Origin of the sequence: Pantoea sp. Cy-639 (assembly GCF_011752525.1) — a bacterium.
Lineage (GTDB): Bacteria > Pseudomonadota > Gammaproteobacteria > Pseudomonadales > Pseudomonadaceae > Aquipseudomonas.
In genome coordinates this window covers 57,672-115,342 of record NZ_VWXI01000008.1, presented here as the reverse complement: position 1 = coordinate 115,342, position 57,671 = coordinate 57,672, and the positions used below count along the sequence as shown (strand labels likewise).

Annotated in this window: 43 protein-coding genes (2 of these 43 cut by a window edge); 24 read left to right on the top strand and 19 right to left on the bottom strand. The window is 66.7% G+C overall.

All coding sequences use genetic code 11. The features are described 5' to 3' along the window. From F3J43_RS12190 to mobA, 3 genes are all read left to right on the top strand, one after another. Positions 1-815: the 3' portion of an efflux RND transporter periplasmic adaptor subunit gene (locus F3J43_RS12190; protein WP_166886185.1), read on the top strand. It extends 361 nt beyond the left edge of the window; the window shows 815 of its 1,176 coding nt (coding positions 362-1,176); its start codon lies off the left edge, out of view; it ends in the stop codon at positions 813-815. 11 nt (positions 816-826) lie between these two features. Next, entirely contained in the window at positions 827-3,952 is a 3,126-nt protein-coding gene (locus F3J43_RS12185) for an efflux RND transporter permease subunit (RefSeq protein ID WP_166886183.1), read from the top strand. A 61-nt stretch (positions 3,953-4,013) separates the two neighbouring features. Further along, positions 4,014-4,586 (top strand): molybdenum cofactor guanylyltransferase MobA, encoded by a 573-nt coding sequence (mobA, locus tag F3J43_RS12180; RefSeq protein ID WP_166886181.1) that lies wholly within the window; start codon positions 4,014-4,016, stop codon positions 4,584-4,586. A gap of 36 nt (positions 4,587-4,622) precedes the next feature. Here the strand turns inward: mobA and F3J43_RS12175 are convergent, their stop codons facing one another. Further along, entirely contained in the window at positions 4,623-5,375 is a 753-nt protein-coding gene (locus F3J43_RS12175; RefSeq protein WP_166886179.1) for an SDR family NAD(P)-dependent oxidoreductase, read from the bottom strand. A gap of 180 nt (positions 5,376-5,555) precedes the next feature. Here F3J43_RS12175 and F3J43_RS12170 point away from each other — a divergent pair, with 180 nt between their 5' ends. Next, positions 5,556-6,275: an IclR family transcriptional regulator gene (locus F3J43_RS12170; RefSeq protein ID WP_205297814.1), complete on the top strand. Its 720-nt coding sequence runs from the start codon at positions 5,556-5,558 to the stop codon at positions 6,273-6,275. A gap of 64 nt (positions 6,276-6,339) precedes the next feature. Continuing rightward, positions 6,340-6,726: a VOC family protein gene (locus F3J43_RS12165; protein WP_166886176.1), complete on the top strand. Its 387-nt coding sequence runs from the start codon at positions 6,340-6,342 to the stop codon at positions 6,724-6,726. A 125-nt stretch (positions 6,727-6,851) separates the two neighbouring features. Here the strand turns inward: F3J43_RS12165 and F3J43_RS12160 are convergent, their stop codons facing one another. Continuing rightward, positions 6,852-7,325, bottom strand: a complete 474-nt coding sequence (locus F3J43_RS12160; protein ID WP_166886174.1) for a VOC family protein — start codon at positions 7,323-7,325, stop codon at positions 6,852-6,854. Between the two features lie 47 nt (positions 7,326-7,372). Next, positions 7,373-8,302, bottom strand: coding sequence for an alpha/beta fold hydrolase (locus tag F3J43_RS12155; protein WP_166886172.1), 930 nt, complete (start codon positions 8,300-8,302; stop codon positions 7,373-7,375). Positions 8,303-8,483: 181 nt separating this feature from the next. Between F3J43_RS12155 and F3J43_RS12150 the strand changes: the two genes are divergently transcribed. Next, a complete protein-coding gene (locus F3J43_RS12150) occupies positions 8,484-13,412 on the top strand; it encodes an NEL-type E3 ubiquitin ligase domain-containing protein (protein WP_166886170.1) in 4,929 nt (1,642 codons plus the stop codon). Here the strand turns inward: F3J43_RS12150 and F3J43_RS12145 are convergent. Further along, the gene (locus F3J43_RS12145) at positions 13,406-15,877 is read right to left on the bottom strand and encodes a UvrD-helicase domain-containing protein (RefSeq protein ID WP_205297813.1); all 2,472 of its coding nucleotides are present in this window, start codon (positions 15,875-15,877) and stop codon (positions 13,406-13,408) included. The two genes, F3J43_RS12150 and F3J43_RS12145, sit on opposite strands and share 7 nt — an antisense overlap. 221 nt (positions 15,878-16,098) lie before the next feature. On the opposite strand from F3J43_RS12145, the gene F3J43_RS12140 reads away from it, so the two are divergent. After that, entirely contained in the window at positions 16,099-16,797 is a 699-nt protein-coding gene (locus tag F3J43_RS12140) for a pirin family protein (RefSeq protein WP_166886165.1), read from the top strand. A gap of 48 nt (positions 16,798-16,845) precedes the next feature. On the opposite strand, the gene F3J43_RS12135 is transcribed toward F3J43_RS12140, so the two are convergent. After that, positions 16,846-17,484: a hypothetical protein gene (locus F3J43_RS12135; RefSeq protein ID WP_205297812.1), complete on the bottom strand. Its 639-nt coding sequence runs from the start codon at positions 17,482-17,484 to the stop codon at positions 16,846-16,848. A 339-nt stretch (positions 17,485-17,823) separates the two neighbouring features. Continuing rightward, a complete protein-coding gene (hisN, locus tag F3J43_RS12130; protein ID WP_166886160.1) occupies positions 17,824-18,615 on the bottom strand; it encodes a histidinol-phosphatase in 792 nt (263 codons plus the stop codon). 231 nt (positions 18,616-18,846) lie between these two features. Between hisN and F3J43_RS12125 the strand changes: the two genes are divergently transcribed. Continuing rightward, entirely contained in the window at positions 18,847-19,494 is a 648-nt protein-coding gene (locus F3J43_RS12125) for a helix-turn-helix transcriptional regulator (RefSeq protein WP_166886158.1), read from the top strand. A 69-nt stretch (positions 19,495-19,563) separates the two neighbouring features. On the opposite strand, the gene gspF is transcribed toward F3J43_RS12125, so the two are convergent. Genes gspF through gspG form a run of 7 tightly spaced genes read right to left on the bottom strand, consistent with a single transcriptional unit; the run spans position 19,564 to position 27,408 of the window. After that, a complete protein-coding gene (gene gspF / locus F3J43_RS12120; RefSeq protein ID WP_166886156.1) occupies positions 19,564-20,769 on the bottom strand; it encodes a type II secretion system inner membrane protein GspF in 1,206 nt (401 codons plus the stop codon). After that, complete coding sequence (gspE, locus tag F3J43_RS12115; RefSeq protein WP_166886154.1) at positions 20,769-22,190, bottom strand: type II secretion system ATPase GspE; 1,422 nt, start codon at positions 22,188-22,190, stop codon at positions 20,769-20,771. Before gspE ends, gspF begins: the two co-directional genes overlap by 1 nt. Then, on the bottom strand, positions 22,187-24,574 hold the full coding sequence (gene gspD, locus F3J43_RS12110) for a type II secretion system secretin GspD (RefSeq protein WP_166886151.1): 2,388 nt from the start codon (positions 24,572-24,574) through the stop codon (positions 22,187-22,189). Before gspD ends, gspE begins: the two co-directional genes overlap by 4 nt. Further along, positions 24,571-25,089, bottom strand: a complete 519-nt coding sequence (locus tag F3J43_RS12105) for a type II secretion system protein M (RefSeq protein ID WP_166886149.1) — start codon at positions 25,087-25,089, stop codon at positions 24,571-24,573. Before F3J43_RS12105 ends, gspD begins: the two co-directional genes overlap by 4 nt. After that, positions 25,079-26,011, bottom strand: coding sequence for a type II secretion system protein GspL (gene gspL, locus F3J43_RS12100; RefSeq protein ID WP_166886147.1), 933 nt, complete (start codon positions 26,009-26,011; stop codon positions 25,079-25,081). The genes F3J43_RS12105 and gspL overlap by 11 nt, the downstream gene beginning before the upstream one ends. Continuing rightward, positions 26,008-26,955 carry a type II secretion system minor pseudopilin GspK gene (gene gspK, locus F3J43_RS12095; protein WP_166886145.1) on the bottom strand — a complete coding sequence of 316 codons (948 nt, stop codon included), beginning with the start codon at positions 26,953-26,955 and terminating at the stop codon, positions 26,008-26,010. Before gspK ends, gspL begins: the two co-directional genes overlap by 4 nt. Before the next feature lie 6 nt (positions 26,956-26,961). Next, complete coding sequence (gene gspG / locus F3J43_RS12090; protein WP_166886143.1) at positions 26,962-27,408, bottom strand: type II secretion system major pseudopilin GspG; 447 nt, start codon at positions 27,406-27,408, stop codon at positions 26,962-26,964. Between the two features lie 147 nt (positions 27,409-27,555). Between gspG and gspI the strand changes: the two genes are divergently transcribed. Together gspI and F3J43_RS12080 are read left to right on the top strand one after the other, a co-directional pair. Continuing rightward, on the top strand, positions 27,556-27,924 hold the full coding sequence (gene gspI, locus F3J43_RS12085) for a type II secretion system minor pseudopilin GspI (protein WP_205297811.1): 369 nt from the start codon (positions 27,556-27,558) through the stop codon (positions 27,922-27,924). Positions 27,925-28,092: 168 nt separating this feature from the next. Beyond that, a complete protein-coding gene (locus F3J43_RS12080; RefSeq protein WP_166886139.1) occupies positions 28,093-31,899 on the top strand; it encodes a dermonecrotic toxin domain-containing protein in 3,807 nt (1,268 codons plus the stop codon). 34 nt (positions 31,900-31,933) lie between these two features. On the opposite strand, the gene F3J43_RS12075 is transcribed toward F3J43_RS12080, so the two are convergent. Then, a complete protein-coding gene (locus tag F3J43_RS12075; protein WP_205297810.1) occupies positions 31,934-33,103 on the bottom strand; it encodes an MFS transporter in 1,170 nt (389 codons plus the stop codon). Between the two features lie 176 nt (positions 33,104-33,279). On the opposite strand from F3J43_RS12075, the gene mexE reads away from it, so the two are divergent. From mexE to F3J43_RS12055, 4 genes are all read left to right on the top strand, one after another. Next, positions 33,280-34,521 (top strand): multidrug efflux RND transporter periplasmic adaptor subunit MexE, encoded by a 1,242-nt coding sequence (mexE, locus tag F3J43_RS12070; protein ID WP_166886137.1) that lies wholly within the window; start codon positions 33,280-33,282, stop codon positions 34,519-34,521. 12 nt (positions 34,522-34,533) lie between these two features. Next, entirely contained in the window at positions 34,534-37,713 is a 3,180-nt protein-coding gene (locus F3J43_RS12065) for an efflux RND transporter permease subunit (protein ID WP_166886135.1), read from the top strand. Further along, the gene (locus F3J43_RS12060) at positions 37,710-39,125 is read left to right on the top strand and encodes an efflux transporter outer membrane subunit (protein ID WP_166886133.1); all 1,416 of its coding nucleotides are present in this window, start codon (positions 37,710-37,712) and stop codon (positions 39,123-39,125) included. The genes F3J43_RS12065 and F3J43_RS12060 overlap by 4 nt, the downstream gene beginning before the upstream one ends. 220 nt (positions 39,126-39,345) lie before the next feature. Continuing rightward, positions 39,346-40,347: a FecR family protein gene (locus tag F3J43_RS12055; RefSeq protein ID WP_166886131.1), complete on the top strand. Its 1,002-nt coding sequence runs from the start codon at positions 39,346-39,348 to the stop codon at positions 40,345-40,347. Positions 40,348-40,393: 46 nt separating this feature from the next. On the opposite strand, the gene F3J43_RS12050 is transcribed toward F3J43_RS12055, so the two are convergent. Continuing rightward, positions 40,394-41,713, bottom strand: a complete 1,320-nt coding sequence (locus tag F3J43_RS12050) for a Na+/H+ antiporter family protein (RefSeq protein ID WP_166886128.1) — start codon at positions 41,711-41,713, stop codon at positions 40,394-40,396. 262 nt (positions 41,714-41,975) lie between these two features. Between F3J43_RS12050 and F3J43_RS12045 the strand changes: the two genes are divergently transcribed. Continuing rightward, positions 41,976-44,123, top strand: a complete 2,148-nt coding sequence (locus tag F3J43_RS12045) for a methyl-accepting chemotaxis protein (RefSeq protein WP_166886126.1) — start codon at positions 41,976-41,978, stop codon at positions 44,121-44,123. A gap of 92 nt (positions 44,124-44,215) precedes the next feature. Here F3J43_RS12045 and F3J43_RS12040 read toward each other — a convergent pair whose 3' ends face one another. Next, positions 44,216-46,120 carry a S8 family serine peptidase gene (locus F3J43_RS12040; RefSeq protein WP_166886123.1) on the bottom strand — a complete coding sequence of 635 codons (1,905 nt, stop codon included), beginning with the start codon at positions 46,118-46,120 and terminating at the stop codon, positions 44,216-44,218. Positions 46,121-46,277: 157 nt separating this feature from the next. Between F3J43_RS12040 and F3J43_RS12035 the strand changes: the two genes are divergently transcribed. The 5 genes from F3J43_RS12035 to F3J43_RS12015 all read left to right on the top strand — a co-directional run bounded on the left by F3J43_RS12035 (position 46,278) and on the right by F3J43_RS12015 (position 51,631). Continuing rightward, positions 46,278-47,306 carry an ABC transporter substrate-binding protein gene (locus F3J43_RS12035; protein ID WP_166886121.1) on the top strand — a complete coding sequence of 343 codons (1,029 nt, stop codon included), beginning with the start codon at positions 46,278-46,280 and terminating at the stop codon, positions 47,304-47,306. Then, positions 47,282-48,166, top strand: a complete 885-nt coding sequence (locus F3J43_RS12030; protein ID WP_353618223.1) for an ABC transporter permease — start codon at positions 47,282-47,284, stop codon at positions 48,164-48,166. The genes F3J43_RS12035 and F3J43_RS12030 overlap by 25 nt, the downstream gene beginning before the upstream one ends. A 376-nt stretch (positions 48,167-48,542) precedes the next feature. Continuing rightward, the gene (locus F3J43_RS12025) at positions 48,543-49,406 is read left to right on the top strand and encodes a LysR family transcriptional regulator (protein WP_166886119.1); all 864 of its coding nucleotides are present in this window, start codon (positions 48,543-48,545) and stop codon (positions 49,404-49,406) included. A 130-nt stretch (positions 49,407-49,536) separates the two neighbouring features. Beyond that, complete coding sequence (locus F3J43_RS12020) at positions 49,537-50,454, top strand: AEC family transporter (protein WP_166886117.1); 918 nt, start codon at positions 49,537-49,539, stop codon at positions 50,452-50,454. A 319-nt stretch (positions 50,455-50,773) separates the two neighbouring features. Then, complete coding sequence (locus F3J43_RS12015; protein ID WP_166886115.1) at positions 50,774-51,631, top strand: CAP domain-containing protein; 858 nt, start codon at positions 50,774-50,776, stop codon at positions 51,629-51,631. A gap of 6 nt (positions 51,632-51,637) precedes the next feature. Here the strand turns inward: F3J43_RS12015 and F3J43_RS12010 are convergent, their stop codons facing one another. Then, positions 51,638-52,642: a GlxA family transcriptional regulator gene (locus F3J43_RS12010; RefSeq protein WP_166886113.1), complete on the bottom strand. Its 1,005-nt coding sequence runs from the start codon at positions 52,640-52,642 to the stop codon at positions 51,638-51,640. Between the two features lie 99 nt (positions 52,643-52,741). Here F3J43_RS12010 and F3J43_RS12005 point away from each other — a divergent pair, with 99 nt between their 5' ends. After that, on the top strand, positions 52,742-53,353 hold the full coding sequence (locus F3J43_RS12005; protein WP_166886111.1) for a LysE family translocator: 612 nt from the start codon (positions 52,742-52,744) through the stop codon (positions 53,351-53,353). 105 nt (positions 53,354-53,458) lie between these two features. Then, positions 53,459-53,788 (top strand): cupin domain-containing protein, encoded by a 330-nt coding sequence (locus F3J43_RS12000; RefSeq protein ID WP_166886109.1) that lies wholly within the window; start codon positions 53,459-53,461, stop codon positions 53,786-53,788. Between the two features lie 39 nt (positions 53,789-53,827). On the opposite strand, the gene F3J43_RS11995 is transcribed toward F3J43_RS12000, so the two are convergent. Next, positions 53,828-55,204, bottom strand: a complete 1,377-nt coding sequence (locus F3J43_RS11995) for an MATE family efflux transporter (RefSeq protein WP_166886107.1) — start codon at positions 55,202-55,204, stop codon at positions 53,828-53,830. 103 nt (positions 55,205-55,307) lie between these two features. Between F3J43_RS11995 and F3J43_RS11990 the strand changes: the two genes are divergently transcribed. Further along, on the top strand, positions 55,308-55,901 hold the full coding sequence (locus F3J43_RS11990; protein ID WP_166886104.1) for a TetR/AcrR family transcriptional regulator: 594 nt from the start codon (positions 55,308-55,310) through the stop codon (positions 55,899-55,901). Positions 55,902-56,122: 221 nt separating this feature from the next. Then, a complete protein-coding gene (locus F3J43_RS11985; RefSeq protein WP_166886102.1) occupies positions 56,123-57,514 on the top strand; it encodes an APC family permease in 1,392 nt (463 codons plus the stop codon). Between the two features lie 48 nt (positions 57,515-57,562). On the opposite strand, the gene argE is transcribed toward F3J43_RS11985, so the two are convergent. Then, positions 57,563-57,671: the end of an acetylornithine deacetylase gene (gene argE / locus F3J43_RS11980; protein WP_166886099.1), read on the bottom strand. The gene runs 1,052 nt beyond the window's last position; the window shows 109 of its 1,161 coding nt (coding positions 1,053-1,161); the start codon falls outside the window, past its right edge; its stop codon occupies positions 57,563-57,565.

Sequence of the window (57,671 nt, the reverse complement as noted above, 5' to 3'; positions counted from 1 at the left end):
AGGCGCGCCTGCAGGAGCAACGCTACCGTGAGCTGGTCGACGACAAGGCGGTCAGCCGCCAGGAGTACGACAACGCCCGCGCCGCGTTCCTCCAGGCCGATGCCGCGGTGGCCGAAGCGAAGGCGGCACTGGAGCGTGCGCGCCTGAACCTGGGCTATGCCACCGTCACCGCGCCGATTTCCGGGCGTATCGGCCGCGCGCTGGTCACCGAAGGCGCGCTGGTCGGCCAGAACGAGACCACGCCGCTGGCGACCATCCAGCAACTGGACCCGATCCACGCCGACGTCACCCAGTCGACCCGCGAACTCAACGCCCTGCGTCGCTCGCTGCGGGCCGGCGAGCTGCGCCAGGTCGGCCAGGACCAGGTCAAGGCAACGCTGATCCAGGACGACGGCAGCGCCTACCCGCTGGCAGGCAAGCTGCTGTTCTCCGACATCAGCGTCGACCCGAGCACCAACCAGATCACCCTGCGCAGCGAGTTCCCCAACCCCGACCTCGACCTGCTGCCCGGCAGCTACGTGCGCGTGCGCCTGGAACAGGCGGTGCAGCCCAAGGGGCTGAGCGTGCCGCAGCGCGCGATCCTGCGCGACAGCGCCGGGGTGCCGAAGGTGCTGGTGGTCGATCACCAGGACCGCATCAGCGAGCGCCAGGTGACCTTGGGCAACGCCCAGGGCGACCGCTGGATCGTCAGCGCCGGCCTGGCCGCCGGCGAACGGGTCGTGGTCGAAGGCCTGCAACACGTCAAGGCCGGCGACGCGGTGCACGTCGACGAACAACCGGGTGCCAGCGCCATCGCCCAACACACCGGCCAGTGAGGGCCTGATCCATGCCGCAGTTCTTCATCGACCGCCCGGTATTCGCCTGGGTGGTCGCCCTGTTCATCCTCCTGGTCGGCGCCCTGGCCATCCCGCAACTGCCGGTGGCCCAGTACCCGGACGTGGCGCCGCCGCAGGTGGAAATCTACGCCGTGTATCCGGGCGCCTCGGCGGCGACCATGGACGAAAGCGTGGTCAGCATCATCGAGCAAGAGCTCAACGGCGCTGACAACCTGCTCTATTTCGAATCGCAGAGCAGCCTGGGCAGTGCCACCATCACTGCCAGCTTCCAGCCCGGCACCAATCCGGACATGGCCCAGGTCGACGTGCAGAACCGCCTGAAGGTGATCGAGTCGCGCCTGCCGCGCCCGGTGACCCAGCAAGGCCTGCAGGTGGAAAAGGTGTCCACCGGTTTCCTGCTCATGGCCACCCTGACCTCCGAGGACGGCAGCCTCGACGAAATCGCCCTGTCCGACATCCTCGCACGTAACGTGATGAACGAGATTCGTCGCATCAAAGGTGTCGGCAAGGCGCAACTGTATGGTTCGGAGCGAGCCATGCGGATCTGGATCGACCCGGCGAAGCTGGTCGGCTTCAAGCTGACGCCCAACGACGTGGCCGAGGCGATCGCCGCGCAGAACGCCCAGGTGGCGCCCGGCAGTATCGGCGACCTGCCGTCGCGGCCGACCCAGGAAATCACCGCCAACGTGGTGGTCAAGGGCCAGTTGAGCACCCCAGAGGAGTTCGCCGCCATCGTCCTGCGCGCCAACGCCGACGGCTCCAGCGTGACTGTCGGCGACGTCGCCCGGGTCGAGGTCGGCGCCCAGGAGTACCAGTACGGCACCCGGCTCAACGGCAAGGCCACCAGCGCCTTCAGCGTCAAGCTGTCGCCAGGCGCCAACGCCATGGAAACCGCGACCCTGGTCAAGGCCAAGCTCGACGAGCTGGCGCGCTACTTCCCGGCCGGGGTGAAATACGACATCCCCTATGACACCTCGCCGTTCGTCAAGGTCTCGATCAAGCAGGTGATCAGCACCCTGGTCGAGGCCATGGTGCTGGTGTTCGCGGTGATGTTCCTGTTCCTGCAGAACTTGCGCTACACCCTGATCCCGACCCTGGTGGTACCGGTGGCGCTGATGGGCACCTTCGCGGCGATGAACGCGCTGGGCTTCTCGGTCAACGTGCTGACCCTGTTCGGCATGGTGCTGGCGATCGGCATCCTGGTGGACGACGCCATCGTCGTGGTGGAGAACGTCGAGCGGATCATGGCCGAAGAAGGCCTGCCGCCCAAGGAAGCCACGCGCAAGGCCATGGGCCAGATCAGCGGCGCCATCGTCGGCATCACCCTGGTGCTGGTGGCGGTGTTCCTGCCCATGGCCTTCATGAAGGGCTCGGTGGGCGTGATCTACCAACAGTTCTCGGTGTCGATGGCGGTGTCGATCCTGTTCTCGGCGTTCCTCGCCCTGAGCCTGACCCCGGCCCTGTGCGCCACCCTGCTCAAACCCGTGGCCAAGGGCGAGCTGCATGCGCACAAGGGCTTCTTCGGCTGGTTCAATCGCCGCTTCCAGGGCATGAGCAATGGCTACGAGCGCTGGGTCAGCCATGCCCTGGCCCGCAGCGGGCGCTACCTGCTGGTATACGCCGCGCTGCTGCTGGCGCTGGTCTACGGCTTCAGCCAGTTGCCCACCGCGTTCCTGCCTACCGAGGACCAGGGCTACACCATCACCGACATCCAGCTGCCGCCGGGGGCCAGCCAGGCCCGGACCATCGAGGTGGCGAAGCAGATCGAGGCGCACAACGCCGAAGAACCGGGCGTGGCCAATACCACGCTGATCCTGGGCTTCAGCTTCTCTGGCAGCGGGCAGAACGCGGCGCTGGCCTTCACCACGCTCAAGGACTGGTCCGAGCGCGGCAGCGTCGACGATCACGCGCAGTCGATCGCCGACCGCGCGACCGTGGCCTTCACCCAGCTCAAGGACGCCATCGCCTACGCAGTGCTGCCACCGCCAGTGGATGGCCTGGGCGAATCGACCGGCTTCGAGTTCCGCCTGCAGGACCGCGGCGGCATGGGCCACAGCGAGCTGATGCAGGCCCGCGACCAACTGCTGGACGAGGCCCGCAAGAGCAAGGTGCTGGTCAACGTGCGCGAAGCCTCGCTGGCCGAGAGCCCGCAGGTCGAGCTGGAAGTCGACCGCCGCCAGGCCAATGCCCTGGGCGTGTCGTTCGCCGACATCGGCGCGGTACTCGACACCGCGGTGGGCTCCAACTACGTCAACGACTTCCCCAACCAGGGCCGCATGCAGCGGGTGGTGGTGCAGGCCGAAGGCGACCAGCGCAGCCAGATCGACGATCTGCTGAAGATCCACGTGCGCAACAGCGACGGCAAAATGGTGCCGCTGGGGGCCTTCGTGCGTGCCCACTGGCAGACCGGCCCGGTGCAGTTGACCCGTTACAACGGCTACCCGGCGGTGTCGATTTCCGGCGAGCCGGCCCCAGGCTTCAGCTCCGGCGAGGCCATGGCCGAGGTCGAGCGCCTGGTCGCCCGCCTGCCGGCCGGCAGCGGGCTCGAGTGGACCGGCCTGTCGCTGCAGGAGCGCCTGTCCGGCAGCCAGGCGCCGATGCTGATGGCGCTGTCGCTGCTGGTGGTGTTCCTGTGCCTGGCGGCGCTGTACGAGAGTTGGTCGATTCCCACCGCGGTCCTGCTGGTGGTGCCGCTGGGCGTGCTCGGCGCGGTGCTGGCGGTGACCCTGCGCGGCTTGCCCAACGATGTGTACTTCAAGGTCGGCCTGATCACCCTGATCGGCCTGTCGGCGAAGAACGCGATCCTGATCATCGAATTCGCCAAGGACCTGGTGGACCAGGGCCATGACGCCGTCGACGCCGCCATCCAGGCCGCACGCCTGCGCCTGCGGCCGATCGTCATGACCTCGCTGGCGTTCATCCTCGGCGTGGTGCCATTGGCAATCGCCAGCGGCGCCAGCTCGGCCAGCCAGCAGGCGATCGGCACCGGGGTGATCGGCGGCATGCTCAGCGCCACCTTCGCCGTGGTGTTCGTGCCGGTGTTCTTCGTGGTGGTGACGCGCCTGGCCCGCCGTACGCGCGCCAGACAACCCGAGGCACAGGCCGAGCAGACCTGACTGGACAAACCAGGCGGCGAATGAGAGGGTTCCCGGCAATCTCTGCCCGGAACCCTTTTTCATGCCCGTCGCCCTGCCCCCCTGCTCGATCCTCATCCTCGCCGGCGGCCGTGGCCAGCGCATGGGCGGCCGTGACAAAGGCCTGGTCGAATGGCACGCTGAGCCGCTGGTGGCCCATGTGCAGCGGGTGGTACGCGGGCTCTCGGACGATGTGGTGATCTCCTGCAACCGCAACCAGGAGACCTACGCCAGCTACGCCGACCAGTTGGTGGGCGATGCCGAGGCAGACTACCCCGGGCCGCTGGCCGGGGTGATCGCCGGCTTGAAAGTGGCGCGACACGACTGGGTGGCGGTGCTCGCCTGCGACGCGCCGCAGATCGACCAGGCACTGCTCGAGGCGCTACTGAGCCTGGCGGTCGAGCACGACAGCGCGGCCATGGTGCGCCAGTCAGGCTACTGGCAACCGATGTTCAGCGTATTGCCACGGCGCCTGCTGGGGATGCTGGAACAGGCCTGGGCCAGCGGCGAGCGGAGTTTGCAGAAAGCCTTGCTGCGCGAACCTGTGCAGGCGCTGCAATGTGCCGACAACGACGCCAGGCTGAGCAATTTCAACAGCCCTGAACTGCTGCAATGAGATCAATGCCCTGATCGGCAGGCTGAAACCTGCCGATCAGAACTGCACCCCGCGGGTCAGCCCGCCATCCACCAGCAGGTTGGTGCCGGTGATGAAGCCTGCCGCCGGGCTGGCGAGGAACACCACCGCCCGCGCCACCTCGTCAGGCCGGGCCATCCGCCCCAGCGGGTTGGCCGCCAGACTGCGGGCGAACGCTTCGGGCTGCTCGCGCTCGATCCGCCCCCACACGCCATCCTCGAAGTAGACATTGCCCGGCGAGACACTGTTGACCCGGATCCCGTCCCCGGCATGCCGGGCCGACAGGGTCTTGCCATAGTGGTTGAGTGCCGCCTTGAGCGCGCCGTAGGGTTCGTCGAAGCTGCTCAGCTCGCGCCCCGACACGCTGGAGATCAACACCACCGCCGCCCGCTCGGACGCCTTCAGCCACGGCAACGCCGCGCTGACCAGTCCGACCGTGCCCAGCAGGTCGGTCTCGAATGCCTGGCGCCACACCGCGGCATCGCTGCCCTTGGCCAGCGCGCTGACGTTGGGCACGACGATGTCCACCCCGCCCATGTGGGCAGCGGCAGCCGCGACCCAGGCCGTCACCTCGGCCGCATCGGTGATGTCTACCGCCGTGCCGAGCGTGCGCTCGCCCAGTTCCTGCCGCGCCTGGCGTACACCCGCCTCGCCACGGGCACAGAACGCCACCTGGGCGCCCTCGGCCAGGAAACACTCGACGATTGCCCGGCCAATACCGCGCGAGCCGCCGCTGACCAATACCCGTGCGCCTTGCAACTGCAGATCCATGTGACACGTCCTCTGGAGGGTTTGAAGTGGCGCCGAGTCTAATCCCGGCGCAGCGGCACACGGCGCATCGCCGGCACAAATACCCGCTTGTTCGACAATGTCGAACACAGGCCGCGCATCAGCCTGCAGGCGCGTGCAATTACAGGCACAATGGCTGCCTCGACGCCCGGTACCCAGTCCATGTCCGCCAATCACCGCCAGATCCAGTCTCTCGAACGGGCCATGCACCTGCTCGAGCTCATCCGCGCCGAGGGCGGTCGCGCCCGCCTGAACGACCTGGCCGAACGCAGTGGGCTGGGCAAGAGCACCGTGCATGGGCTGCTCGACACACTCATGTCCCTCGGCTACGTCGCCCGCGAGCAACGCCACTACGTGCTTGGCCTGCGCCTGCGGCAACTGGCGCAACCGGTGCACGACACCGAACAGCGCCTGCGCCAGGCCTTCTCTCCGGCGCTGCGGGCCTTCACCGAGCTCTGTGGCGAGAGCTGTTTCCTCGCCGTGCCCGGCGGCACCCGGGCCTACCTCACCCTCGCCGCGCTGGACGGCAGGGGCCAACCTCTGCAACTGCCTGGCGACATCCGCCGCGACGGCCTGGCCACCTCGGCGATCGGCAAAGTCCTGCTGGCCCACGATCCACACCTGGCGCGCCAGATGGCACGCAGCCGCCCTATGCCGCAGGTCCTGGAGCAGGAACTGCAACAGATCGGCAATCAGGGTTTCGCCCTCGACCTCGGCGCCTCGCGCCCCGACCTGCACTGCGTCGCCCTACCTTTGCGCCTGCGCGGCCAGGTGGTCGCCGCGCTGGGCGCCGGCGGGCCTGCCGAGCGCCTGCCGCCGCCGGTGATGCGCCGCCTGGCGGGCCAGGCGATGCGTTCGCTGTTCGACCTGGTGAAGTGCTGAACGCTGGTCAAAAACTGCGGAGCGGCTTTACTTGCTGATACCCCTTCCGTGCAGGCGAGCGCCCATGAAGATCGTGGTCACCAGCATCCTCGTCGACGACCAGGCCAAGGCCCAGGCCTTCTATCACCACGTGCTGGGCTTTCAGCCCAAACATGACATTCCCATGGGCAAGCACCGCTGGCTGACCTTCACCTCGCCCAACGACCCCAATGGCGTCGAACTGCTGCTCGAGCCTGACGCGCACCCGGCCGCGCGCACCTACAAGGCCGCGCTCAAGCAAGATGGCATTCCCGCCACCTCGTTCGGCGTGCGCGATATCCAGGCCGAGTACACCCGCCTGTGCGCCGCCGGCGTGCATTTCACCCAGCCGCCGACGGCCATGGGCCCGGTCACCGTGGCGGTGTTCGACGACACTTGCGGCAACCTGATCCAGATCGCCCAGCGTCACTAGCGTGCACCTGCACAACTGAGGCTCAAGCGTTAGGTCTTGCACGAAAAGCATGGCCATCGAGCGTTGTGGGGGGCGGGCCTGCCCGGCGATCTGCCGCAACGCTGCGGCAAATCCTGAATCCGCGGTTATTCATCACGGGGCAAGTCGCATCGGCGCACCGCCGCTCCCTCGGAACTTCTCGTACAGAGCCTGCTCGCCGGCCCCTTGAGCTCGACCCGGTTGCCATCCGGGTCGAAGCAGTACAACGACAGTCCTTCGCCCTGCGCGCCAAAACGCGGCTCGGCCGGCTCCGCCTTCACCCCGGCGGCGGTCAGGTACGCCAGCAGCGCCTGCTCGTCGAACGGTTCGATGCGCAGGCACAGGTGATCGACATTACGCCCCTCGGCCCCCGGCCCGGCGCCGCCCTGGCGCCCAAGCGGGCCATCGACCGCTACCAGGTCGATCATGCAGTCGCCGGCCGCCAGGTGCAGCATGCCCAGGTCCTCGCGGCGCCGGCGCAGGGGACAGCCCAGCACCGTCTGGTAGAACGCCAGGCTGCGCTCGAGGTCGGCGACCCGCAGCACGACATGGTCGAGCCGCAGAATGTTGAAGGCTGGCATGGGAGGCTCCCGTTGCAAAGGAAGACTTGACCTTAGCAGGTGCCAGGCTATTCGTTGGCCCGGCGTCCCAGGGCGCCAGTCTCGTGGCGTACCAGGTTGCGCAGGATCTGCCTGGCCAGAGCTGGCGCCGGGGACTCCAGGTGGAAGTGATGACCACCCGGATGCCAGCTGACCTGCGCATGCCGAGGCAGGGCCATCTGGCGTTGGGCGTAGCCTGCGCCGGCAAAGGCCCCCTCGCGCCCCAGCAGCAGGTAGAGCGGGCAACTGATCTGGCGCAGCAGGTCGCAGGCCTCGCGCTCGGTCAGTGGCATCGGTTCGGGCAGGTCCAGGCGCGGATCATGGCGCCAGCAATAGCCATCTCTGAGCTGCAACAGGTCGCGCTGGGCCAGCAAGCGCGCGGCAGCGCTCGGCGGACCGCCATCGAGGCCATTGCGACGTTGGTCCAATGCGTGCTCCAAGGTGTCGAAGCGAGCATCGTCGTCGGGCGTGACGAATCCCGGCAGGCGGCTGCGTCTGACCAAGCGCTTGAGCCGGTAGGCGCGGGCCATGTGCGCCACCCGGTCGTCTTCGGCGACGGTGAACGGCGCCCCCATGCCATCGAGAAAATGCAGGCTGGCGATGCCACTGGTCAGCGCCGCCAGAATCGAGGCCACCCCGCTGCCCATGCCATGGGCCAGGACATGGAACGACGACAGGCCAAGACTCTCGGCCACCGCCAGCATGTCCTCGGCGTGCTCCCACAGGTAGTAGCCGCTGTCGACGCGGCGATGGTCGCTGCGACCGTGCCCCACCAGGTCCGGGGCCACCACGAAACAACCCGCGAGCTGCGGCGCCAGGCGCTCGAACGAGGCGGCGTTGTCCAGCCAGCCATGCAGGGCCAGCACCGGGACACCCTCCTCGTCCCCCCAGGCGCGCACGGCGATCTCGATACCGTTGATGTCGAGCAGGTGCTCCCTGGGACTGCTTTGCGAACGCATGAACTCACCTCCTTGGCGTCGGCGCCACAGGCCGCCAGCCCACCATGGCGCAATCCCAAGGCCTGCGCTGGCCTTTCACCGACAGCGACATGCGTGCCGCCGACCTGCTGGTGTTACCCGGTTAACGCCAAGCCTTGCGGATGGGCGGCTGCAATGACGGCTCTCGTACACGGAGCTCAACATGACCACGACCCCTCCCTTTCATCAGCAACAGATACTGCGCAGCGTGCCTGCATGGTGCAAAAGCGTTCACCCTGCCTACCTGCCTGCCCTGATGGGCAGCCTGCGCCAGGACTTCCTGCAAGGTGACGGCACGCCCCATGACTGGTTCCGGCACGCCACGCCGGAGCAGCAACAGGCACTGCGCGAAGCCATCGAGAAACGTGACGCCAGCCGTGAAGCCGTTCGGCAATTGCTGCTCCCGCTCAAGGGTGTCACCGACTTCTGCAAGCCGCTGCTCCAGCAACACCTGGGCATCAAGGCGGCAGTGGACCAGGCGCAGTATCATCTGCGTCCGTTCCGCCTGAAGCGCGATGTCCTGGTGGAGCCCACCGCCGGGATCGCCGCCATCGCATCGACTGACCACTACGAAGTCGATCCGGACGGCAAGCCACGCATCCTGAGCCTGCTCGCAGCAGCACTGCACAATTTCACTCAAGCCGAAGAGCCCGACCCGTTCAGCAGCCTGCACGTCAGCAGCGACGATCCCCAGGCCATCGAGGGGCTGACCGCCAGCGAGTTCGTGCGAGCCTGTCGCACTCTGGATCTTGGGCGGCAGTACCAGACGCATGTCGCCAATCTGTATGACGGCCCCGACAGTGCCAGGATCCATACCCAGTCGACCCAAGCCAGCCGCGATGAGCTGTGGGTCCAGGCACTGATTGCCCAGATGCGTGGTTTGCTCAGCGCAACGGGGGTCGAGACGCTCCGACAACTGTGCACCAGCGGCACCACCGTGCAATACGGTGCGCAAGCCATGCAGTGCTGGCGCATCGAGCTGTTCGATACCCCGCTCAACGAAGTGCTGCTGATCGCAACTGACGCCAACGCTCAAATCACCCCCTGCATCGCCTACATTCCGGGTGCTCCCGACGCCCCAGTGCGTGAGTATCCCTCGCCAGCCCAGGCCGCGGTGGACTTGGCTCGCCGACTGCAACAACAGGATCTGCTGCGCACTGTCACGCGCCTCGCCCCCGCCGCCCTCCAGGCACAACTGAGCAACAAGCTGCGCGAAGCCCTGTTCGAAGAAAAGAAACTGTTCGGTCGCAAGCATGTATTCAATCGCAAGCACCCACGGCTGCGCTACCAGACACACCTGCTCCCTTCCCAGCCCTGGGACGCCTTGCACCGGGCCCATGTCCGGCGCCTGAAAGGCGATGCCGCCACCCTCGCGGTGCCCACGGCCACGGTGGATGCCGAAGCGCGCCTGCAACGCCTGGAACACTTGTTGTCGGCAGGCCTGGACGTACTGAACGTCGCGGCCATGTTCATCCCCCTGCTCAACCCATTGATGATGGTGATTGGCGCGGCGCAGATCATGAACAGCGTGTTCCAGGGTATCGAGGCCTGGGAAGACGATCAGCGCGCCGAGGCCTTGGCGCAGGTCGAGTCGCTGCTGGTCAATCTGGCGACCGTTGCCGGCGTGGCGGGCGGGGTGGCGCTGTTCAAGGCATCGGGCTTCGTCGACGCCATGCGCTCGATCACGGTTGCCGGCCAGGAACGCCTGTGGCACACAGACCTGTCCACCTATGCCAGTGATGTCGAGTTACCGGATGACTTACGCCCCAATGCGCTTGGGCAGTACCACCACAACGACAAGACTTACGTGCGCCTGGGGAATGACCTGTACGCCCATTCCCAGGACAACGAAGGCATATGGCGCATTGACCACCCTGGCGACCCGCAGGCTTACCGGCCTGCACTCGAACACAACGGCAGCGGCGCCTGGCGTACCGTCCACGAACAGCCGCTGGACTGGGACGACGCCGAACTGGTCCGCCGCTTCGGCCCCATCAGCGAACCACTCGACGACCAGCAACTGTTGGCAGTCCTGCGCTGCACCGGTACCGCTGCCGAGACCTTGCGCGCAGCCCATGTGGCAGGCGAACCGCCACCGCCCCTGCTGGCGGACGCCCTGATGCGCCTGCGTGCGGACCAGGAAGCTGACGAAATCATCACCCGGGTACGCCACGGCATGCCCCTCGCCGCGTACAGGAACTATGCCCTGCCTGCCCTGCCCGAACTCCCTGGCTGGCCGCAAGATCACTTCATCAAGGCTTTCGAGGGACCAGAGCCCTGGGGTACCTCGGTGCGCTACGGGCCTGCCGAGGCACCTGGCCAGGTGGAGATCCAGATCACCCGCGCCGACCTGGAACAAGGCAGGCTCGGCGACAGCGTGATGCGGCAAATGGAACCGGCCAGTGCACGTCAGCTATTCGCCACCGACACCAATGCCAGGGAGGGAGCCTCGGGGCTGCGCGAGCGGCTGGCGACGTATCTCACCCTGCAACGCACGGCCTTGTCCGAGAGCCTTTATGCCAGCCGCGCGCCCTCCCTGGGCGAGCCTGCTCAAGCGCTGGGCCGTCAATTCAGCGGGCTGCCACCCAGCGCGCTCGAAGCGCTGGCCGAACAGGCCAATGGCCGCGAACGCCAACTCATGGTCAGCGGGCGTATTCCCCTGCGCGTTGCTGAAGAAGCCCGCCTGCTGCAGGCACGGTTCCGCCTGGACCGGGCCTTGCTGGGGCTGTATCGGCCTGGACTGAGCAACGCCGACAGCCTGCGCCTGGGTAACGCATTGCACCTTGAACACCCGCAGGCCCAACCTGCAAGGCTGCTGGAGATAGCGCTGGGCGACCGCGCCCATGCCGCGCAACTCATCGGGCAACAGCCCATCAAGCGCGGCTTCAGATCACCATTGCGCCTGAGCGATGGCCGAGTCGGATATCAGTTGAGCGGCAGGTCGTGCCTGTCGAAATGGCTCTCGGGGGAAGCACGGGCCATCGAAGACCGCCGGCTGCAGGAGCTCTATCCCTCCTTGAGCAGCAGCGCACGCCGCCAGTTGCTCACCCGCCTGCGCGCGCGTGCGCGTGGTGACGTGGGGCGGCAGATCGAGGCATTGACCCAAGAACAACGGCAACTGGCCATCACGCTTCAGCAGTGGCTGGACCTCGCGGACGATGACGCCTATGACGATCGCCGACGCTTGTATCGGATTCTCATGAGCGCCTGGCGACAGGATGGCGGCGAGGTGCTGATCCTCGAGGAGCTCACACTGGAAAGCTTGCCCGAGCTGCCCGCACGCTTCGACCACATCACTACGCTGAGCCTGCGCAGCATTGGCCTGAGAGCTTTGCCAGAACGGTTCCTGCAAAGCTTCCCGGCGTTGCGTCAGCTGGATCTGGTCGGCAACACCGAATTGCCGGCCCAGGATCTTTGGAGAGCACTGCGCAGCGCTCCACGCCTGCAGCAACTCGGGGTCGCCGAGACGGTGCTGGGCGGCTTGGACGACGCTGCCCGGAGCGCCTTGGCCGGTCTGCGTGAACTTCACAGCTTGTGGCTGCACGATACCGAGTTGACGCTGCTGGATGCCGACCTGGAGGTCCTGAGCCGCCTGCCGCTCGAACGCCTGCACCTGCATGGCAATGCCATCACCTTGGATATCGTCACAGCCGAACGGTTCGCGGCAATGCCACGCCTGCGGGAGCTGCGGCTGTCGAACAATCCATTGCAAGTACCGCCTGCGCTGGCGAGCTTGCACCGCCTGGAGACCCTGATGCTCGATGACTGCCAGCTGGGCGCCTGGCCTGCCGGCCTGACCGAACTGATGAGCCGGCGCAACTGCACCCTGCGCAACCTGGACCTGAGCAGCAACCAGATCCACGACGTGCCGCTGGTCACGCAGGTCCTGGATTCGACCTATGCCAGAGAACTGAGCGCCCAGCGGCGCCCCATGGCCTGGAACTTCCATTACAACGGCCTGCAACCTGACACAGCGGTACAGTTGCGCAGTATCGGCGCGAGGATCATCGAGGTCGCCCACTTGCCACCTCCGGAACAGGCCGTTGACTGGAGGGCCAGTGCCAGCGCAACCCAGCGCCAACAGTGGAATGATCTGTTCGAGGGTAACGCCCATGCTCATCTCAGAGAGGTCATAGAGCGTGTCGGCCGTTCGGCCGAGGCCCGCAACAACCAGCAATCGCTGGCCAGGCAGATCTGGCAGATGCTCGACACTGCCAGCAGGGACTCGGCGTTGCGCCAACACCTGGATGAGGTGGCCAGCGATTTCCCGGCCACTTGCGGCGATGCCGGCACCGATGCGTTCAGCACCCTGGAAGTGGAGGTCCTGATCCATGAGCACAGCCAAGAGGCTGACGTTCCAGGAGCGATCCAGTACAACTTCTACACGCGTCTGTTCCGCCGCGAGCAAGTCAATCGAATGGCCGCACGCATTCATGCAGCGCGTCTCGAGCGGCAACAGGCTTTCGTGGCATGGGAAACGCAAGCGCCAGAGGAACGTCCCGACTTCGCAGAATTGCCACCGTTCGATCCGCTCGATGACATCACCCTGGAGCAACTGCGCGACGGCGGGCTCGATGACATCGAGATCCGGCTGGCGCTGCGTCAGTCCCTGGCCCGCGTGCTGGTGTTCCCCGAGCCCAGCCAGGACATGCTCTATCGCCAGACGGCGCGGATCACGCAGGACGTCATCGACAATGTCGAACATGCCGTGCGCGACCTTGAAGACGACGATGAAGCCGTCAGGGTCTGGATCTCACGGCAACCCAGTTGGCAGCGGTTCTTGCGTAGTCGTTACGGTGAGCGCTTCGAGCAGTTGCAGAGCCACTGGTCCGTCGGGTTGGAATACCTGGACTATTGCCTGGATGAGCAAGCCGAGCGAATCGACTCGGTGCAAGCCGATGTCCTGCAGCAATTGCAGGACACGTTGCCCATGCCCCTGACCAACGAAACCGGGCAACTGCAACGCGTCCAACTGGACAGCCAACAGTACCGACAGGCCACCGATGCCCTGGCCAAGGGCCGCCAAGTGGCCGAAGAAGCCCTGCTGCTGGCACTCACCACCGAGCAGGACCCTAATCGACCCGCTCAATGACCTCGCAGGTCTTCAAAAAAGGCGTGGCGACCGTCCACCTGGGCAGATGCCCTGGGTGAGCCGGCCGCCTCGCCACTGGCCGCCTCGACATGCCAGTAGCAGTGCCTGACCGCGCGGGTCACCGCCACGTAGGCCAGGCGCTGCACCTCTTCCTTCTGCGCCATGTCGAAGGCCTGGGCGTCACCCGGCTTGCCCAGGCCCGCCAGGCGATAGACCTGGTTCTTGTACGGCGAGCTGGTCTGGTACTGGCAGTCACCAAGCATGAATACCGCGTCGGCCTGCAGGCCCTTGGCACTGTGGTAGGTCAGCTGGCGCAGGCGGCGCTGAGCAGTCGGCAAGCTAGAATCAGCTTTAACAATTTGAGATAAATGTTTTTCTATCAATAACTTATCGCTACTTTTTCGAAACAGCATCATCACCGAATCACCCTGCTGGTAGTGCTCGATCAGGGTCTGCGCCAGTGCCGATTCGTCACGTTCGAACACCTTGACCGGCGACAGTGCCAGCTCCGCCGCTGCACCGCTGGCCCGGGCCTTCTTGCCGGCGATGGCCGGTGCGCCCTTCACCAGGTGCTCGGCAGCCTCGATGATGTGCTGCTGGCTACGGTAGTTTTCCACCAGCATCACCCGCGTGTTGGCCGGCGACGGAAACGTCTTGGTGAACTCCATGAAGTATTTCGGCGAACTGCCCCGCCAGCCATAGATCGACTGCCAGTCGTCGCCCACGCACATCAACGATGCGTGCTGCGCCACCCGTCCGTTGTGCATGGCCGGGCCACGCCGGCGGATCTCGGCCAGGCTGGCCCGCAGCCAGCTGACGATCTGCGGCGAGACGTCCTGGAACTCGTCGATCATCAGGTGCGCGAGCGGGCGCAGCAAAGGGTCCGGCAACAGCGCCAGATTCTCCGGATTGTTCTCGCCGAACAGGGCGAACATGCGGTTGTAGGTCATCACCGGTGGCGACTGACCGAGCAGGTGTGCCTCAAGCGCCTTCCAGAACAGGGCCAGGGCCTCGAAGAACGGGCCGTCGCTGTCGCCCGGCGGGAAGCGCATGGCCGTCACGGCGGCATTGACGTCCAGCCCGAGGTTCTCGATGAAGTTCGCGGCACTGACGAAGGCATCCAGCAGCGGTGCCGCCGCCAGTTCACCCTTGACCTTGTACTCGAAGCCCGGACCCGCCACGGCATCGCCGGCCAGAGAGGCGGCCAGACGCTTTGCAGAAGCGTAATTATCCAACCATATCAATGGTTTATCGCAGAAAGCTTGAAACAAGGTGCGCTTTACAGCCCATTCCGCGCGTACCGTCAGCTTGGCCCCAGGGCGTTGGTACTGGGCACTTTCCGACGGGTCGAAGCCCAGCACCACCCAGGCATCCAGCCCCTCCAGGCGGCCATGGACATGGAAGCGGCTGCCACGGATCTGCACAGTTTCGCGGCTGGGCTCGATTCCCTTGATCGGCCAGGCACCGGCAGCGAACCACAGGTCCTCGATCACATCGCACAGCTCTTCGTCGCGCTGCGCCGCCAGCTGCGTCACCTGCGCGCGCTTCTGCACCTCCGGATGCTCCGGATCCAGCGGCTTGAGCAACAGTGCCTCCTGGCGCAACGTGCCGACCAGCGTGGCAAAACGCGGGCTCTGGGCCATGAGGTCGCGGTAGCAGAGGTTGAGTTGCTGGCGCTGAGCATCGTTAAGCCGCAGGTCGAAGGGGTTGCTCTCGGCGCCGGCCTCGGCCCCGGCGGGCATCTCGTTGCCCAGGGTCTCGAACGCACGCAACTGGGAAAAGCCCGGCAGGCTGCGTACCAGCGGCAGGATGCGCGAGTGGAAGGTGCGCACCAGCTCACGGCCCTGGGCCGGCGACAGGTCGATCTGCCACAACGCGAACACTTGTAGCAGACGCTGGATGAAGTCCCTGCGCGATTCGCGGGTGAAGGTCACCACGGTCATGGCGTCGAGTTCGAAGCCCAGGTAATGGCGCAGCAGCAGGATCCGCAGCACCAGCGAGGTCGACTTGCCGGCACCGGCGCCGGCCACCACGCAGGTGGACGGCGTGTCGCTGAAGATCAGCTTCCACTGCGCCGCGCTGGGCTGGCTGCCGGCAGGCAAGCGCTGGGCCACATCGGCCTTGAAGCGTTTCTTGAGCTCCGCGGTCAACGGCAGGCGCCAGTCGTCGAACAGCTTGTCGTCCTCGCCTGGCACAGCGCCATGGTCCGGGCGGGTGTCGCGGATCACCAGGACCTGGCGTCCGGCTTCATAGCCATCGGCCCGGCCCCGTTCGTAACCCTCGCGCAGGCCGTCGGCGTGGCCATTGCGCTGGCCGGTGGCGTGGCCGAGGAACCAGGAGTCGCGGTGCTGTGCCTGCAAACGGCTCAGGCCACGACCCAGCAGGCGCGCGGCAAGGCGGCGCAGCCAGGGCAACTGGGCGGGAGGGGTCAGGTCGGCCGGGGCCTGGGGACGCTCGGGGGGCACGGTCACTCCGTTGAAGATCGAAAGCAGCGAGCATGTTCGCCCCATCTGCCCAAAAGTACCAGCGAATGCTTATGGATCATGGGATTAGGCGATGAAGCGCATGCAGAACCGCAAAAGTAAAAATCCACAAATTCGATCATAACAAGCCGATATTTACGCTTTTTTTCGATCTTTGAACCGCGCATCATGGCCCCATTCCAGCGAATCAGAGGAGCACGACCATGCTGCAACTGCGACCCTTCGAAAGCCTGGGCCACGCCAACCACGGCTGGCTCGACGCTCACCACCACTTCTCGTTCGCCGAGTACTACGACCCGGCACGCATGCACTGGGGCAACCTGCGGGTGTGGAACGACGACCTGATCGCCGCCGGCAGCGGTTTTCCGCCGCACCCACACCGTGACATGGAGATCATCACCTACGTTCGCGAAGGCGCCATCACCCACCAGGACAGCCTGGGCAACAAGGGCCGCACCGAGGCGGGCGACGTGCAGGTGATGAGTGCCGGCAGCGGCATCGTGCACAGCGAGTACAACCTGGAGAAGGTCGACACACGGATCTTCCAGATCTGGATCGTGCCGGAGAACGTCGGCGAGGCGCCGTCCTGGGGCTCCCGGCCATTCCCCAAGGGTGAGCGCGGCGAAGGCTTCGTGACCCTGGCCAGCGGTCGCGAGGGCGACGAGGACAGCCTGCGCATCCGCACCGACGCTCGTCTGGTGGCCGCTACCTTGAAAGCTGGGGAAAGCGCCGAGTACCGCTTCGACCCGGCACGCCGTGGCTACCTGGTGCCGGCCAAGGGCCGCCTCGAGGTCAACGGCCTGCAGGTCAAGGCCCGTGATGGCCTGGCGATCGAGCAGGAAAGCGTGCTGACGGTCACGGCGCTGGAAGACAGCGAGATCGTGCTGGTCGACGTCGCCTGACCAGCAACGCCCCTTCGCCGGCAATACCGGCGAAGGGGCGTTGCTGTCTCACTGCACCGGCAGGAAATTCATCAGCAGCAGGCTCTGCGCATAGTTCAGGCCAACGCGCCGGTAACGCTCGTCGAGGATCTGCGCCAGCAGGTCCAGGCGCGCGACCACCTTGCCGAACTCCACGGCGAAGCTCAGGTTGCTGCCCTGCTCGGAGATCTCATTGGAAAACAGCAACAGCACACCATTGGCATCCTGGCGCTGGCTGAGCATCCAGGTGGCCTTCTCGATATTGCGCGCGGCGTTGTTGATGAACAGCGGGTCGAGGGTATCGGTCATGTAGAACGTGGTGCGCCCGCCATGGGCGGTGATCAGCATGCTGCCGATGGCATAGATGAAGGCACCGACCCGGTCGCCGCGAAACGCTGGACTCAACGCGTAGCTCAGCGCTTCGAGGTCGCGGCGTCCGCCCAGTTGCGCGAGCGGCTCGCGCTGTTCGATGGCGATGCGGATCTGCCGCGCGGCCGTGGTGGCGTCGAGGTAGCCGGACTGCTTCCACTGGTTGGGATTGCGCAGGTACAGCTTGTTCATCAACAGATAGAGGCTTTGCAGGTTGTCGCGCATGCCCAGGGTGGCCATGCGGTCGACGCTGGTCTGGAACAGCTCGTCGGGCTTGCCGTTGCCCAGTTGCGTGAGCATGTCACGGCCTTGTTGCTGGGAGCAGGCGCAGAGCGCCGTCAGGGCACCCGCCAGCAGCAGACCTTGGAGAGTTCGGGTATGTGTTCGTACGACCATCGGCACCGGCATGGGTCATCGGCCACACCGTGAATCGGTGTGGCATGGCCATGCATAGAGCGTTCAAAACGCGAAAAGTGCGATGGCAGGTGCCCAGCCAAGCCACACGACTCCGGAACAGCCCCCAGTCATCGAAGCTGGCAAGCCGACGAAACCGCAGCCGTGGGAGCCGGCAAAGCCGGCGATGGGCCGCACAGCGGCCCCTGGTGCAAGACCTTCACTCCCGCCTAGTGCACATCCCGATTACATCGCGTGGCGCAACAACGCCACCATTTGCGCATGCAACGCCGGATCGCCACAGGCCACCACGCAGCCACCGTTCTGCGCCGAGCTGCCGTCCCAGGCCGTGATCACACCGCCCGCCCCTTCGATGATCGGCATCAGCGCCTGCACGTCATACGGCTGCAAACTGGCCTCGACGATCACGTCGACGAAGCCCGAAGCCAGCATGCAGTAGGCGTAGCAATCTCCCCCGTAGCGCATCAATCGGGCCTGCCCGGCGACCTGCTCGAAGGCTGCCTTGCGCGCCGGAGTGTCGAACATGTCAGGGGTGGTGCACATCAGCGTCGCGGCGCCCAGCTCGGCACAGGCACGGGTCTTCAGCGGCGTGCCGCTGCGCCAGGCGCCTTCGGGGGTACCCACGAAGCGCTCGCCGGTGAAGGGCTGGTTCATCACGCCGACAACCGGGCGCTGGCCGTCGTTCAGAGCAATCAATGTGCCCCACAGCGGCAGGCCGGTGATGAAGGCACGGGTGCCATCGATCGGATCGAGCACCCAGGTCAGCGGGCTGCTGCCCAGTGCCACGCCCTGTTCCTCGCCAAGGATGCCGTGCTCGGGATAGCGGGCCTGGATCAATGCCCGCATGGCGTCTTCGGCAGCCTTGTCGGCGATGGTCACCGGGTCGTACAGGCGCCCCCCCTTGTCCTCGACATCGAGGCTGGCGCGAAAGTACGGCGCGATGGCCTCGGCGGCGGCATCGGCAAGCTGTTCGGCGAAGGCGCGGAATTCGCCGGTCTGTGCTGCGCTCAGGGACATGGGATCGGGCCTCGTGGGAGAGAATGGGCCCGCATCATACCTGACTTGCGCGGCGCTACGCGCCAGGCATGGAGGCAATGATATTGTTATGCCATTATTCCAGCTTCATTTAACCGTCACCGAATCGTTGTACTAGGATAGCAAGCAGCTCCAACCGCCCCGCCGCCAGTCAAGGATGCTGGTCTCTGGCAGATCGGGCGTTTCGTACCACCGTTTATCAGGGATGACACGATGAATTCGCACCTGCTTTTTCCGCAGATCGGCAAAGTCATAGCCAGTACCGGCAGCCGCCAGTTTCCACAACGGCTGCATGACCTTATCCAGACCCACCTGACCATCGATGCGACGCACATCCGTCAGTTGCGCGACGCTTCGGCCTGCGCCTCGCGCCAGGACGCCACGTTGCTCAGCGAAATGGTGTTCAGCACCGGCGGGCCGGAGGATGCCTTCGACGCGCCGGCGCGTCTGCACCTGGCCAGCCGCAAGGACGGCTACCGCTACGAGATCACCGTGCTGCGCGCCGACCCGCGCGTTGGCTTCTCCGCCACCGAGCGCAGCCGCCTGGAGGACATCTCGCCGTTGCTGATGCCCATGCTGGAAAAGCACATCAATGCGCTGCAACCGGCCACGCTCGACCCCTGCGAACCCGAAAGCCTCGAACAGCGCTTCCTCGAACGCCTGGGGCAGACGGGCATCACCCTGTCGGAGCGCGAGATGCAGGTATGCAAGGGCCTGCTGGCCGGGCGCACCGCGCCGCAGCAGGCCGAGCACCTGAGCCTGAAGGTCAACACCGTGGAGAGCTACCTGCGCCGCGCGGCGATCAAGCTGGGCATCAGTGGCCGCCACTCGCTGATGCGCTGGATGTACGCGGAAGGCTGACCAGCCCCTGGCCGGGCGGCCAGCGCCACCCGGCCACTATCAGCAGGCGTCACGCCGCCCTTGCAGTGCTCACTGCACCAACTGGTTGATCTCGATGATAGGCATCAGCACGGCCATCACGATCAACAGCACCACCCCACCCATCACCACGATCATCAACGGCTCGAGCAAGGCGGTCATGCCCATAGCGCGGCGTTCGATGTCCTTGGCCAGGCTGTCGGCGGCGCGATCGAGCATCGGCGGCAGGTTGCCAGTCTTCTCGCCGCTGGCGATCAGGTGGATCAGCAACGGCGGGAACACCTTTTCCACCGCCAGCGCAGCGGCCAGGCCAGCGCCTTCGCGCACCCGTGCGGTGGCTTCGCTGACGCAGCGGTCGAGCCGATCGTTGCCAAGCGTCTGGCGCGCCGCCTCCAGCGCCCGCAGCAACGGCACACCGGCACTGCCGAGAATCGCCAGGGTGGAGGCGAAACGGGCAGTGTTCAAGCCCAGCACGAAACGCCCGAACAGCGGCAGGCGCAAGATCCGCGCATGCCACGCCAGGCGCGCCGGCGGCGCCCGCAGATATAGCCGCCAGCCCCACAGCGCGGCAGCCATCACGGCAAAGCACAGCACGCCCCATGCCCGCACGAAGTCACTGGCGGCAAGCATCGCCAGGGTCAATCCGGGCAGGTCCTGACGCGCCTGGGTGAAGGCGCTGACCACCTGCGGCACCACATAGCTGAGCAGGAAGATCACGATGCCCACAGACACCAGCCCCACCACCGCCGGGTAGATGAATGCCGTGAGAATCTTGCCGCGCAGGGTGTTGCGCTCTTCGATATAGTCGGCCAGGCGTTCCATCACCTGCGCCAGGTCACCGGACTCCTCGCCCGCCGCCACCAGCGCCCGGTAGATGTCCGGAAAATCGCGCGGACGTGCGGCCAGCGCGTCGGCCAGGCGCATGCCGCTGCGCACATCGCCACGCACCGCCCCCAGCACCTGGGCCACATGCTTGCGCTCGGCCTGCTCAAGGGTCGCCCCCAGCGCTGCCTCCAGCGGCAGGCCGGCCGCCAGCAGGCTGGCCAACTGGCGAGTGGCCCAGGCCAGATCGCTATCGGACAGCTTCGGGCTGAACAGCCCGGCCCCCTGCCCGGCAGCCGCATGGACCTCGACCTCCAGCGCAGTGAGCCCCAGGGCCTTGAGCTGGGCCATGGCCGCAGCCGGGGTATCGGCCTCGAGCAGACCATTGACGATGCGCCCTTGGGCATCGGCGGCTTCATAGCGATAGCGGTTCATCAGGCGTCCCGTGTCACGCGCAGGATCTCTTCCTGGCAGGTGCTGCCGTCGTCGATCCAGCGCTGGCCGTCCTCACGCATGCTGCGCATGCCATTGGCCCGCGCGGCGCTGCGCAGGGCCTGCTCATCGGCGCCCTGGTGGACCAGGCTGCGTACCTGGTCATTGACACAGAACAGCTCGTGGATACCGGTGCGGCCACTGTAGCCACAGTGGTTGCACTGGACACAGCCGACCGGGCGGAACTGCCCTGGCGCCGTCGGATCGGGCTCGCGACAGTGCGGGCAAAGCCTGCGTACCAGCCGCTGGGCCAGCACCCCGAGCAGTGCCGAGGCCAGCAGGAACGGCTCCACGCCCATGTCGACCAGGCGGTTGACCGCCGACACCGCATCGTTGGTGTGCAGGGTGGCCAGCACCAGGTGCCCGGTCAGCGAGGCCTGCACCGCGATCTGCGCGGTTTCCAGGTCGCGGATCTCACCGATCATGATCACATCCGGGTCCTGACGCAGGATCGCCCGCAAAGCCACGGCGAAGCTCATGTCGATGCGCGCGTTGACCTGGATCTGGCTGATCCCCGGCAAGTCGTACTCCACCGGGTCCTCGACGGTGAGGATGTTGCTCACGCTGGCATCCAGCCGCGCCAGGGCCGCGTACAGGCTGGTGGTCTTGCCCGAGCCGGTGGGGCCGGTGACCAGGACGATGCCATGGGGCTGGCGGATCAACTGGTCTAGCCGCGCCAGCAGCGCCGCGTCCATGCCCAGCGCCTCCAGGCGCAGACGCCCGGCCTGCTTGTCGAGCAGGCGCATCACCACCCGCTCGCCATGCCCGGTGGGCACCGTGGACACGCGGATATCGATCGGGCGCCCGGCCACCCGCAAAGCGATGCGACCGTCCTGGGGCAGGCGTTTTTCGGCGATGTCCAGCTGCGCCATGATCTTGATCCGCGATACCAGCGCGCCATGCAGCGCCTTGCGCGGCGAGACCACATCGCGCAGGGTGCCGTCGACCCGGTAGCGCACCAGGCAGTGACTTTCGAACGGTTCGATATGGATATCGCTGGCCTGGTCCCGCGCCGCCTGGGTCAGCAAGGCATTGATCATGCGGATCACCGGCGCATCGTCCTGGGCTTCGAGCAGGTCGGTGACCTCGGGAATGTCCTGCAGCAGGCGGTCGAGGTCGACCTCGTTTTCCGCCGCGCCCACCACTGCCGCCGCGCTGCCGGTATCGGCATAGGCGCTGACCAGCAGCGCGTCCATCTGCGCATCGCTGAGCGCCTCGACCGGCACCGGGCCATACCGCCGACGGACCTCGGCCAGCGCCCAGCCCGGGCTGGAGGGGCAGCGCGCCAGGCGCGGGCCATCCTCGCCACCGGCCTGCAGCACCAGGCGCTGGGCCTTGGCCCAGGCGTAGGGCAGCCGGCTCACCGGGCCACCTCATCCAGCGGCACCGCGCGGATCGCCGCCCGTGGCGCGCCCTGCGCCGCGGGCTGGGCCCGGCCCTGTACCGGCACGCCCTGCTCCACCGGTGGCAGCAACGGCATGTCCATGTCCGGCAGCGCCCAGGAATGCTCGGGCTTGAGGTTGCCCTGGGCGCGGCGGATGAAGTCGTAGCGGTTGAGGGTGATGCTGCGCCCGGCGCCGGCGTCACGCACGATGTACGGACGCAGGAACACCATCAGGTTGGTCTTGTTGCTGGCCCGACGCTCGTTGCGAAACAGCGCGCCGACCCCAGGCAGACTCGCCAGCCACGGGATGCCTTCGTTGCTCTGGGTGTAGCCATCCTGCAGCAGGCCGCCGAGCACCATGATCTGGCCATCGTCGAGCAGGATGCTGGTGTCGATGGCACGCTTGTTGGTCACCGTGCCGGCGGCGCTGGAGGCCCGTTGATCGACGCTGCTGACTTCCTGGTAGACGTCGAGCTTGACCGTGCCGCCCTCGGAGATCTGCGGGCGTACGTTCAGGCGCAGGCCCACCTCCTCGCGCTGGATGGTCTGGAACGGGTTGTTGCTGTTGCCGCCGCCGTCGGTGACGTACTGGCCGCTGACGAAGGGGATGGTCTGGCCGACGAAGATGCTCGCCGCCTCGTTGTCCAGGGTCAGCAGGTTGGGCGTCGACAGCACATTGCTGCCACCCTTGCTCTTGAGCGCGTGGGCCAGCACCTTGAGGTCGAGCACTTCGCCGATGCCAGGGATCTTCACCGTGCCGTCGACCACCCCCACCGACAGGCCCTTGGGCAGCACGTCGATGCTGGTGGCGCCCTTGGTCAGCCCGCTGCCGCCAAGATTGGCACCACCGAACACGCCGTTCTTGCCAAGGTTGCCGGCCTGCCACTGGATGCCGAACTCGTTGGCATCGTCCTCGCCGACCTCGACGATCAGGCTCTCGACCACCACCTGGGCGCGGCGCTGGTCGAGCTGGTCGATCACTTCGCGCAGGCTGCGGTACAGCGGCTCGGGCGCGGAGATCAGCAAGGTGTTGGTGGTCTTGTCGGCCTGGATGGTCGCGCCACCGGCTGAAAACGCGCTGCCCTGCTCGCCCTGAGCCTGGCCGTTGCCATAGCCGTTGGGCGTACTGCCAGCCCCCAGGCCGTTGCCGCTGCGATTCAGGCCACCGCCAGCGTTGTTGCCGCTGGCGTTCTGGGTCGCGCCGTTCCTGGCCCCGCCGCTGTTCGTGCTGGTGCCATTGCCACTCAGCATGCCACCCCCGCTGAGCAGCGCCCGGGTGCCGTCGCTGGTCGCGCTGTCGCTCTCGCCGGTGAGCAGTCCGCGCAGGCTCTGGGCCAGCTTGTCGGCCTGGGCGTTGCGCAGGTACACCACATGCAGGTTGCCGCTGCTGTTCTGCGCGTTGTCGAGCTTGTACACCAGGTCGCGGGCCAACTGGGTGCGCTCCGGGCTGCCGGAACGGATCACCACGCTGTTCGAGCGCGGGTCGCCGAGCACGCTGATCTTCTGCGTGGGGTCGCCGCCCTGGGCATCGAGCAGTTCGCTGACCATGCTGGCGATATCGCTGGCAATGCCGTTCTGGATCGCCACCACATCGGTGTCGATGGCGCTGGGAATGTCGATACGGTCGAGGATCTGTGCCACCCGCTCGAGGTTCTCGGCGTAGTCGGTGACGACGATGGTGTTGTTGCCCGGGTAGGCGTTGATCGGGTTGTCCGGCGAGACAATCGGGCGCAGTACCGGGATCAGGTTGACCGCGTTCTCGTACTGCAGGCGGAAGGTCCGGGTGAGCATGCCGTTGCCGGCCTCGCGGTCGGCGCCGGCCAGCGCGCCGCCGAGCAGTTTGGCGTCGGCCTGGGGCACCACCTGGGCCACGCCGCCGACATCGACCACGCTGAAACCTTGCATGCGCAAGGCCGCCAGCAGCATGGCGTAGGCCTTGCTGGCCGGCACCTCGCCCTCCGAGACCAGGGTCAGCTGGCCCTTGACCCGTGGGTCGACCAGGAACTGCCGGCCAGTGGCGCGGGAAAGACCGCGCACCACCGCCTGGATATCGGCCTCGACGAAGTTCAGTTGCACCGGCTGGTTGCCCAGCGGATTGGCCGCGACCGGCGTCAACGGCGCGCGGCTATGACGCTGGCCGACCCGTGGCGGTACCTGGCGCGAAGCCGGACGACGGGTGTCGGCGTTCTGGGCATGCAAGTCCGGCACGCTGTCGCTGGCACCGGTACTGGCCAGCGGCCGGCCAAGCTCGCTGCTGGCCAACGGCTTCTGCGCAGGCGGCGGGTTGGCGCAGGCGGCGAGCGCCAGGGCCAGGGCCAGCGGCGCGAACGGCAGCAGCCGTGTAGGGAGGCGAGTGCAGATCATGAAGGGTCCTTAGCGCCATGCGCCTGATCCATGCGAAGGGTTCCGGAAAATGTCACCGGGGCGCCGACGGCCGCCTCCGGGTCGCGGCGCAGCGTCAGTCGCCCGACGCTGAGCCCGTAGCGCGACGGCACGCCCTGCAGCCAGGCCATCGCGGCCTCGGCCGGGGCTTGCTGCCAGTCCAGCTGCCAGCCATCACCCGTGTCGCTGAGGCGCGACTGCGCCGTCAGGCCGGCCTGTTCGAGGCTCTGTGCCAGGGCTTCGCTCAGGCTGCCCGTGACCACAGAATGCTGTGCCAGCAACGCGTCCAAGGCCTGGGCCTGGCTGCGCAGCCTGGGGGTTTCGGCCTGCCAGTGCTCGATCCGCGCCAGGGCCGGCGCGGTCAGTACCTGCCAGCCGAACAACGCGCCCAGTAGTAGCCCGGCCAGCGTCACCGCCCGCCGCTCCCGCGGGGCCAACGCCTGCCAGCGCTGCCGGGCCTGGCCATGCAAGGCCTGCAGACGGGGTTTAATCGACATGGGCCAGCTCCTGGTTGACCGGCGTACCGGCGCGCAAGGCCCAACCCTGCCCGCTCGCGCTGGCTTCGATGCCACGGGTGGCGAGCTCGGCCTGCCAGCTGCTGTCGGTCGGTAGCTTCGTGCCCTCGGTCTGCACCGTGACCTGCAGCACGCCGTCCTGGTAGTCCAGTGCCGCGACATTGCCGGCCAGAAAAGGCATCGCCTGCCCAGCCCCGTCGAGCAACCCGTCCAGTCCCGGTCGCCCGCTCCCGCCTTGTAGCTGCTGACGCGCCTGCTGCAAGGGATTGAGCACCACGGGCAACTGCGGGAAGGCCTGGCGAACCTGGGCGACCATGCGTGCCCGCAATCGCTCGCCCTCGTCGGCCAGGTGCCCGGCGTACAGGTTCAGCCCCAGGCACCAGATCGCCAGCGCGACGCCCCAGATGCTCAACGTACGACCCCACGCCACCGGCGTGGCCGGGCCTTGCAGGCCGCCGGCCAGGTCCACCGCAGGCCGCGCGTCCCCCGGGTGGGCGAACAGGCCACCGAGGCTGACCCGCTCCACCCGCAACCAATCCTGCAACTGCTTCAGTTCGGCCTGGCCGAGCCAGGCCACCACCACCTGGCCATCGGCCTGGCGCGGGCCGTGGGCCATGTGGACCTGCCCGGCGTCGCCCAGCAGCAACCCTTGCACCGCGCAGCACGCAGCGGCCTGCAGGCGCTTGCCTGCCAGCGGCGGCAAGGCGATGGGCAACGCCAGGCTATCGTCCTCGTGCAGGTGCAATCGCCAACGTGCGCCCCTGGCCTGGCCGGCCAGCTCGCCGCGGGTGGCCTCGCCACTGCTCAGCAAGCTGCCCTGGCGGTCGCTCAGGCGGTAAGCCAGCGACGAGGTCGCCGTCAGCGCCGCCAGCGGCGGCAATTGAATGTCCAGTACCCGACTCATGCCCCGACCCTCGTCCAGATCACATCCGGCAACTGTCCCTCGCGCTGGCGCAACAGCGCCTGCAGGCGCACCTGCCGCTGCCCCTGGCGCGCCTGGCCGTGCAGACGGAACCAGTCGCTGTTGATCCCTACCCGCACATTGGCCGTGGCCAGTTGCGGCATGCGCAGACGGTTGACGAAGTCACCACGATTGATGAACCAGCGCCCGCCGTCACGCTCGGCCACCAGGGCCCTGGCCTGCTGCAGCGACAGCCCCGGCACCTGGGCGGCGAGCACTTCGGCGCTGGCGGTGTTGCCGTTGACCCAGGTCAGCGCAGGGATCACCGTCACGACCCGGCGCAGGCGCTGCAGGGCCTTGGCATTCATGCCTTCGAGCGAAGCCAGGGTGTCGAGGCTGCGCAACATCGGGCGCCGGGGCGGCGATGTGGCACTGGCGCTGGCCGGCGATGTCAGTCGCCCACTGGCCGGCTCCGCGCCTTGCACCGGCGACGCGACGGCGCGTTGCGGATAGCTGTCGATCACCAGGGTGGCGATGGCGGTGGCCAGACGCTCGTCGATGTCGATCAGCGCGCACAGTCGATGGAAGGAGGCCAGCGCCTGCGCGTCGACCAGGCCATCGACCACCAGGTTGCGCAAGTTGAACTTGCCCTGCTCGTCTTCCAGGCGCCCGGCAAACACCAGGTTGCCGGCCGACCACTCAGGCAGTGGCTGCGCCCAGGGTTGCCCGGCGCGCACCAGCGGATCGCGCAGACGCTGTTCGTGCAGTACCTGGCGGCTCAACTGCAAGCCACCTTCCAGCGCCCACAGCCCCTGCACCGCCAGTTGCCGGTTCTCCACCTGACGGGTGAGCAGGCCCTGGCGCTCGATCATGCCGGCGGCGATCACCGCCACCACCGCGGCGATCAGCAGGGCGCTGATCACCGCCATGCCATCCTGGCGCGCCATGGCCGGTCACAGCTGCCAGGAGCCGATGTCGCTGTTCACCCCGTCGCCGCCGGCCTGACCATCGGCGCCCAGGGAGAACACGTCGACCTCGCCGTTGGCGCCGGGGTTCAGGTACTGGTACGGACGGCCCCACGGGTCGTTGGGCAGGCGGTCGAGGTAGGCGCGCCACTGGCCATCCTTGGCCTGGGCCGGTTTTTCCACCAGCACCTTCAGGCCCTGGTTCTGGTTCGGATAGCTGCCGTTGTCCAGGCGGTAGAGCTTGAGCGCCTGCATCAACCCGGCGATGTCCTGGCGCGCGGCGGTGGCCCGGGCCTGGTCGGGACGGTCGAGCACCTTGGGCACCACCATCGCGGCGAGGATCCCGAGGATCACCACCACCACCATGATCTCGATCAGGGTGAAGCCCTGCTGGCGGGAACGGCGGCCTGTGGCGCGGCGACGGGCGATCTGCATCTCGGCATTCCTTGCATGAGTTCGAATCGGGGGCCGATTGTTGCAAGCAGGTATGTCACCGATATTGAAAAAGCTCGGGAGTTGTCGTCGTCAAACCGTCACCCAGGCGCTCTACATTGCCGTTTTCCCTTGTGCGCAGGTGCTGCCGTGAGGCGGACGCAGGCTGGTTTCACCCTGATCGAAGTGCTGGTGGCCTTGACCATCGTTGCCGTGGCCATGGCTGCCGCCGTGCGCGCCACAGGGCTGATGACCCAGGGCAACGGCCTGCTGCGCGACAAGTCGCTGGCGCTGCTGGCGGCCCAGGGACGCCTGGCCGAGTTGCGCCTGGAGGGCAGCGCCAAGCCAGGGGTGCTTCAGTTCGAGTGCGACCAGGGGCGCCTGCGCCTGCGCTGTGAGCAACGGCTGGCGCGCGCGGCAGCAGGTGGGATGCTGGAGGTGTCGCTGCAGGTGTTCGATCGGCAACGGGAAGGGCCGGCGCTGGCGCGGTTGCAGAGTGCGCTGGCGAGTGGGGGTTGAGATCAGGAGGTTCTACCCCGCCGCCACGTACTCCTTGTCCAGCCGCTCGCGGGTGATCCCCCATCAAGGCTCCGAATCGAAGGTGCAAGACCAGCACGAGACACCTCTACCACCACACGCACCTCCCCTTGCCGTCAGATGCACCTTTCCCCACAGCAAGGTGCCCGCATGCCACAGTCAACACCCGATCACCCCTACCAACCACTGCTCGAGCAACGTCTACCGCAATGGGCCCGGCACGCCGGCCCCGAGGATTGGCAGGCGCTCAGGCAAACCCTGTCGCCGTACCAGGACGACCCGACCTTTGCCAATGCCGTCCCCGGCCTGCGCGAAGCCGTCATCGCCAGCCAACACCGCCTGGATCAGGCACAAACCACCCTGGCCCGCTCGCTACGCGGGCTCAAGCAGATCGCCGAGTTCGCCGAGCCGCTGCTGGCCAGGCATCTGCTCGACGAGCATGGCTTCACGGCACCGTTGCGCGACACTGAACTGGTGCATGCCCGGCATGTCTTCACCTGGCAGGTCTACGTCACTCACCATCGCCGTCAAAGCCTGCTCGAGGCTGCGCTGCAGAACTTCCCGGACGGCCAGACCTTCAGCCTCGAGAGTGCCATTGCCCGCAGCGGCGATATCCATGTCACACCGACCAAAGTCACCGGCAAGACCACCCTGGGCGACAGTGAAACCTTGGTGGATATCGATCTCGACTCGCAAACCTGCACCCTCCAGCCCCTGCCCCTGAGCCCAGAAGCCTTCGCCCACAGCTGCCGCTCGCTCGATCTCGGCCAGCGCTACCAGGAACACCTCGACAGCCTCCTGGGGACCCCGGAGGCCACCCGACAGACCATCGAGGTGCTCCGCGAACGTCTGCGCCTGGACAGCGACCTCGCCTACCTGCGCCAGCAGGTCGACGGCGCCGCCGTGGACACCGTCAAGGCGCTGCTCGACGGCCCGGCACCGCCGCACGGCCTGCAACTGTCACTGTTCGGCATTACCCTGCACGATGTGCTGGTCATTGCACAGGGCGATGCGGGACTGCTGCTCTACCTGCCGGGGCAACCCGAACCGCTGCGTCACTACCCAAGCCTTGGGCACCTGCAGGAGCAACTGTGCACCGACCTGCTGCAAGCCGACTGGCGTGCCAGGTTCCTGCGTTACGTGCGGCGCGACACCCAGGCCAGCTTCATCGACCGCCTGCGCCAGAACCTGGATGCCACGGGAGAGTCGGCCATGGACCAGGCTTGGCCGCTGCGCGCAGGCGCCAACCTGCACCTGGCCACCCAGTCGATCGATGGCGAGCTGTTCGCCTTTCTCCAGCGCGAGCACCTTGCCCGCCTCAAGGCCGAAGCGCGTCAGGTCGCGGTGCCCAGTGCCGACGCCGACGAGCAGCTCCGCCAGCGGCGCATCGACGAGTGGGAAAGCCTGGGCATGACCGCGCTGATGCTGGCCGGCTTCTTCGTGCCCGCGATCGGCACCCTGATGCTCGCCATCACCGCCTGCCAGTTGCTGGACGAAGCCTACGAAGGCTGGCAGGCCTGGCAGCTTGGTGACCGCCACCAGGCCCTGCACCACCTCGAGGTGGTCGGCCTCAACCTGGCGCTGATCGGCGGCCTGCACATGGCCGGCAAGGCCATGCCGAAATTGCTCGGCAGCCCATTGCTCGACACCCTCGAACCGGTGCGCAAAGCCGATGGCACAACACGGCTGTGGTCGCCCGAGCTGGCCCCCTACCGCAGCCCGGTCGAGCTACCCACGGACTTGCAGCCCAACGCCCTGGGGCAATACCAGCACGACGCTCGCCATTTCATCCGCCTGGATGGCCGGCTGTACGAACAGCGCCTGGACACGGTCACAGGCCGCTGGCGCTTGCTCCACCCCAGTGACGCAGAGGCCTGGCAACCGCCGCTGGCGCACAACGATGAAGGTGCCTGGCACGCCGAGCACGAGCAACCACACAGCTGGGACGGTCCACGCCTGGTCCGACGCCTGGGCCCCTGGTTCGACGATTTCGCCGATGCCGAGGTGCGCCAGGCCATGCAGATCAGCGGCACGGACGAGCAGGCCCTGTTGCAGGTGTACCTCGGGGGCAAGCCCACTCCGCCCCTGCTGGCCGACAGCCTGGCCCGCCTGCGGGCGCTGCGCATGGCCAGGGCGGCGTTGGCCGAGGGTTCAGGGACACAGGCCGAGGCCTGGCTCGACACCTTCGCCAACAGCCAGGTCGATAGCGACCCGCTCGCCGAACGCCTCTACCGTGAACGGCCACAGCTGGGACGTGCGCTGGCCAGGCGCCTCACGGCCCGTCTGGGGGGCACCGGGCTCGGATCGGAGGACACTTGGCCGGCCTGGTTGCAAGAGGAAATAACCGAGGTCGAACGTGAGTTGCCGCTGACCCGGACACTCGAGGCCCTGTCGCTGGCCTATCCCCCCTCCTCGGCGGGTGAGCGCCTGTTGCTCGCCGCGGTTCAGCGCCTGCCTCGCTGGCCAGCCGACCTGCGGCTGGAAATAAGAGCAGGCAGCCCCGACGGCTCGGTCCTGGAAGCCACCGCAAGTGCGCAGGGCAAGGAGCAGGTGGTGGTCCTCAAGTCAGCGAGCGGTTATGAAGCGTTTCTCGGCGAGCGCCCCGTAGCCGGCGTCAGTGATCCCGACCTGTGCCGCGCCGTCGTTGCCGCGCTGCCCGTCGCCCGGCGTGAGGCCCTGGGCTTGCTCGATGGCGCCGATCTGCGTGCACGGCTGCTGGAAATGGCGGCCAGCGACCGACAAGGTTTCCAGCGCCTGTTGGGCCGCGTCCCCGACTGGAAGTGGAACCGAGGGCTGCTGCGCGGCGGCGACTCGGCCCGTGGCTATCCGCGCACGCACCTGCGCTCCCCGACGGCCGTGCGCTACCGCCGCCTGTTCCCGCGCACCACCGAGACCGAGTACCAGCAACTCGCCGCGCAGTGGCGTGCCCAAGGTCTGTCGCCAACCATGGAAGTGGATCGCCTGGATACCCAACTGGGCAATCTACGCAGAGACTTGCATGACTGGGCCGGTGAGCACCCTGACCGCCGCCAGGCCAGCCAACGAGTGGAAAGCGCCTGGCGGCGCACGGAGGTCGTACCGATCGGCAATGGCCGCGGTATCGTCGCCCTCGATCTCGGCGGGCTTGACCTGGCCGACACAGACCTCGCCGACCTGCCGCTGCCCGACGGGCTGGGGCACGTCAACGAACTGCGTCTGTCGTTCAATCCGCGCACAAGCCGGATTCCTCCGGCCTGGCTGGAACGCATGCCGACGCTCAACCGCCTGATGCTGACCAGCAGTGGCTTCACCCGCCTGCCGCGCCTGCCACATGCCGAAACCTTGCAGTGGCTCGATATCGATCGCAATCCACTGGTGTGGAGCGACACGACTCAGCTCGATCTCGATCGTTACGCGAACCTGCGGGTGCTCGACCTCTCCTACTGCCCGCTGGGGCGCGCACCCAACCTGGCCCTGCACCCTGAACTGAGCACCGTCTACATGACCGATTGCGGCCTGGCCAGCCTGCCCGAGGGCCTGCACACCCTGATCGAGCCGCTGGCCCTGGACTTTGCCCATAACCCACTGGTCCAGCTGCCCACGGCGAATCTGCTCCCGGCCCGGGTCGCCCGGGCACTGCGCCTGGAAGGTGATGGCCTGGGCGAGGAAGTCTGGCGACAGATCGGAGACTATTACCAGGCCACCGGGATCGACTTGCTGATCGCCGACCTCGAATACGAGCCCCTGCTGGCATACGCCGGAGCAGAACGTCGGGCAGTCTGGGAGCGCCTGCCGCTGAGTTATCGCCGGGACCTGCGCAACCTGATGAGAACCCAGGCATTCCAGCGCAGCCAGCCACAGTCGGTCGAGGAAACCTGGCGACGACTGACGCGAATCGATCAGGACATCTACTACCGCCAGCGGGCACTGGCACAACCTGCGGCCAGATTGCTCGATCTGCCCATGTCTTACATCTGACCGGACTGGCAGGGCTGGTCGCAGCCCTGCCCCCTTACGCACTTTTGCGCACTCGTCGCAGTACGTTCAGTACCAGAGCCAGATTGATCGCAGCCAGTCCGACCAGGCAGTACAGCACCCCGTGTGCCCCCAGGTGCTCGAGCAGGTAGCCGCCCACCAGTGGTGTCAGCGCCTGCCCGATCAGCGACGGGCGCGACATCCGCCCCATCAGCAGCACATACTGCGCCGGTGGCAGCATCGCCAGGGGCAGCAGCCCGCGAACGATGGCCCGCAGGCCATTGCCGCAGCCGAAAATCAGCAGGCCCAGCGCGGTCGCCATGGGCGCAAAGGCCACCAGCAGCAGCCCCAGCAGCACCAGGCCCGTCCAGACCAGCGCCGTCCACACCGGATGCCGTCGTCCCACCAGCACCTGCAATACCCGCGAAGCCACCTGGCTCGGCCCCAGCATCGCAGCCAGGCCGATGGCCGCCGCCAACGAATGGCCCAGGCCCTGCAGCACCGCAACCAGTTGCACGGCGATGGCCGTCATGATGATCGCGCCGATGGCGAAGATCGTCGTCAGCAGGCGGTACAGCCCGGGGTCGAGCGCGCCTTCCTCGCCCTGCACCGCCCGAGGCGCGGCGACGCTTTCACCTGCCGGCAGCACCTTCCAGTACAGTGCCGGCACCACCAGCAGCAGAACCCCGGCATAGAGCACGCAGGCCTGGCGCCAGCCAAGCTGCTCGATCAGCAACGCCACCGTCGGCCAGGACAGGGTCGAGGCGAAGCCGGCGATCAGCGTCACCCCGGTAATCGCCCGGCCCGCGCCCTCGGCGTACAACGCGCCCAGAGTGGCGAACAGGGCCTCGTACAAGCCCATGGCCATGCCCACGCCGATCACCGCCCAGGCCAGCAGAAAGCCGGGCAGCCCCTGGCTGGCAGCCATCAGCAGCAGGCCCAGCGCCACCACCGCGCCACTCGCGGCCAGCTGCGCACGCCCACCATGACGGGCGATCAGCCGGCTCGACAGCGGTGCCAGCGCGGCAGCCACCAGCAGGCTCAGCGACAGCGCGCCATACACCCATTGTGCGGGCCAGCCGGTGTCGCGACTGATCGGCTCGGCCATCACGGCCATGAGAAAGAACGAACCACCCCAGACCAGGATCTGCAGGATCCCGAGGCAGACGATCGTCCGGTTGGAGGGTGTTCGAAGATCACGAGTCATCGCGCAAGCCTTGGTTGGGCGTGGCTGGCACGCAGCGCACGGCAGTATCCGTCATCATCGATGAAAGCAGCGAACATATCATTGCGCGTGATAATAACCTTCGCTCCGTTTGATTCGTGCGTCACGCGCAAGACACTCACACTCCGCCCACTACTAATACATTGGCGGAGTTCTCCATGGATCACTCACTCAAACCCTTGCGCTTCCCCCTCGCTGCCCTGGCAGTGGTGGTGCTCAGCGCTTGCGGCCGCACCCCCGACGCCGTGCAGGCTCCCGCCGCGCCCAAGGTCAGCGTCGCCAAGGTCATCGAACAGCCGATCAACGAATGGGACGAGTTCACCGGCCGCCTCGAAGCGCCGGAAACCGTCGAGGTGCGCCCGCGGGTGTCCGGCCAGATCGACCTGGTGGCCTTCACCGAAGGTGCCCAGGTGAAGAAAGGCGACCTGCTGTTCCAGATCGATCCACGCCCGTTCCAGGCTGAGGTCCGCCGTCTCGAGGCCCAACTGCAACAAGCCAAGGCCACTGCCATCCGCAGCGCCAACGAGGCCCGCCGGGGCGAGCGTCTGCGCGACAGCAACGCTATCTCCGCCGAACTGGCCGAGTCGCGCAGCAGCGCCGCCGCCGAGGCCCGCGCCGGGGTCGATGCGATCCAGGCCCAGCTCGACCTGGCCCGTCTGAACCTGAGCTTCACCCGCGTCACCGCACCCATCAGCGGCCGCGTCAGCCGGGCCCAGTTCACCGCCGGCAACATCGTCACCGCCGATGTCACCCCGCTGACCAGCCTGGTCTCCACCGACAAGGTCTACGCCTACTTCGATGCCGACGAGCGCGTGTACCTCAAGTACACCCAACTGGCACGCGACGGCCAGCGCGGCCAGAGCACCCCGGTGTACCTGGGCCTGACCAGCGAGACCGGCAACCCGCACCTGGGCCAGATGAATTTCGTCGACAACCAGGTCAATCCACGCACCGGCACCATCCGCGGCCGCGCGGTGTTCGACAACCGCGACGGCCAGTTCACCCCAGGCCTCTACGCGCGCCTGAAACTGGTCGGCAGCGCCCAGTACGACGCCATGCTGATCAACGACGAAGCGGTCGGCACCGACCTGGGCAAGAAGTTCGTGCTGGTCATGGACAAGGACAACAAGGCCGCCTACCGCGCCGTGGAGCTGGGGCCCAAGCTCGAAGGCCTGCGCATCGTGCGCAGTGGCCTGGCCAAGGACGACCGCATCGTGGTCAAGGGCTTGCAGCGTGTGCGCCCCGGCTCGCCAGTGACGCCGGAAGAAACGCCGATGGCCAGTGAGCAGACCCTCGCCGCCCTCGCCCAGCAGCGCCAGGCCCTGGAGGCCAGCAATCCGGCACCGAGAATGGCCGGCACCAACGAAAAAGTCGCCAGCGCCCAGGCGCCTCGCGGTTAAGGGACCCCATCGATGAACTTCTCGAAATTCTTCATTACCCGGCCGATCTTCGCCGCGGTGCTGTCGCTGGTGCTGCTGATCGCGGGTTCGATCTCGCTGTTCCAGCTGCCGATCAGCGAATACCCCGAAGTGGTGCCGCCCACCGTGGTGGTGCGTGCCAACTTCCCCGGCGCCAACCCCAAGGTGATCGGCGAAACCGTCGCCGCACCGCTGGAGCAGGCCATCACCGGCGTCGAGAACATGCTGTACATGTCCTCGCAGTCCACCGCCGACGGCAAGCTGACCCTGACCATCACCTTCGCCCTGGGCACCGACCTGGACAACGCCCAGGTGCAGGTGCAGAACCGTGTCACCCGTACCCAGCCCAAGCTGCCGGAGGAAGTGACACGCATCGGTATCACCGTCGACAAGGCCTCGCCCGACCTGACCATGGTCGTGCACCTGACCTCGCCGGACAACCGCTACGACATGCTCTACCTGTCCAACTACGCCATCCTCAACATCAAGGACGAACTGGCGCGCCTGGGCGGCGTCGGCGACGTGCAGCTGTTCGGCATGGGCGACTACTCGCTGCGCGTGTGGCTCGACCCGAACAAGACCGCTTCGCGCAACCTGACCGCCAGCGACGTGGTGGCCGCGATCCGCGAGCAGAACCGCCAGGTCGCCGCCGGCCAGCTGGGCGCCCCGCCCGCCCCGGGCTCGACCAGCTTCCAGCTGTCGATCAACACCCAGGGCCGCCTGGTCAACGAGGAAGAGTTCGAGAACATCATCATCCGCGCAGGCGCCGACGGCGAGATCACTCGCCTGAAGGACATCGCCCGGGTCGAGCTCGGCTCCAGCCAGTACGCCCTGCGCTCGCTGCTGAACAACCAGCCGGCCGTGGCCCTGCCGATCTTCCAGCGTCCAGGCTCCAACGCCATCCAGATCTCCGACGAAGTGCGGGCGAAGATGGCCGAGCTGAAGAAAGACTTCCCGGAAGGCATGGACTACAGCATCGTCTATGACCCGACCGTGTTCGTTCGTGGCTCCATCGAAGCCGTGGTGCACACCCTGTTCGAAGCACTGATCCTGGTGGTGCTGGTGGTGATCCTGTTCCTGCAGACCTGGCGCGCCTCGATCATCCCGCTGATGGCCGTGCCGGTGTCGCTGATCGGGACCTTCGCGGTGATGCACCTGTTCGGCTTCTCGCTCAACGCGCTGTCATTGTTCGGCCTGGTGCTGGCCATCGGTATCGTGGTCGACGACGCCATCGTCGTGGTGGAGAACGTCGAGCGCAACATCGGGCTCGGGCTCAAGCCGCTCGAGGCCACGCAAAAAGCCATGGCCGAGGTGACCGGGCCGATCATCGCCACGGCCCTGGTGCTGTGCGCGGTGTTCGTGCCGGCGGCGTTCATCTCCGGCCTCACCGGGCAGTTCTACAAACAGTTCGCCCTGACCATCGCCATTTCCACCGTGATTTCGGCGTTCAACTCGCTGACCCTGTCGCCAGCCCTGGCGGCCGTGCTGCTCAAGGATCACCACGCGCCGAAGGACCGCTTCTCGCTGTTCCTGGAGAAACTGCTGGGCAGTTGGCTGTTCGCGCCGTTCAACCGCTTCTTCGACCGCGCCAGCCATGGCTATGTCGGCGGCGTGCGCCGGGTCATCCGCTCCAGCGGCATCGCCCTGTTCGTGTATGCCGGCCTGATGGGCCTGACCTACCTGGGCTTCTCGTCCACCCCGACCGGTTTCGTGCCGGCCCAGGACAAGCAGTACCTGGTGGCGTTCGCCCAGTTGCCGGACGCAGCCAGCCTCGACCGCACCGAAGCGGTGATCAAGCGCATGAGCGAGATCGCCCTCAAGCAACCTGGCGTGGCCGACTCGGTGGCCTTCCCCGGCCTGTCGATCAACGGCTTCACCAACAGCCCGAACAGCGGCATCGTGTTCACCCCGCTCAAGCCGTTCAACGAGCGCAAGGACCCGAGCCAGTCGGCCGGCGCCATCGCCGCCGCGCTGAACGCCCAGTTCGCCGACATCCAGGACGCCTACATCGCGATCTTCCCGCCACCTCCGGTCCAGGGCCTGGGCACCATCGGCGGCTTCCGCCTGCAGATCGAGGACCGCGGCAACCTGGGCTACGAAGCGCTGTACAAGGAAACCCAGAACATCATCGCCAAGAGCCACAACGTGCCGGAGCTGGCGGGCCTGTTCACCAGCTACCAGGTCAACGTGCCGCAGGTCGATGCCGCCATCGACCGGGAAAAGGCCAAGACCCACGGCGTGGCGATCAACGATATCTTCGACACCCTGCAGGTCTACCTGGGGTCGCTGTACACCAACGACTTCAACCGCTTTGGCCGTACCTACCAGGTCAACGTCCAGGCCGAGCAGCAGTTCCGCCTCGATGCCGAGCAGATCGGCCAGCTCAAGGTGCGCAACAACCTCGGCGAGATGATTCCGCTGGCGACCTTCCTCAAGGTCAGCGACACCTCCGGGCCTGATCGAGTGATGCACTACAACGGTTTCATCACCGCCGAGATCAACGGTGCGGCGGCGCCAGGCTACAGCTCCGGCCAGGCCGAGGCGGCGATCGAGAAACTGCTGAAAGAGGAACTGCCCAATGGCATGACCTTCGAGTGGACCGACCTGACCTACCAGCAGATCCTCTCGGGCAATACCGCGCTGTTCGTGTTCCCGCTGTGCGTGCTGCTGGCCTTCCTGGTGCTGGCCGCCCAGTACGAGAGCTGGAGTCTGCCGCTGGCAGTGATCCTGATCGTGCCGATGACCCTGCTGTCGGCTATCACCGGGGTGATCATCTCGGGCAGCGACAACAACATCTTCACCCAGATCGGCCTGATCGTGCTGGTCGGCCTGGCGTGCAAGAACGCGATCCTGATCGTCGAGTTCGCCAAGGACGAACAGGCCAAGGGCCTCGACCCGCTGGCTGCGGTGCTGGAGGCGTGCCGCCTGCGCCTGCGGCCGATCCTGATGACTTCGATCGCCTTCATCATGGGCGTGGTGCCGCTGGTGTTCTCCTCCGGCGCCGGTGCCGAGATGCGTCACGCCATGGGTGTGGCGGTGTTCTCGGGGATGATCGGGGTGACCGTGTTCGGCCTGTTCCTGACCCCTGTGTTCTTCTTCCTGATCCGCCGTTTCGTCGAGCGTCGCCAGGCCCGCAAGGCCGAGCGCGCACCGGCGCTGGAGACCCATGCATGAAGCTGCTCAAACCCCTGACCCCGAGCCTGCTGGCCCTGGCCCTGGCGGCCTGCGCGGTAGGCCCGGACTACCAGGCCCCGGCGACCGAGCCTGCCAGGCTGGACAGCGCGCTGCCGGCCAAGTCCCTCGACCGCAGCCGTTTCGAGAGCCTGTGGTGGAAGCAGTTCGACGACCCGGTGCTGAACCAGCTGGTGCAGGCATCGCTGGACGGCAACCGCGACCTGCGCGTGGCCTTCGCCCGCCTGAAGGCGGCGCGGGCGATCCGCGAAGATGCCTCCAACGACCAGTTGCCGGTAGTCACCAGCCGGGCCAGCAGCGACATCGGCAAGGCCCAGGTCCCAGGCCAGGTCGACCACCGGGTCAACAGCGAACGCTATGACCTGGGCCTGGACATGGCCTGGGAGCTCGATCTGTTCGGCCGTATCCAGCGCCAGATCGAAGCCAGCGAAGCCCAGGAGGCCGCCGCCGCCGCTGACCTGCAACAACTGCAGGTCAGCCTGATCGCCGAACTGGTCGATGCCTATGGCCAACTGCGCGGTGCGCAGTTGCGCGAGAAAATCGCCCTGGCCAACCTCAAGACCCAGCAGGAGTCGCGGGATATCACCGTGACCCTGCGCGACACCGGGGTCGGCAACGAGCTCGACGTGGTTCGCGCCGACGCCCGCCTGGCAGGTGTCGAAGCCAGCGTGCCGCAGCTGCAGGCCGAACAGGTACGTGCGAAAAACCGCATCGCCACCCTGCTCGGCCAGCGCCCGGACGCACTGAGCGTCGACCTCGCGCCCAAGGCCCTGCCGGCCATCGCCAAGGCCCTGCCGGTGGGCGACCCCGGCGAGCTGCTGCGCCGCCGGCCGGATATCCGCAGCGCCGAGCGCCAGTTGGCCGCGGCCACTGCCAATGTCGGCGTGGCCACTGCGGACTTGTTCCCGCGGGTCAGCCTCAGCGGCTTCCTCGGTTTCACCGCCGCACGCGGTTCGCAGATCGGCTCGTCGGCAGCCAATGCCTGGGCGCTGGGCCCGAGCATCACCTGGGCCGCATTCGACCTGGGCAGCGTGCGTGCGCGCCTGCGCGGCGCCAAGGCCGACGCCGACGGTGCCCTGGCCAGCTACGAGCAGCATGTGCTGCTGGCCCTGGAAGAATCGGCCAACGCCTTCAGCGACTATGGCAAGCGCCAGCAACGCCTGCTGGCGCTGATGCGCCAGAGCGACGCCAGCCGCAAGGCTGCGGAACTGGCCTCGGTGCGCTACCGCGAAGGCACGGTGGATTACCTGGTACTGCTCGACGCCGAGCGTGAAAGGCTGAGCGCCGAGGATGCCCAGGCCCAGGGCGAGGTCGAGCTGTACAGCGGCATCGTCGCGATCTACAAGGCCCTCGGCGGCGGCTGGCAACCCGACGTGGTGGCCAGCATCCCGTGATCCGACGGTGACGTGAAGACTCCTTTGGTTGGCTCCTCCCCCAACCGTTTGCCCCGAAGGCCTTGGCCCTCGGGGCTTTTTTATGCGTCGATCATGCGCAAAGCGGATGGGATCCAACTGCATATGCGCGGAAATACTTCACATTTGATAGTCATTCGCCATTAACTCGTTCTCGTAACCTCCGGCCGAAGGTAGAATGCCGGCAAAACCGGGAGCCGCAATGAACCAGGACCGCCTCATTCCCAGCGAAGACGATGCCATCACCGACGCCGCCGCGCATTGGTGCATGCGCCTGCACGCCGACGATTGCAGTGCCGACGAGCGTACTGCCTTCAACCAGTGGCTGGGCGCCGACCCGCGTCACGCCGAGGAATACCAGGCGATGCTGGAGATCTGGCAGACCGCCGACCTGCTGCCGCGCACGGCCAATGTCCTCGAGTTGCGCCCGGCGCCCCGGCTGGCCCGTCACTGGCGCCCCCTGGCTTCGGCCGCCGCCATTGCCCTGCTCGCCCTGCCCCTGGCCGGCTGGGTCGGCTGGGAACAGGGCTGGCTGCCGAGCAGCTACCAGCATTTCGAAAGCAGTGACCGCTTGCAGCAAGTCACCTTGAGCGACGGCAGCGTCGTCGAGCTCAACCTCAACAGCGAGCTGCGCTTTCTCGACTACAAGGACGAGCGGCGAGTCACCCTGGTCAAGGGTGAAGCGTTCTTCCAGGTCAGCCATGACAGCAGCCACCCGTTCATCGTCCGCGCCGGCAACGGCCAGACCCGGGTCACCGGCACTCAGTTCAACGTGTGGAAGTACCAGGACCAGGTCAAGGTGACCCTGGTGGAAGGCTCGGTGCTGGTCAGCAGCGATGGCAGCCACGGCGGCGGCTATCGACTCGGCCCCGGCATGCAGGCCAGTTATCGCCAGGGCGACTTCGAGCCGCAACTGGCGCAGAGCGACGACTTCGGCAACAACCTGGCCTGGCGCAGCGGCAAGCTGGTGCTGGACAACCTCAGCCTCGGCCAGGCGCTGCCGGTGATCAACCGCTACCTGGAGAAACCGCTGCGCCTGGCCGACGATGGCACCGCGCGACTGCGTGTGAGCGGCATCTACAACACCACCGAGGTCGAGCGCCTGGTCGACAACCTGCCCAAGGTATTGCCGGTCTACCTGACCCGCAGCAAGGACGGCAGCACCGTCCTCAACCGCATCGTCTCGCCACCGGCACGCGGCTGAGACACCTTCGCGGCGCAAGCCCGCCCGTCCGGGCGGGCTCGGGCGATCACAGGGTCATGGCGGCCAGCCAGCCGAACGCCAGCAGCGGCAGGTTGTAATGGATGAAGGTCGGCACCACAGTGTCCCAGATGTGGTGGTGCTGGCCATCGACGTTCAGGCCCGAGGTCGGCCCCAAGGTCGAGTCCGACGCAGGCGAGCCGGCGTCCCCCAGCGCACCGGCGGTACCGACGATGCACACCGTGGCCAGCGGGTCAAAGCCCAGTTGCACGCACAGCGGCACGAAGATCGCCGCCAGGATCGGCACGGTGGAGAACGACGAGCCGATGCCCATGGTCACCAGCAGGCCCACCAGCAGCATCAGTAGCGCGCCGACACCCTTGCTGTGGTCGATCCACTGCGCCGAGGCCTCGACCAGGGTCTTCACCTCGCCGGTGGCCTTCATCACTTCGGCGAAGCCCGAGGCGGCGATCATGATGAAGCCGATCATGGCCATCATCTTCATGCCTTCGGTGAACAGGCCATCGGTCTCCTTCCAGCGCACGATGCCGGACAGCGAGAAGATCAGGAAACCGACCATGGCACCGATGATCATCGAGTCCAGCCACAGCTGGATGACGAACGCCGCGGCGATGGCGATGCCGGCCACCAGCAGGGTCAGCGGGTTGTACTGCACGCTGACCTGCTCCACCTGCTCGATCCGCGCCAGGTCGTAGTCGCGCTTCTTGCGGTAGCTGAAGAACACCGCCAGCAGCAGGCCGGCCAGCATCCCCGCAGCGGGAATGGCCATGGCGTGGGTGACGTTGACACCGCTGATGTCGACCCCGGCACGGGCGACGTTGGCCAGCAGGATCTCGTTGAGGAAGATGTTGCCGAAGCCCACCGGCAGGAACATGTACGGGGTGATCAGGCCGAAGGTCATCACGCAGGCGATCAGCCGGCGGTCGATGCGCAGGCGGGTCAGCACATACAGCAGCGGCGGCACCAGCAGCGGAATGAAGGCGATGTGGATCGGCAGGATGTTCTGCGACGACACCGCCACCACCAGCATCAGGCCGATCATCAGCCACTTGACCTTGCCACCCTCGGCATGGCCCTGGCGGTCGATCATCGCCAGCGCGCGGTCGGCCAGGGCATGGGCCAGGCCAGACTTGGCGATGGCCACGGCAAAGGCACCGAGCAACGCATACGACAGCGCCACCGTGGCGCCGCCACCCAGACCGCCATTGAAGGCCTTGAGCGTGCCTTCGATGCCCAGGCCACCGACCAGGCCACCGGCCAGGGCGCCGATGATCAGCGCGATGACCACGTGCACGCGGGACAGGCTCAGGATCAACATGAGCCCGACCGCGGCAATCACTGCATTCATGGTGTGCAAACCTCGTTACGACAGACAAAGAGCGGGCGCTCCGGCGACAGACTGCGGCTAGGCAGTGGCCGGACCAGGGGATGTTGTTGTGGAGGGCGCACACTCTGAAGCACGGGCCGGCAGATGTCAAAAGCGTCTGCCTCGCGACCCTCCTTCGGCTATAGACGAAAGTCGCAGCGTTTAATTGAACGTTTAAATAAAGAAAAATCCTGCAACGCCGAAACAGTCGGCAGCCTCAAACTATTACAAGGGATTTGCCCCAATGCCTGTGCTGCGACAACTCTCGATTCAATGGAAGATCACCCTGCTGGCCGGACTGTGTCTGGCCGCTATCGTCACCTTGCTGGTCGGCCTTTCGCTGTACCGCATGGACCACAGCTCGGACCTGGTCAAGGCCAGCAGCATGCAGATGCTCACCGAGGCGGCCCAGGCACGCATCGAATCCCAGGGCGAGGTCCAGGCCCTGAACATCCGCCGTCAGTTCATGGACGCCTATCAGTACGGCGCCGGCTTCGCCCGCCAGGTGCTGTTCCTGCGCGAACAGGCCGAGAAGCGCTTCCTCGACGCCTACGACCTGCGCCAGGACATGACTGCCCAGGTTCGTGCCGCGCTGCAGGCCAACCCTGACCTGCTTGGCCTGTCGCTGGTGTTCGAGCCCGGCGCACTGGATGGCAAGGACAAGCTGTTCGCCGGCCAGCAGGCGCTGGGCAGCAACGAGACCGGGCGCTTCGCCCTGTACTGGTCGCAGCCGCGCGCCGGCCAGTTGACCGCCATGGCCTTGCCCGAGCACGACATGGCCAACACCGAGATCGGCCCCAGCGGCCAGCCGGCCAACACCTGGTGGGTGTGCCCGCGCAGTACCGGCCAGGTGTGCGTGGTCGAGCCGTACTTCTACAACATCGATGGCCAGCGGGTGCTGATGACCAGCATCGTGTTCCCGCTCAAGGCCAACGGCAAGGTCATCGCCACGCTGTCCATCGACATCAACCTCAACAGCCTGCAGGCCCTGAGCCAGAACGCCAGCCGCAGCCTCTACGAAGGCCGCACCACGGTCGGCATCCTCAGCCCCGTGGGCCTGCTGGCCGGCTACAGCGCCGATGCCGGCAAGCTGGCCCAGCGCTTCGACCAGGTCGACCCGAGCCAGGGCGCGGAACTGGTGCGCAAGCTGGCCGAGGGCAAGCTGCAAGTGCTGCACGCCCAGCAGCGTCTGAAAATCCTCGCGGCCTTCGAGCCGGTACCCGGCGGCAAGCCGTGGGGCGTGCTGCTGGATGTACCGGAAAGCGCCCTGACCGGGCCAGCCGAGTCGCTCAAGCAGGAACTCGACGCCCTCAACACCAGTGGCACCCTGCTGGAGCTGGGCCTGGGCCTGGCCGCCGCGATCGCCGGCCTGCTGCTGGTGTGGCTGATGGCCCGTACCGTGACCCGGCCGATTCTCGGCGTGGCCGCCATGCTCAAGGACATCGCCAGTGGCGAAGGCGACCTGACCCGCCGCCTGCAGTACGACAAGCGCGACGAACTGGGTGAGCTGGCCGGCTGGTTCAACCGTTTCCTCGACAAGCTGCAGCCGACCATCGCCGAAGTGAAACGCTCGGTACAGGCCGCCCGCGGCACCGCCGACCAGTCCGCGGCCATCGCCGCCGAAACCAGTGCCGGCATGGAACAGCAGTATCGTCAGGTCGACCAGGTGGCCACCGCTTCCCACGAGATGAGCGCCACCGCCCAGGACGTCGCGCGTAGCGCCGCCCAGGCGGCCCAGGCCGCCCGCGACGCCGACCAGGCCACCCGCGAGGGGTTGGCGGTGATCGACCGCACCACCACCAGCATCGACACCCTGGCCGCCGACATGAGCGGCGCCATGACCCAGGTTCAGGGCCTTGCGCACAACAGCGAGAAGATCGGTTCGGTGCTGGAGGTGATCCGTTCGATCGCCGAGCAGACCAACCTGCTGGCGCTCAACGCCGCCATCGAGGCGGCCCGCGCCGGCGAGGCCGGGCGTGGTTTCGCCGTGGTCGCCGACGAGGTGCGCAACCTGGCGCGCCGTACCCAGGAGTCGGTGGAGGAAACCCGTCAGGTGATCGAGGCCCTGCAGGCCGGCACCCAGGAAGTGGTCGGCGCCATGGACAGCAGCCACCGCCAGGCCCAGGGCGGTGTCGAGCAGGTCGGCCAGGCGGTCACGGCGCTGCAGCGCATTGGCCAGGCCGTGACGGTCATCACCGACATGAACCTGCAGATTGCATCGGCGGCCGAGGAGCAAAGCGCGGTGGCCGAGGAGATCAACAGCAACGTCGCGACCATTCGTGATGTGACCGAGTCGCTGAGCGGCCAGGCCAACGAATCGGCGCGGGTGAGCCAGTCGCTCAATGACCTGGCCAACCAGCAACAAGGGCTGATGGACCAGTTCCGCGTCTGAAATGCGTTATCCAGGGCGGCTCCTGCGAACCTGCAGGAACGCCCTTGTAGCGTGAAGGGGCCACGCAAGGGCCCCGACACTCGTCTTACAACTCATCCCGTGCCGACAGGAACCGCCCTCCCCCCCAGGATCCGGTCGAGCATCAGCAAAGCCCCCTGCACATTCGGCCTCGCGCCCATCGGCAGCACCTGAGTGTCCGGCAAAGTAGCGTCCTCGTACCCCGACGCCATCACCAGCAGATGCATCTGATTGCCATCGAGGTAGACGTGATGCTGCTCCATCGCATAGGACTGGATCAGGCTCAGCGCCCCGGCCACCATCGGCGTGGCGGACGACGTACCGCCAAAGCGATCGGTGTAGTCGCGGTCTTCGCCCGGTTTGTCCTGCAAGGCACCATAGGACAGTGTGGTCACGCTGTCGCCCCAGGCATTGAGCATGCGGTAGCGATAGCCATGATTGGAATAGGCGTGTGGCTTGCCGTCCCATGACTGGCAGGCGCCGATCAGGATGGCGCCCGCATCGCCATGGTCATTGAAATAGCGCCATTGCGCCAAGTCCACGCCATATCCAGCGACCGTCCCCTTGGCTGGAAGTGACTGCGAACTGCCATTGGCAGCGGCCACCACGACCACGGCGCCGCGTTGGTTCAACTGGCTGATGACATCCCACCAGTCTCGGTCGTGCACCGCCGGCAAGAACGTGGACAACACCTCGATATTGGCGGTCTGGCGATTGATACCGACAATATCGCCCGGCGACACCTGGCGCAGCAGCGCCTTGAGCGTCTGCGCCCCCGAAGCGGAGCCCGCCCTGTTGTTGTACAGATAGAGTTCGCTGTCATGGCTGATGCCGGTCACGCCGAAACCGTTACGCACGGCGACCATGATTCCGACGGAAGCCGTGCCATGCTTTGGATCATCGTTTGGCTCGGCAGTGACCACCTTGAGCCTGGGATTGCCACGCAGGTCTTCGTGGTTCGGGTACAGGCCGCCATCGCTGAAATGAATGCGCGCGCCTTTCCCGGTCACCTGACGCGCCCAGGCCTGACGGACATTCATGCCTTGCCTGTGACCCGCGGGGGCATCCAGGTAGTACTGTCGCGGCTCGAAATCAGCAGTCGGCTGTGCCGCCTGGTTGGCCCGGTTGCCCGCCACCACGGCAGCGCCGGTCAGCAGCGTGGCCAGCAACGCGGAAACGCCGAACAGGATGAAGCCCGAGTCCTGCTCCGGCGCCAGGAACTGCAGCGACTCCACATAGTCGAGCGCAGCCAGGGTCTGCAGCAGGGCGACATAAGTGTCGTTGTTCATCGAACGCGGCTGTTCGAGGCTGTAGTAACCTTCGAGCACGGCCAGTCGCTCATCGGCATGCTCGTGAGCGTGCAGATAAGGCTTGAGCTCGATCACCTCCCCCAGTTTCGGCCAGTGCCGCGCCAGCCACGAACCAGACTCCGCCAGCAGCTCTGCGTTCAGCCTGGCGTAACCCTGCGGGCCGAACTTGATCAGCAGCAACGGGTAGCGATGTCCCTCCTCCTGCAACGGAAACGGCGGCAGTTGGTGTCCGTAGGGATCATCCAACTCGCGTTTGCGACGGCGTGCCGGGGCCTCCAGCGGGACCTTGTCGAGGATGCCCCGATCCAGCTCGTCTTCGCCAATGGTCATTTCCAGCGGCGGCAGGTCTATCACCCCGGCAGCGCCTGTGGGCCGGCCCATTGCCGTGGCAACGGCATCCAGCAGTACCACCCGCGGCCTGATACGGTAGGCCCCGCCGGTTTCCCGGGTAACGAAAGTGACCGGACAGCCATGTTCTTCAAGCTTGCCGCTCTGGGCCTGGGAGTATGTCGAGCTCCCCATCAACGCTACGTAGCCCTCGCCCTCCCTACGCTCGAGTTCGTAACGGATACGACTGACCTTGGACAGGTCCTCGCCATGGCAACGCACATGGAACTTACCGTCGAAACGGAAATTGCGGTAATAGACGAAATTCAGATCAAGCTGCATGGCGCACTCCTTTACTTGGCCAGTGAACCGCCTCCATGGCGGCCCTGCAGTGTTCGCCAGCCACGGGCGAAGCGGCAGCCGGCGAGGCTTCCCTGGATGATCGAGGCCGTCGTCTACACTGACCGGGACCCAAGGACCGGCAACCGACGAGGCTCGCATGAAGAAGACCCCGACGTTGCTGGCCGCCCTGCTGCTCGCACTGGGCCTGGCCAGCACCGACACCGCCGCGGCCGCCGACATGGCGCCCATCCATTTCGGCGCCATCGGCTGGGAAAGCGGCGCCCTGACCACCGAAGTGCTGCGTATCGTGGTCGAACAAGGCTATGGCTACCCCACCGATACCCTGCCCGGCAGCACCGTGAGCATGGAGGTGGCCCTGGCGCGCAACGACCTGCAGGTGATCGCCGAGGAGTGGGCCGGACGCAGCCCCGCCTGGATCAAGGCCGAGCAGGCCGGCCAGGTGTACGCGCTGGGCGACACGGTGAAGAACGCCGAGGAAGGCTGGTGGGTACCGGCCTACGTGATCAAGGGCGATCCGGCGCGCAACCTGGCGCCGCTGGCGCCGGACCTGCGCAGTGTCGACGACCTCAAGCGCTACGCCCACCTGTTCGAAGATCCCGAGGCACCCGGCAAGGGGCGCTTCCTCAACAGCCCCAGCGGCTGGACCTCCGAAACCGTCAACAGCCAGAAACTCAAGGCCTACGGCCTGGATGGGCTGTACAACAATTTCCGCAGCGGTTCCGGCGCCGCCCTCGACGCCGAGATCGCGGCACAGATCAGGCTCGGCAAGCCGGTACTGTTCTATTACTGGAGCCCGACCCCGCTGATGGGCCGCTATGACCTGGTCCGCCTGGAAGAACCACCGTTCGACCCGGCAGCCTGGGCGACCCTCACCGATGCCAGCAACCCGGCGCCCAGGGGGAGCCGCTCGTCGCCCGCCAGGTTATCGATCGGCGTCTCCAAGGCGTTCCACGACCAGTACCCGGACCTGGTCGGCGTATTCGAGAACGTGGACCTGCCGATCGAGCGGCTGAACAAGGCGCTGGCCAGGATGAGCGAAGCCCGCCAGCCTCCTCGCGAGGCCGCACTGGCCTTCCTGCGTGACAACTCCGAGGTGTGGCAGGCCTGGCTGCCGAGCGATCGCGCCACCCGGATCGCCAAGTGGCTGAACGAGGGCGCGCGGTGAGCGGCGGTTTTCCCGAAGCCCTGCAGTTTTCCTTCGCGCCTTGGGTCAACCGTCTGGTCGATTGGCTGGTGCTGCATTATGGCGACACCTTGCGTGGTGTTTCCGGGCACTTGCTGCGGCTGCTGGTCGGCCTGGAGGACCTGTTGCGTCTGATACCCTGGTGGCTGTTGCTGCTGTTGGTCGGCCTGCTGGCCTGGCACGCCAGCCGCAGCCTGGCGCGCGCTCTGGTGTTGCCGCTGTTGCTGGGGTTGATCGGTATGCTCGGGTTGTGGGACAAGCTGTTGCAGACCCTGGCCCTGGTGCTGGTGAGTACCGGGTTGTGCGTATTGATCGGCGTGCCCCTGGGCGTCCTGCTAGCGACCCGTCCACGGGTTCGGCGCCTGATGCTGCCGGTGCTGGATGTCATGCAGACCCTGCCGGCCTTCGTCTACCTGATTCCGGTGCTGATGCTGTTTGGCCTGGGCAAGGTGCCGGCGGTGTTCGCCACATTGATCTACGCGTTGCCGCCACTCGTGCGGCTGACCGAGCTGGGGCTGGCGCAGATCGATCCTTCGCTGCTCAGGGCCGCGCACGGGCTCGGTGCCGGGCGCTGGCAGCGGTTGCGCCGGATCGCCCTGCCACTGGCCCTGCCTAGCATCATGGCCGGGCTCAACCAATCGGTGATGATGGCGTTGTCGATGGTGGTGGTGGCATCGATGATCGGGGCGCGGGGGTTGGGGGAAGATGTGCTGGCGGGGATTCAGACACTCAATGTCGGGCAAGGGGTCGAGGGGGGACTGGCGATCGTGGCGCTGGCGATGGTGATTGACCGGATCAGTCAGGCTTATGGGCGGGGGCGGGATTCGAAGGGGGGATTCTAGTTTTGGGTGGTGGTTTTTCGAGATGTGGGTACATTCGGTTTTTGCAGTGCCTTTGCGCGCTTAAAAGCAAGAGCAAGAAGTTTGAGACTTGAAATAGCTACCCAGGAATTGTTTGCCAGTGAGCGCCTGGTTAATTCGCCGATCCTTCTATCGAACATATGCCTGCTTGGGCTGTAACCTATGTGCTTGGACTTTGTACAGTCCGGACTGTTGTAGATGCATGGCCTTCGGTCCCCATCGCAGGCTTCGCCAGCTCCCACAAGTCGACGGTCTGGCGGCCAGGAGATCAGCGGGGGAAGAAAATGTGGGAGCTGGCGAAGCCAGCGATTGGGCCGGCAAGATCAAACAACCCCAGGAAAACCTCAGGAGCCCCAGTGTGTCACTCAAAGCCCTCCGCACCCTGGTAACCATCGCCCGCCACGGCACCTTCGCCCGTGCAGCCGACCTCCTGAGCCTGACCCCCTCAGCCGTGAGCCTGCACATCAAGACCCTCGAAGACGAGCTCCAGGTCCCGCTGTTCGACCGCAGCCGCCGCCAGGTGACCCTGACCGAGGCCGGCCAACTCGCGGTGACCCGCGCCGAAAGCATCCTCGCCGCCTACGACGAACTGGCCGACACCCTCGCCAGCGGCCCCGCCCTGCGCGGACGGCTACGCATCGGCGCCATCCATACCGTCCTCGCCCGACGCCTGCCCAAGGCCCTGGTCTGGATCAAGGCCCATCACCCACAGCTGCACGTCAGCGTGGTCTCCGGCATGTCCGCCGAGCTCGCCCGCCGCGTCGAAGATGGCGAGCTCGACGCCGCCATCACCACCGAACCCGTCAGCCCCTACCCACAGAACCTGCAGTACACCGCCCTGTTCGAAGACCGCTTCTGGGCCATCGCCAGCCCCGACCTGAGCGGCCAGAGCCTGCCGCAACTGCTCGCCAGCCAGCCGTTCTTGCGCTTCGACAAGCGCGCCTGGGCCGGCCGGCAGATCGAACAGGAGCTGCGCCGCCAGCACCTGCAAGTCAGCGAACAGATGGAGCTCGACAGCCAGGAAGCCCTCGCGCGCATGGCCGCCATGGGCCTCGGGGTAGCGATCATCCCGATGAGCGACGACGACCTCGCACGCCTGCCCGCCGCCACCGTACTGCCCTTCGGCGAACCACAACTGACCCGACGCATGGTCCTGCTGGAACACGAGAAAAGCCAACGACGCCATCTGAGCGCCGTGCTGCGCACCGCCCTGGAAGCCTGAGCGACTCGCGCCAGGCGCGGGCTGGCTACAACCATGCAGTTTTCCTCATCATTCGCTGCAGAAAACAACGTTTTTCCAAACCGGTCGTCCACAGTAGGCTGTGCCGATACCCGACCACGGACCGCCCGCCATGCTCCACCTGCTGTTGACCACCCTCGTCCCGATCATCCTGCTCATCGCCCTGGGTACCTGGCTGCGCGTCCGTGGCTTTGTCGCCGAAACCTTCTGGTCCGGCGCCGAACGCCTGAGCTACTACGTCCTGCTGCCCTCGCTGTTCCTGCATGGCCTGGCCACCGCCAACCTCGACGGCGTGCCCGTCCTGGGCATGGTCGGCGCGCTGATGCTCTCCACCCTGCTCGGTGCCCTGCTGCTGGTGCTCTACCAAGGCATGGCCAGCCACGTCGGAGCCGACTTCACCTCGGTGTTCCAGGGCGGCGTGCGTTTCAACAACTACATCGGCGCCACCCTCGCCGCCGGCGTCTACGGCAGCGCCGGGATCGCCCTGGCCGCAGTGGCCAACGCGGCCATCGTGCCCCTGGTCAACCTGCTCTGCGTACTGGTGTTCGCCCGCTTCAGCGCTCGCCACAGCTCGCCGGCCACTGTACTGCGGGCAATCTTCGCCAATCCATTGATCGTCGGTTGCGCCGGCGGCCTGCTGCTGCGGGTGACCGGTCTGGGCCTGCCTGTGGGGCTGGAGCCGACGGTCAAGGCCCTCGGCCAGGCGGCCCTGCCACTGGGGCTGCTGTGCGTCGGCGCGGCGCTGGGCGGCGCGCGCCTGGGCCAGCAAGTCGCGCCCTTGATGGCCGCGTCGCTGTTCAAGTTCCTGGTCATGCCGCTGACCACCTGGAGCCTGTGCCGCCTGCTCGGCCTGGATGGCCAGGCCGCCGTGGTCGCGGTGCTGTTCCAGGCCCTGCCCACCGCCTCGTCGTCCTACGTGATGGCGCGGCAGATGGGCGGCAATGCACCGTTGATGGCCACCATCATCGCGGTACAGACCGTGGCCGCCGCCGTCACCCTGCCGCTGGTGCTGAGCCTGACCCTGGGCTGAAACGTCGTTGGCTAGACGTGGCCAGCATGGTGCTCAATCGCCTGGGCCAGGACGGGGCCAAGGCCTATCGCCGCACCGCGCAAACCCAGCACGTTCTGTTCTACCGGCCGAACCCGACGCAGGCCCACTGAGCGGTGCCCCTGGAAAAATTTCGCCGTGGCGCCGCACTTTTCCCACGCCCACCGGTCTACTGCCTCTTTTGCCGCACGCAAACGATTGGCGAGCGTCCATTGCATTGCACTGCACCGGGCCAAACGCCCCGCGCTTGTGTAGGATGAGCAGCGCAGATCCAGACGCTGCCAGTTACAGGGAGATCCACATGCGCGTCCCATCCGTTGCCTGCTTCTTCGGCCTGACGCTGGGCCTGCTCGCTTCGGCCAGCGCCCAGGCTTTCTCCGGCGAGGAAGCGCAACTGATCGATACGATCAACCTTTACCGCAGCCAGGCCCAGCGCTGCGGCGGCGAGGCTTCCCTGGAGCTGCCGCCGCTCAATAGCGACACCCGCCTGGCACTGTCGCCGGAGGGGACCCGTGACCTGCAACAGGCCATGACCCGCGCCGCCTACCCCATGGTCAACGTCCAGGCCATCAGCCTGTCCGGCCCACGCGATGCCAGGGCGGCGATGAAGGCCATCGAGGAAAGCTTCTGCCAGGTGGTGCTCGACCCGCAGTTCGTCGATATCGGCGTCAGCCAGGAAGGCCGTGACTGGCGCATCGTCCTGGCCCGCCCGTTGCTCAGCGGCCGCCTCGGCGACTGGCAGGCCGAAGGCCAGAAACTGCTCCAGGAGATCAACGCTGCCCGCAACGTGCCGCGCCAATGCGCCGGCCAGCCCTTCGCCGCCGCCCCGGCACTGGCCTGGAACACTACCCTGGCCGGGGTTGCCGCCAGCCACACGCGGAACATGGCCAACCAGAACTTCTTCGACCATATCGACCGCGAGGGCCGCACGCCAGGCGACCGTGCCGAACTGGCCGGCTACCTGTACCGGCAGATTGGCGAGAACATCGCCGCCGGGCGCGATACCGCGCGCAAGGTGGTCGACGGCTGGCTGGCCAGCCCCGGCCACTGCGCGACGCTGATGAACCCGGACTACCGCGAATTGGGCGCGGCGTATGCCGTGGACCCGAAGAGCGATGCCGGCATCTACTGGACCGGCGTGTTCGGCTCACCGCAGTAGACAGGGTCAGGCCTGCCCGTCGGGTCCCGGCTGCGCGGTGCTGGAAAACCCGCCACGGCGCAACGCCAGCGCCGTGCAGCCAAACCGCCGCCGCACCGACCTGCCCAGGTGGCTGGCGTCTCCCAGCCCCACCTCGTCGGCGATCTGCGCCAGGCTGTGGCTGGAGTTGAGCAACCGCCAGCGCACCTGCTGCAGGCGCATCTCCAGCCACCAGGCCTTGGCGCTCATGCCATGGGCTGCCTGGAACTGGCGGTCGAGCTGACGCCGACTGATCCCCAGCTGCGCGGCCATTTGCTCGATCGACAACGGCGCGGCCAGGTGATGGCGCATCAGCGCCGTGGCCCGCTGTACCTGGCGCCCCTGGCCACTGCCGGCTTCCAGCGAACGCAATGCATGGCGGCTGTCGCGGCTCTCGTCCACCAGCATGTCGGCCAGGCCCTTGAGCGCCCGTGCCCGGCCACTGGCACGGGCAACCAGCTCCACGGCCAGGTCGATGGCGGCAGTGCCACCGGCACAGGAGATACGCGCGCCATCGAAGCAATACAACTGCTCGGTCAGCACCTGCAAGTGCGGGAACGAAGCGCGAAACTCCGCTTCGTGGCGCCAGTGCACCACCACCTTGTGCCCCTCGAGCAGGCCACAGGCCGCCAGCAGGAAGGCGGCATTGTCAACGCTCACCAGCTTCACCCCGGCCCTGGCCGCCTGCCGCAGCAACGCCTGGTAGCGTGGCGCCAGCGCCGCCGTCTCGGCCGCATTGCGCCCGCCGAACAGCACCAGGTAGTCCACGTCCCGCCACTGAACCTGCTCCGGCGTCAATTCGACCTGCACCACCGCGCCACTGCTCGACACCAGCGCCTGTTCGTCCAGCCCCAGCACCTGCCAGCGGCAATAGCGCTGGCGACTGTAGTCCTCGTCATCGGCAGAGAAACGCAGCTTGTCGAGAAAGGCACCGAAAGGCAGGAGGGCGAACGCTGGCAGCGGCAGGATCAGCAGGCGCAGGTCGGGGGTCATGGCGATGTCCAGATATCACGATCGAATGTCCAGATCATACCCTTCCCTCGCCCACCCCTGCCTTACACTGGCGCCCGGATTTTCAACAAGGCGTGCCCCATGGCCCTCGACACCTGGCTCATCTATCTGCTGGCCAGCATCGGTCTGTCGCTGACCCCTGGTCCGAACAGCCTGCTGGCCCTCACCCACGGTGCGCTGTACGGCGCCCGGCGCACGCTGTTCACCATCCTCGGCGGCGTGTTCGGCTTCAGCGCCCTGATCGCCCTGACCATGTTCGGCCTGAGCGCCCTGCTGCAGGCTTCGGCCTCGCTGCTGAGCGTGCTCAAGTGGGTGGGCGGCGCCTATCTGCTGTGGCTGGGGATCCAGTTGTGGCGTACCCCGGCGCTGCAGTTGGAGCAGCCCTCGGGCAACGCCCGGTTGAGCAATGCCGGGCTGTTCCGCCAGGGCTGCCTGTCGGCCGTGGCCAATCCCAAGGTGTTGTTGTTCTACGGCGCGTTCCTGCCGCAGTTCATCGACCCGCAGCGTGGCCTGCTGCTGCAGTTCGTGGTGATGGCGGCGACCTTCGCCAGTGTCGAATGCCTGGTGGAGTACCTGCTGGCACGCCTGGCGTTCCGTATCCGGCCGTGGCTGGCCAAGGGTGGACGCGGCTTCAACCGTTGCTGCGGCGGCCTGTTCGCCCTGATCGGCGTCGCACTGCCCTTGGGGCGCTAGCTGCACGGTCCCACAGTGGCATGGACGCCCTCGGGCCATTCGCGACTGCCCGACCCAGCGCAGCGCTACACTCACTGGCGCCCACCAACCGCACGAGCGACCGCCATGCCCGACAACCTGTTCAGCGCCCTGCCCGCCCTCGATCCGCAGGCTGAAGAACGCTTCGACGACCTGCTGCGCCGGCCAGGCCTGCGCATCGAGCGCATCGTCTCCAGTGGCCAGGCCAGCCCGCCAGGCTACTGGTACGACCAGGACGAAGGGGAATGGGTGGTTGTGCTCAGCGGCAGCGCCGGAGTGCGACTGGCGGATGAGGCGCAAGCCCGGGTGCTGCAGGCCGGAGACCACCTGCACCTGCCGCCCCACTGCCGGCATCGCGTCGAATGGACCGAGGCCGGTGTGGCCACGGTATGGCTGGCAGTGTTCTACCGCGCCTGAGGACCGGGCCACTGGCACTGCGCAACAAGGCCAGCGAACTCAGCGGGCAGTCGCGCAGCCTTGCGCCGTCACATCTACCGTCCCCTGCAACCGGTAGAACCGCCACGGCAGCAACAGCGCCGCCACCGTCAGACCGCTGGCAAAGCCGACCCACACCCCCACCGCGCCCAGCGTCGAGTGAAACGCCAGCCAGTAGCTCAGTGGCAACGCCAGCAACCAATAGCTGACCATCGTCACCCCCACCGGCCAGCGGTAGTCCTGCAGCCCGCGCAGGGCACCCAGCGCCGTGGACTGCAGGCCGTCGGCCACCTGCATCGCCGCGACCACCACGAACATCGGCACGGCGATGGCGATCACCTGCGGGTCATCGCTCATGGCCTCGGCGATATCCCGACCGAACAGCGCCAGCAGCACCGTGGCCACCAGCATCCAGGCACTGACGCTGACGAAAGTGGCCGTGCCGATGGCACGGATCCGCGCCGTCTCGCCGCGCCCCTGGGCCTGGCTGATGCGGATGCTCACCGCCGCGGCCATGCCCAGCGGCAGCATGTACAACAAGGCACCGACCGACTGCACCACCTGGTTGGCCGCCAGCGCGGCGTTGCCCAGCCAGCCGAGCATCCAGGCGGCGATCACCACCGCGCCGGCCTCGGCCAGGTAGCCCAACCCCAGCGGCCAGCCCTCGTTCAACAGTGTCCCCCACCCCAGGCGCGCGCCCTGAGGTGCCTGTCGATAGCGCGCCAGCGACGGCGCCAGGCGCCAGTAGGCCAGGGCCAGCAGCACCGCCAACGACTCGGCGAGCACCCCGGCGATCCCCGCGCCCATCAGCCCCAGGGCAGGCAGGCCGAAGTGGCCATGGATCAGGCCGTAGCTGAGCGGAATGTTGAACAGCACGGCGCTCATCACCAGCAGCACGCCGACCCACGGCCGACCGATGGCTTCAAGGACATCCTTGAACACCACCGCCAGGCAGTACGGGATCAGGAACACCGCCATGGCTTGCCAGTACGGGGTCAGCAGCGCCACGTCCGGCAGCGGCACGCCCAGCCACTGCAACACGGGCAGACTGGCCAGCATCGCCAGGCAGCCCAGCACGCCGATCAGCAACCCATAGCCAAGCCCGGCGCGCAGGGTGCGCGCCACCGCGCCGGGATCATCGGCACCGAAGGCATGCCCCACGCGCACGCTCAGGGTCGCGAGCATGCCGTACAGCCCTGCGTGGAAGATCAGCCCGGCGCTGCTGGTGAGGGCGACACAGGCCAGTACCACGGTACCCAGCGATGCCAGCAACACGGTGTCGGTCAGGCTGATCAGCTCGGCCGCGGACAACCCCAGCACCAGCGGCAAGGCCAGGCGCAACAAGCCTGGCAGTTCGGCCAGCCAGGTCAGGCGGTTGCGTTTCACGAGAGCAGTCACGGTGGTCACCTCAAATTCACATACGCAGCGTATGCTAATGTCATTTTCTGACATACGCAACGTATGCTAATTTGCAGCACTCGTTTTTCGACCGGAGTCCACCATGCCCGCCCCCCGCCGCAGCCGCGCCGCCATGAGCGCGCAAACCACCGAACGGCTGATCGCCGTGGCTCGCCGCCAGTTCGCCGAGCAGGGCTTCAACGCCGTGGTGATGGATGAACTGTGCGCCCAGGCCGACCTTACCCGTGGCGCCCTGCACCATCATTTCGGCGGCAAGGCCGGGCTGTTCGCCGCCGTGGTGCAGCACTTGCTGGATGAGATCAACCAGGCGCTGGATGTGCGCTACGCCACCCACGATGACCCGCTGGAGGGCTACATCGACACTTGCCTGTACTACTACGACCTGCTCCACGACCCCGCCCTGCGGCGCATCCTGCTCCAGGATGCGCCTGCGGTACTTGGCCCGCGCCTGCGCGAACTGGAGGAAGCCAGCTATATCGGGCCCATGGTCCAGGGGCTGGTGGAACTGCAAGAGGCCGGGCGCCTGCGCGCGTTCGATGCGCTGGCCATGGCTCACCTGATCAATGGCGCAATGGGTGACAGCGGCATGTGGGTGATCGCCCAGGACGATCCGCAGGCGGCTGCCGAACGGGTCAAGGCCGCGCTGCGCTGCTTGCTGGAAGGGTTGCAGGCATAGCGCAAGACCGCTTCACCCTGCAGCGGCGGCCTTGTGCCGCGAAAGGGCGGCAAAGCGGCCCCGGCTATCGATCATCCAGCGTCGATTCCGCGGCGGCTGCGCAGCCCTTTCGCGACACACAGTTTTTTCCTCCCCATCGACCACATTTTTAATAATTTCCCCGTCCCACCCCCTGCCCCAGTATCTGGCGCAACTACAACAACAAAGAGCGGGGAACTGTCATGAGTGCAACTGCGTCCGTGCCTGCCAGCGTGCAGCACGATCAAGCCGGCTTTCGCCGGGTCCTGGGGCTGGGGTCGTTGCTGGCCGTGGCCATCGGCCTGGTGGTATCGCAAGGAGTGATGGTGATGATGCTGCAGGGGGTCGGCACCGCCGGCCTGGGCTTCATCGTGCCATTGGGGCTGGCCTACCTGCTGGCCCTGAGCTATGCCTTCTCGTTTTCCGAACTGGCCCTGCTGGTGCCACGGGCCGGCAGCCTGTCGAGCTACACCGAAGTGGCGCTGGGACACTTCCCGGCGATCCTGGCGACCTTCTCCGGCTATGTCGTGGTGGCAATGTTCGCCCTCTCGGCCGAGCTGCTGCTGCTCGACCTGATCGTCGGCAAGGTCTACCCCGGCGTGTTCCCGCCCTATTCGGTGGCCTTCGGCGTGCTCGCCCTGTTCACCTTGCTCAACCTCATGGGCATCGACATCTTCGCCAAGCTACAGAGCGCCATGGCCGTGGTCATGGTCATCGTGCTGCTGATCCTCGGTATCGCCGCGATCAGCGAAGGGCATGCCGAAGGTGCCACCGCGACCTTGCTGCAAGGCGACTGGAACCCCATGGGTGCCGGCGTGCTGGCCCTGACCGCCATGGCCGTGTGGGGCTTCGTCGGCGCCGAGTTCGTCTGCTCGCTGGTGGAGGAAACACGCAAGCCCGAGCGCAACATCCCGCGCGCGATGATCATCGGCCTTACCGTGATCTTCGCCACCATTGGCCTGTATGGCCTCGGTGCGCTGTTCCTGGTGCCGCGCGAGGCACTGGGCAGCGATGCCCTGCCCCATTACCTGTTCGCCACCACGGTGTTCGGCAAGACCGGCGAGGTATTCCTGGTGATCGCCGCGGTCACCGCCACCTGCAGCACCCTCAACACCTCGTTGGCGGCCATCCCGCGCATGCTCTACGGCATGGCCTGCAATGGCCAGGCGTTCCCGCAGTTCAAGAAGCTCAGCCCACAGGCGCGCACCCCCTGGGTGGCGGTGCTGTTCGTCGCCGCCATCACCGGCCTGCCGATCGTGCTGATGGGCCAGGACGCGGCGGCGATCAACCTGCTGCTGCTCTCCGCGGCCCTGGCCTGGCTGCTGGCCTACATCATCGTGCACCTGGACGTGATCGCCCTGCGCCTGCGCTATCCACACCTGACGCGGCCGTTTCGCACGCCGTTCTACCCGCTGCCGCAACTGTTCGGGATAGGCGGGATGCTCTATGCGATCTGGAACGCCTCGCCCAGCCCGGAGATGAGCCTGAAGATCTTTGGCACGGCGGGCGTGGTGCTGGTGGTGGTTTCGCTGATTGCCATCGCCTGGATCAAAGGCGTGATGAAGAAGCCGTTGTTCAAGCCTGAACCGTTGTAACCCAGGCCCGCTCCCACGACGATGGCGTGGGAGCGGAGCTGCTCGACCTCAGCCCTGGCGCAGGTACTGGGCCAGGCGCAGCAGCAGCGCATCGCACCCTTGCAGCTGCTCGAGGCTGACGAACTCGTCCGGCCTGTGCCCCTGCTCCATGCTCCCC

Coding starts and splice junctions, on each gene's coding strand:
- F3J43_RS12185 (WP_166886183.1), top strand. CDS start 827: ATGCCGCAGTTCTTCATCGACCGCCCGGTATTCGCCTGGGTGGTCGCC.
- mobA (WP_166886181.1), top strand. CDS start 4,014: ATGCCCGTCGCCCTGCCCCCCTGCTCGATCCTCATCCTCGCCGGCGGC.
- F3J43_RS12175 (WP_166886179.1), bottom strand. CDS start 5,375: ATGGATCTGCAGTTGCAAGGCGCACGGGTATTGGTCAGCGGCGGCTCG.
- F3J43_RS12170 (WP_205297814.1), top strand. CDS start 5,556: ATGTCCGCCAATCACCGCCAGATCCAGTCTCTCGAACGGGCCATGCAC.
- F3J43_RS12165 (WP_166886176.1), top strand. CDS start 6,340: ATGAAGATCGTGGTCACCAGCATCCTCGTCGACGACCAGGCCAAGGCC.
- F3J43_RS12160 (WP_166886174.1), bottom strand. CDS start 7,325: ATGCCAGCCTTCAACATTCTGCGGCTCGACCATGTCGTGCTGCGGGTC.
- F3J43_RS12155 (WP_166886172.1), bottom strand. CDS start 8,302: ATGCGTTCGCAAAGCAGTCCCAGGGAGCACCTGCTCGACATCAACGGT.
- F3J43_RS12150 (WP_166886170.1), top strand. CDS start 8,484: ATGACCACGACCCCTCCCTTTCATCAGCAACAGATACTGCGCAGCGTG.
- F3J43_RS12140 (WP_166886165.1), top strand. CDS start 16,099: ATGCTGCAACTGCGACCCTTCGAAAGCCTGGGCCACGCCAACCACGGC.
- F3J43_RS12135 (WP_205297812.1), bottom strand. CDS start 17,484: ATGCTCACGCAACTGGGCAACGGCAAGCCCGACGAGCTGTTCCAGACC.
- hisN (WP_166886160.1), bottom strand. CDS start 18,615: ATGTCCCTGAGCGCAGCACAGACCGGCGAATTCCGCGCCTTCGCCGAA.
- F3J43_RS12125 (WP_166886158.1), top strand. CDS start 18,847: ATGAATTCGCACCTGCTTTTTCCGCAGATCGGCAAAGTCATAGCCAGT.
- gspF (WP_166886156.1), bottom strand. CDS start 20,769: ATGAACCGCTATCGCTATGAAGCCGCCGATGCCCAAGGGCGCATCGTC.
- gspD (WP_166886151.1), bottom strand. CDS start 24,574: ATGATCTGCACTCGCCTCCCTACACGGCTGCTGCCGTTCGCGCCGCTG.
- F3J43_RS12105 (WP_166886149.1), bottom strand. CDS start 25,089: ATGTCGATTAAACCCCGTCTGCAGGCCTTGCATGGCCAGGCCCGGCAG.
- gspL (WP_166886147.1), bottom strand. CDS start 26,011: ATGAGTCGGGTACTGGACATTCAATTGCCGCCGCTGGCGGCGCTGACG.
- gspK (WP_166886145.1), bottom strand. CDS start 26,955: ATGGCGCGCCAGGATGGCATGGCGGTGATCAGCGCCCTGCTGATCGCC.
- gspG (WP_166886143.1), bottom strand. CDS start 27,408: ATGCAGATCGCCCGTCGCCGCGCCACAGGCCGCCGTTCCCGCCAGCAG.
- F3J43_RS12080 (WP_166886139.1), top strand. CDS start 28,093: ATGCCACAGTCAACACCCGATCACCCCTACCAACCACTGCTCGAGCAA.
- F3J43_RS12075 (WP_205297810.1), bottom strand. CDS start 33,103: ATGACTCGTGATCTTCGAACACCCTCCAACCGGACGATCGTCTGCCTC.
- mexE (WP_166886137.1), top strand. CDS start 33,280: ATGGATCACTCACTCAAACCCTTGCGCTTCCCCCTCGCTGCCCTGGCA.
- F3J43_RS12065 (WP_166886135.1), top strand. CDS start 34,534: ATGAACTTCTCGAAATTCTTCATTACCCGGCCGATCTTCGCCGCGGTG.
- F3J43_RS12060 (WP_166886133.1), top strand. CDS start 37,710: ATGAAGCTGCTCAAACCCCTGACCCCGAGCCTGCTGGCCCTGGCCCTG.
- F3J43_RS12055 (WP_166886131.1), top strand. CDS start 39,346: ATGAACCAGGACCGCCTCATTCCCAGCGAAGACGATGCCATCACCGAC.
- F3J43_RS12050 (WP_166886128.1), bottom strand. CDS start 41,713: ATGAATGCAGTGATTGCCGCGGTCGGGCTCATGTTGATCCTGAGCCTG.
- F3J43_RS12045 (WP_166886126.1), top strand. CDS start 41,976: ATGCCTGTGCTGCGACAACTCTCGATTCAATGGAAGATCACCCTGCTG.
- F3J43_RS12040 (WP_166886123.1), bottom strand. CDS start 46,120: ATGCAGCTTGATCTGAATTTCGTCTATTACCGCAATTTCCGTTTCGAC.
- F3J43_RS12035 (WP_166886121.1), top strand. CDS start 46,278: ATGAAGAAGACCCCGACGTTGCTGGCCGCCCTGCTGCTCGCACTGGGC.
- F3J43_RS12020 (WP_166886117.1), top strand. CDS start 49,537: ATGCTCCACCTGCTGTTGACCACCCTCGTCCCGATCATCCTGCTCATC.
- F3J43_RS12015 (WP_166886115.1), top strand. CDS start 50,774: ATGCGCGTCCCATCCGTTGCCTGCTTCTTCGGCCTGACGCTGGGCCTG.
- F3J43_RS12010 (WP_166886113.1), bottom strand. CDS start 52,642: ATGACCCCCGACCTGCGCCTGCTGATCCTGCCGCTGCCAGCGTTCGCC.
- F3J43_RS12005 (WP_166886111.1), top strand. CDS start 52,742: ATGGCCCTCGACACCTGGCTCATCTATCTGCTGGCCAGCATCGGTCTG.
- F3J43_RS12000 (WP_166886109.1), top strand. CDS start 53,459: ATGCCCGACAACCTGTTCAGCGCCCTGCCCGCCCTCGATCCGCAGGCT.
- F3J43_RS11990 (WP_166886104.1), top strand. CDS start 55,308: ATGCCCGCCCCCCGCCGCAGCCGCGCCGCCATGAGCGCGCAAACCACC.
- F3J43_RS11985 (WP_166886102.1), top strand. CDS start 56,123: ATGAGTGCAACTGCGTCCGTGCCTGCCAGCGTGCAGCACGATCAAGCC.